Below are 43,626 nucleotides of genomic sequence, written 5' to 3' on the forward strand. Positions count from 1 at the left end.
CCGAGCGTCTCGGCTTCACCCGCGAAGGCTGCCTGCGGCAGCATGAGACGACCCATAACGGCCTGTGCGATCTGCTGGTCTATGGCCTTCTGCGGGGGGAATGGCCGGGGCTGGCGGGCTAGCCCCGGGTACGGCAGGACCCGGCGCGAACCGGGCCCACCTCGGGCAGGTCCTCACGCCCTGTCGTCCCAATGCCGCGCGGCCGTGGCCTGATGCGTGGCGAAGGGTTGATCCGGGCGCAACGCCAGCAGGCCCAGCGCGGCCGAGTCGCGGATGATCGCGGTGATGGCCGGATCGCGCTCGCGCCCCTGCCAGAGGGCGCTCAGCATCGCATCCGGGCCATAGCCCGGCGGCAGGCCCTCGGGCGCGCTGGTCAGGCTGGGGGGCACATGGGTCAGCGTCTCGCCGTCCGGGCCTGACAGCGCCAGCGTCATCCAGCGATGCGGCGTCGCCTGGGCCACGTCGCGCTGGCTGAGCACGCTGAGCAGATGTCCGTCCTTCAGATGCGTGAGCGCCGAGGTCATCAGCCCGCCGCCGCCGCTGAACGGCACCCCGCCCAGCGTCAGCCCGAAGCGCAGCGGATCGAGCAACCGCAGGCCGACCTGCGCCACGGTCCGCATGCCCAGCACTGCATAGAGGCTGCAAAGCGCGGCCATCTGCGGGGCGACGGCCTCAATCCGCAGATAGGCGATGCGGCCCCGGTTCAGCGCGGCCAGCGCCTCGGGCAGCGACTCGACCTGGGGGATCTGCAGCGCGTTCAGCAGCGTGGCCACCGGGCCCGGCTGCGGGGTGAAGCCGTGCAGCAGGATCGGCGTCCCGGCATCGGCCAGCAGCTTGGCTCCGGCCAGGAACCAGGCCGGTCGGCGCTGCCGGGGCGAGGGATAGACCGGCCAGTCGAGCCCGGGCGCATTGCCCTGCCAGCCCGGACCCGGGCGCAGGGCCCGCGCCGCCGCCACCAGCCCGGCCAGTTCGGGACCGGCGATGCCGCGTTGCTGGATCCCGGCCAGCAAGGCGCCGATCTGCACCGCATCGGCCTCGCCCTGCAACACGATGTCGAACGCGTCCCGCGCCTGGCTGGCGCTGAGCGAGGGCGAGGGCCCGGCCCCGCCCGAGAGCCGGGCGATATGCGCCGCCAGCCGGTGCCGCGGGCGGTCGCTGTCGCCCGCCCCGTCCAGCCGCAGCAACAGGGCATCGGCGCCGGGCTCGCCCTCGGCCCGCTCGGGATCGCTGACGCGCAGCGGCAGGCGCGGCGCCTCGGGAAAGGGCAGCAGCGCGGAGGGCGCCTCGGCCAGGGGGGCGGCATCCTGCGCCGACAGCAGCAGCCGCGCCTCGCGGCTCAGGGCCGCGACACGGCGCCGCAGGGTGGCGGCGAGGGGCGAGGGCACCATGCGCCGCCCCTCGCGGATCAGGATCGGATCGTCGTAATGCGCGCGCAGCTGTGCCAGCAGGCGGCTGGCGGCCGGGACCGACATCTCCAGCTCGGCCGCGGCACCGGAAACCGACCCCGCCCTGAGCAGCGCGTCCAGCGCAACCAGCAGGCGCAGTTGCGACAGCGTGACGGCGGCGCTGTCGGGCCGGCTTTTCGGCGCCTGTTCAGCGGGTTGCGGGGCGCCCTGTCCCAGGCTCCGGTCGAGGCGGGTCATCGCCTCTGCCCCCATCGGCCCGCTGCCACAATCGGGCTTTTCACTTTCCTGAACTTGGAATCGTTCTCAATCATCGCGGTTGTCCCTGTCCGCCCCTCGTATAGCTGATCGAAATAGTCAGAATTACCTGGGGGACAAGGAAATGTCGCAGCTTCGTCGCACAACGCCGGATCACGGGCCCCGCATGTCGCGCCGGGCCGGGCGCCCGAGCCTTTCGGCGGGCTGCGCCGTTGCGGCGCTGGCCGTGGCCTTTCCGGCGGCTCTGGGGGCGCAGACCCAGGCGGGCACCACCGGGTCGGTCGTCGATCTGGGTCGCATCGTGGTCACCGCCGCGGGGGTCGAGCAGAACATCGCCGACGCGCCCGCCTCGATCACCGTGATCTCGCGCGAGGAGCTGGAATCGGGCGCCTATCGCGACCTGTCCGATGCCCTGCGCGAGGTTCAGGGGCTGGTCACCACCGGCGTCGCCAACGAGCAGGACATCCAGATCCGCGGCCTTCCCGGCGAATACACGCTGATGCTGATCGACGGCCGCCGCGTCTCGACCCGCGAATCGCGGCCCAATGGCAGTTCGGGTTTCGAGCAGCGCCATTTCCCGCCGCTCAACATGATCGAGCGGATCGAGGTGGTGCGCGGGCCGATGTCCTCGCTCTATGGCGCCGATGCGATGGGGGGCGTCATCAACGTCATCACCCGCCCGGTCGCCGCCACCTGGTCGGGCAGCGTGACGACCGAGGGCACGGTGCAGCAGCACAGCGACTATGGCAATTCCGCCGCGCTGTCGTTCGAGGCGAGCGGGCCGATCATCGCCGACCGGCTGGGCGTACAGCTCTGGGGGCGCCTCTACCGGCGGACCGAGGACAGCCTTCTGGGCGGGATCCAGGGCGCCGAGGACAGCAATCTGGGCGTCCGTTTCAGCTTCACGCCGAGCGACGACCATGAATTCACCGTCGAGGCCGGGCGCTCGCGCCTGAGTTCCCGCGGGACCGCCGACGGCACGCTGGCCCCGGGCAGCGACGGCAGCGAGCGCGAGAATGACCGCGATTACGTGGCGCTGGGCCATACCGGGCAATTCGGCGAGATCGAGACGCAGCTGACCCTCCAGCACGAGGAAGCGGCGCGCTTCACCTATGGCGAGCCCTTCGGCGCCGGCACCCGGGTGCTGAACGACCGGGTGCCGCGGCTGGCCAATACCACGCTCGACGGGCAGATCACCGTGCCCTGGGAACTGGGCGGCGCCCATCGCACCGTGGCCGGGTTCCAGTTCAGCCAGGCCCGGCTGACCGACCGCGGCCATACCACCACCGACCAGACCATGGAGATCCGGCAATGGGCCCTCTTTGCCGAGGATGAATGGCGCATCACCGACAGTTTCGCGCTGACCGGCGGGCTGCGCTTTGACCGGCATTCGATCTATGGCGGCCATTTCAGCCCGCGGCTCTATGGCGTCTGGCATGTGAGCGAGGCGCTGACGCTGAAGGGGGGCGTCTCGACCGGGTTCACCGCACCGACCATCCGGCTGGTCGCGCCGGGCTATTACTACCCGACGCAGCGCGGCGCCGGGCTGATCGCGCCGAACCCCGCCCTCAGGCCCGAGACCAGCACCAGCTTCGAGCTGGGCGCGGTCTGGGAACAGGGGCCGCTCAGCTTCAGCGCCACCGCCTTCCGCACCGAGTTCGAGGACAAGATCTCGAACATGAACACCGGCATGCTGGTGAACCCCGATACCGGCAGCATCATCGACCCCTTGGGCGGCGCGGCCTGCAACGCCGCGGCGATCGGCGCCTATCCGGGCTATTCCTGCCTGTGGCAGGCCTTCAACATCGACGATGCGGTGATCCAGGGGCTGGAACTGGCCGGGTCCTGGCAGATCGACGACACCTGGTCGATGCGCGGCACCTATGCCTTCACCGACAGCGAGCAGCGCACCGGCGATTACGCGGGCTTCCCGCTCCAGCGCACGCCGCGCCACCGCGCCACGCTGCGCCTCGACTGGGAGCCGGTGGACAGTTCGCTCGCGCTCTGGGCCGCGGCCACCTATCATGGCGAGGAGATCGCCGCCGGGCCGAGGATCGGCACCAACGGGCGGCCGGTCATCATCAACGGTGTCGAGGGGCGCGCCTATGACCCCTACACCACCGTGGATATCGGCGGCTCCTACGCCATCAACCGCACCGTCAGCCTGAACGCGGCGGTCTACAACCTCTTCGACCAGATCGTGGATTCCACCGACAACAACGCCGCTGGCGAGGGCCGCAGGCTCTGGCTCGGCCTGACCGCGACCTTCTGATCCTTCCCGTTTCCGTGTCTGAAAGGACGATATGATGGCGATCCGCCTTCTTTGCACCGCCGCCGCGCTGGCGCTGACCCTGGCCCCCGCGCCCGCCATGGCCGAGACCGTGACCCATGCCCAGGGCCAGACCGAGGTTACCGGCACGCCCGGGACCGTGCTGGTCTACGACATCGCCACGCTCGACAACCTCGACGCGCTGGGCGTGCCGGTGGCGGGTGCCCCGGGCCAGGCCCTGCCGCCGCATCTGGCGCAATATGCCGCGCCGATCGGAACGCTCTTCGAGCCGGATTTCGAGGCGGTCAATGCCGCGGCGCCCGACCTCGTGCTGGTCGGCGGCCGCTCGGCCGCGCAATACGCCGCGCTGTCCGCCATGGTGCCGACGCTGGACCTGACCGTGGCGCGTGAGGGCTATATCGACAACGTGGCCGCCAATCTGCGGCTTCTGGGCGGGATCTTCGACCGCGAGGCCGAGGCCGAGGCGCTGGTCGACGCCCTGCGCGCCGATGTCGCCGCGCTGCACGAGGAGGCCGCCGGAGCGGGCCGGGTGCTGGTCGTGCTGACCACCGGCGGACGGATGAGCGCCCATGGCCCGGGCTCGCGCTTTGCCGTGGTCTATGACGATTACGGGTTCACCCCGGCGGTCGAGGGGCTGGATACCGGCACCCATGGCCAGGCGATCTCGTTCGAATTCATCCGAGAGACCAACCCCGACTGGCTGTTCGTCGTCGACCGCGACGCGGCCATCGGGCGCGAGGGGCAGGCGGCGGCCGAATACCTCGACAACCCGCTGGTGCAATCCACCACCGCCTGGCAGCAGGGGCAGGTCGTCTATCTGGACGCGCAGGCCTGGTATCTGACCGGCGCCGGTGTGCAGGCCCTGCGGTCCAGTATCGCCCAGCTGCGCGACGCCCTCGCCGCGGCGCGGAACTGACGGATCGCACCCTTGCCTGAGCCGCAGACGCCAAGGCCATCCTCCCGGCAGCCGGGCCCCGCCGCCCGGCTGCTGTTTCCGCTTGCGCTGGGACTGACGCTGGCCATGGGGCTGGCCAGCCTTTTCGTCGGGGTCAGCAGCGTCAGCCCCGGGCTTCTCTGGGCCGAGGGCGGCGCGGGTCCGGCAACCGAGGTGCTGCTCACCTCGCGCCTGCCGCGGACGCTGGCGCTGGCGCTGGCGGGCACGGGGCTGGCGCTGGCCGGGCTGGTCTTGCAGGTGCTGGTCCGCAACCGCTTTGTCGAGCCCTCGACCGTAGGGACGACTGAATCCGCCTCGCTCGGTATCCTGCTGGTCATGCTGCTGGCGCCCGGCCTGCCGGTGCCGGCGCGGATGGCGGTGGCGGCGGGGTTCGGGCTGGCCGGGACCGGGCTGTTCCTTCTGGTCCTGCGCCGGGTGCCGCAACGCTCGCCCTTGATGGTGCCGCTGATCGGGCTGCTCTTGTCGGGCGTGATCGGTGCCGTCACCACCTTCATCGCCTATCGCACCGACATGCTGCAAAGCCTCGGCGCCTGGAGCACCGGCGATTTCTCGATTGTCCTTCAGGGCCGCTACGAACTGCTGTGGATCGTCGCCGGGCTGACCCTGGTCACCGCCGTCTTCGCCGATCAGATCACGCTGGCGGGGCTCGGCCGTGACATGGCCATCGGGCTTGGCGTCAATCACGGGGCGATCCGGGCGCTGGGGCTGGTGCTGGTGGCGCTGCTCAGCGCGGCGGTGATCGTCACCGTCGGGATCGTGCCCTTCCTCGGCCTCGTCGTGCCGAATGTCGTGAGCCTGCTGATGGGCGACAACCTGCGCCGCACCCTGCCGGTGGTCTGCCTGTCGGGCGCCGCGCTGGTCATGGCCTGCGACATCGTCGGGCGGCTGGTCGTGCGCCCCTACGAGATGCCGATCGGCCTGACCATGGGCATCGTCGGCAGCGCTGCCTTCCTGTGGCTCCTGACCCGGAGGCGCGGCCATGGCGCCTGAGATCCGCAACCGGCAGATCGCCCGGCGTCTGGCGCTGCTGACCCTGCTGGCCGTGCTGGCCGCCGCTGCCTTCCTGCTGCTGAACGCGCGGGGCAGCTGGGATTTCCTGCTGCCCTTCCGCGGCCGGAAACTGGCGGCGCTGGCCGTGGTGGCGGTCGCCATCGCCCTGTCCACGGTCGTCTTCCAGACCGTCACGCAGAACCGCATCCTGACCCCCGCCATCATGGGCTTCGACGCGCTCTATGTGCTGATCCAGACCGGGCTGGTCTTCGGCCTCGGCGCCGGACGGGTCTCGGCCCTCGATGCGCGGCTGGTCTTCGGGCTGGAACTGGGGACGATGGTGCTTTTCGCGCTGCTCCTCTTCAAATGGATGTTCGGCCCCGCCGCCCGCAACCTGCACCTGCTGATGCTGGTGGGGATCGTGCTGGGGACGCTCTTCCGCTCGATCTCGGGCTTCCTGCAGCGGATCATCGACCCCGACAGCTTCACCGTGCTGCAAGACCGGCTCTTCGCCAGCTTCAACGCGGTCGATCCCGGTTTGCTGACCCTCTCGGCGCTGATCGTCGCGGGGCTGGCGCTGGTCCTCTGGCGGCTGGTGCCCGAACTGGACGTGCTGGCTTTGGGGCGCGAGGCGGCCATCGGCCTTGGTGTCCCGCAGGAGCGGCTGGTGCTGGGCCTCTTGGTCATCGTCACCATGCTGGTCGCGCTGTCCACGGCGCTGGTCGGGCCGGTGACCTTTCTGGGGCTGCTGGTTGCCAACCTCGCCTATCTGCTGATGCCGACCGCGCGGCATGCGGTGCTCCTGCCCGCCGCGGCGCTGATCGCGCTGATCACCCTGATCGGCGGGCAGACGCTGCTGGAGCGGGTCCTGCATTACGACACGGCGCTGGCCGTGGTGGTCGAATTCGCCGGGGGGCTGGTCTTCATCCTTCTGGTCATCAGAGGAGTGGCGCGATGATCGAGGTCGAAGGCGTCGAGCGGCGCTATGACGGGCTTGCCGTGCTGTCAGAGGTCACGCTGAGCCTGCCCCGGGGCGGCCTCACCGCGATCATCGGGCCGAATGGCGCGGGCAAATCGACACTGCTGTCGGTGATGGGACGCTTGCAGAAACCCGACGCCGGGCGCGTGACGCTCGAGGGGATGGACCTAGCCCAGGCCCCGGGGCGGCTGGTGGCGAAGAAGCTGGCGCTTCTGCGGCAGGACAACCACACGGCGGCGCGGCTGACGGTGCGCGACCTCGTGGCCTTTGGCCGCTACCCGCATTCGCGCGGCAACCCGGGGCCCGAGGATCACGCCCAGGTCGCCAGGGCGCTGGCCATTCTGGGGCTGGAGCCGCTGGCCGACCGCTTCCTCGACCAGCTGTCGGGCGGGCAGCGGCAGCGGGCGCATATCGCCATGGTGCTGGCCCAGGATACCGAGTGCATCCTGCTGGACGAGCCGCTCAACAACCTCGACATCAGCCATGCGGTGCGGATCATCACTCTGGTGCGCGAGGCGGCGCAGGCGCTGGGCAAGACGGTGGTCGTGGTGCTGCATGACATCAACATGGCCGCGGCCCATTGCGACCGGATCGTGGTGATGAAGGGCGGCCGCATCCTGCGCCACGGCACCCCGGCCGAGCTGATGCAGGCCGAGTTCCTGTCCGCGGTCTACGAAACCCCGATCAGCGTGCACGAACTCGCCGGGCGGCTGGTCGCGGTCTACTGACCGGCCGCGCCACGGATCGCATTGCGACGCCGCGCGGAATCGGTCACCTTGCGCGCGACTGCCCCCCTCGGCCCGCCCCAGCATCCGGAAGACCCCATGAAAGCCGTCCTGTTCGAGAAATTTCAGGAAACCCCGAAATTGGTCACCCTGCCCGATCCGACGCCCGCCCCGCATGGCGTGGTGCTGAGGGTCGCGGCGACCGGCGTCTGCCGCAGCGACTGGCACGGCTGGATGGGCCACGACAGCGATATCGAACTGCCGCATGTGCCGGGGCACGAACTGGCCGGCGTGGTCGAGGCCGTGGGCCGCGACGTCACACGCTGGAAGGTCGGCGACAAGGTGACCGTGCCCTTCATCTGCGGCTGCGGCGCCTGCCCGGAATGCCATGCGGGCCATCAGCAGGTCTGCCTGCATCAGGAGCAGCCGGGCTTCACGCATTGGGGTTCGTTCGCGGAATACGTGGCGCTGCATCAGGCGGATCTCAACCTCGTGGCCTTGCCCGAGGGGATGGATTTCGCCACCGCCGCCAGCCTCGGCTGCCGCTTCGCCACCTCGTTCCGGGCGGTGATCGACCAGGGGCAGGTGCGCGCCGGGCAATGGGTGGCGGTGCATGGGTGTGGCGGCGTGGGGTTGTCGGCGGTGATGATCGCGGCGGCCGCCGGGGCCAATGTGATCGGCGTCGATCTGGACCCGGCCAAGCTGCAACTCGCCCGCGATCTGGGCGCCGTGGCGGTGATCAACGGGCGCGAGGCCGATGTGCCCGGCGCGATCCGCGAGATCACCCGGGGCGGGGCGCATGTCTCGCTCGATGCGCTGGGCCATCCGGTGACGATGACCAATTCGATCCTCTGCCTGCGGCCGCGCGGCAAGCATATGCAGGTCGGCCTGATGCTGGGCGAGCATGCCGCCCCCGCCATCCCGATGCCCAAGATCGTCGGGCAGGAGATCGAGATCCTCGGCTCGCACGGGATGCAGGCGCATCGCTATGGCGCGATGCTGGACATGGTGGCCAGCGGCAAGGTCGATCCCTCGCGGCTGGTCGGCCAGCAGATCAGCCTGGCCGAGGCACCCGAGGCGCTGATGGCGATGGACCGCTTCCAGTCGGTCGGCGCCACCGTCATCACCCGGTTCTGAGCCATGTTCGAGCGCGTCGAGGAGTATCCCGTCGATCCGATCATGATCGGCGCCGAGTATTTCGCCCGTGACCCGCGGCAGGACAAGCTGAACCTGACCGTGGGCATCTATCAGGACGAGACCGGCCAGACCCCGGTCCTGCGGGCGGTGAAACAGGCCGAGGCGCGGCTGGTCGAGACGCAGGCGACGAAATCCTACCTCGCGCTGACCGGCGACGCGGAATACGGCCGCTTGCTGGGGGCCGAGATCCTGGGGCCCGGCCATGGCGAGGGCTGGGTGACGGCCCAGACCTCGGGCGGGGCGGTGGCGCTGAGGGTGATGGCCGAGCTGCTGGCGCAGATGCCGGAGCCGCCGACCATCTGGCTGCAGACGCCCACCTACGGCAATTACGTCCCGATCCTGACCGCCGCGCGGGCCCGCTTTGCTTCGGTGCCCTATTACGACCCGCTCAGTCGCGAGATCACCTTCGAGCGGATGCTCGACGGGCTGAAGGCGGCGCGGCGGGGCGATGTCTTCCTGTTCCAGGGCGTCTGCCACAACCCGACCGGCGCCGACCTGAGCCCGGACCAGCTGGCAGCGCTGCTCGATGTTTTGGAAGAGCGTGGCATCGTGCCCTGGCTCGACCTCGCCTATCTGGGCTTCGCCGAGGGGTTCGAAGCGGATTGCGCCGTCGCCCGGCAGATCGCCGAGCGGTTCGAGGAATGCGTGGTCTGCGTCACGCTGTCCAAGTCCTTCGGCATCTACCGTGACCGGGCCGGGGCGCTGTTCGTGAAGACCCGCGCGGCCGATCGCGAGCGGATGCACCGCGCCGTTTCGGCCATCGTCCGGGCGGGGTCCTCGCATGCGCCGGACCACGGGGCCTCGGTGGTGCGGGTGATCCTGGGGGATCCGGCGCTCAAGGCGCTGTGGCTGGGGGAGCTGGAGGCGATGCGCGCCCGCGTCGCCGGGGTCCGCGCCCGGATCGTCGCCGTCGAGCGCGATCTCTTCGGCAGCGGGACGCTGGATTACCTCGGCGGGCAGCGCGGCATGTTCTCGCTCCTGCCGCTGACCGAGGCGCAGGAACTGGCGCTGACCCGCGACCATGGCATTCATGTGGTCAAGGGCGGCCGGGTCAATGTCGCGCGGCTGGGCGACGGGGATATTCCTTGGCTGATCGGCGCGGTGCGGGACGTGACGCGGGCGTCCTGACCTGCCGCGTTTGAAGGGGAACCCCCGCCCGGACAGCCTCCGGGCGGGGGTTTCTATTGCCTCAGTCCAGCTTGAACAGCTTCTGCGCGTTGGTGCGGCCGATCTTGCGGCGGTCGGCCTCGGCGATGGTGGTGGCGTTGAACCAGTCGCTCGCGTGATCCACATTCTCGAAGGGCCAGTCGGTCGAGAACAGGATCCGGTCCGCGCCCAGTTCCAGGATCGCGTCGATCAGCGTCTGGGTGCGGAAATTGCCCGAGGTGGTGATGTGGAAGTTCTCGGTGAAATACTCCGCGAACTTGCGCTTGGCCGGGTATTTCGGCGGGGTCTTGACCCAGGCGTTGCGATGGTCGAGCCGCCACAGCATGTAGGGAATGCCCTCGCCCATATGGCCCAGCACGATCTGCAGCGAGGGGTGGTCGTCGAACAGCCCCGAGGCCATCAGCCGCAGCGCATGCACCGCGGTTTCCTGCGCGAAGGCCCAGGTCGGGCCCAGCAGCCAGGGGTGGCCGTCATAGATCCGCGCGTCGCGGGGCAGCGGGTTGCGGGGGTGCAGGTAGAAGGGCACGTCCAGCTTGGCGACCTCGGCCCAGAACGGCCGGTATTGCGGCAGGTCGTAATAGAGGAGTTCCTCGCCGCCGCCCTGTTCGGCATCCTGCGAGAAGCCGTTGATCAGCGCGCCGACGAAACCGAGGTCCGTGACGCAGCGGTTCAGCTCTGCCGCCGCCGCCTCGGGGTCCTGCAACGGCAGGGCGGCGAAGGCACGGAACCGGTCCGGGCGCTTGGCGCATTCCTCGGCCAGCACGTCATTGGCGCGGCGCGCGATCTCGATGGCGCGCTTGCGGTCGGTGATCGCCTGCACCGCCGGGGCGTTCAGCGACAGGATCATCGTCTCGATCCCGTGCTTGTCCATTTCCTTCAGCCGGGTGTCCTGGATGTCCAGCAGCCGGTGTTCCAGCTCCTTCCAATAGGAGGGCGGCACGAAGCCCGCCGAATCCATCAGGGTTTCGGGGATGGCGAAATGCTCTTCGAGCGCGATCTTGCCTTGCATGGTCTCTCTCCGGTCTCGGTCTTCGGGGTCAGGCGGTGGGGGCGAGCGCGCCGAGGGCGGCGAGCACTTGGGTGAGCAGCGCGGGCAGGTCCTCGGCCGTGGCGGCAAGGCCGTAGACATGGCTGTCGGGGCGGACGATGGCGGCCTGCGCGCCGGTCGCGTCGAACCAGCGCTTGTAGACGCCGTTGGTGTCCGAAATGGGCGCGCCGCCGACCATCTGGCCGATGGCGAAATGCAGGCAGCGGCCGCCTAGCGCAGCGAAAGCCTTGCGCTCGGCCTCGCCCAGCGCAGCCAGCGCCGCTTCGTTGCAGGCCACGATCAGCCAGCCGGTGCCGGCGATCTCGTCGAAAAGCGCGGTGCGCTCGGCGGTCGAGACGAGGCCCTGCGGCAGCAGCGCGCCGTGGTTGGCAATGAGGCCGCCGGTCAGCGCCGGATAGACCAGCTTGTCGGGCTTCTGGTTGGCCTTGCGCGCGGCGATCATCTTGGCGTCGCGCTCGCGCGCCATATCGGGGTCGCGCATGGTCTGGGCGCGGCCCAGCTCGATGGCGCGGCCGGTGATGAAGCGCACATGCGGCTCACGCTCGGGCTGGTAGGTGTCGAGCAGATCTTCCGGCGCGCCGTCCAGCACCATGCCCAGCTTCCACGCCAGATTGCGCGCGTCGCGGATGCCCGAGACCATGCCCTGCGCCAGGAACGGCGGCATCTCATGCGCGGCGTCGCCCGCCAGCAGCACGCGGCCCTTCCGCCATTCGCCGACGATGCGTGAGCGGAAGGTGTAATTGGCGACGCGGATCAGATCGGCATCCTCGGGGGTGAGGAAGGCCGCGACCCGGCGCCAGACGCCCTCGGCCGCGGTGACGGAATCGCGGGTGTCGCCCGCTTCCAGCCGGAACGAGAAGCGGTGGTGGTGCGGCCCGATATTGACGATGGAGACGGGCTGTTCGGGGCGGCAGACTTGCCGGAACGAGGGCAGGGTCGGCACCTCGCGCTTCATCTCGAAATCGCAGACCAGCCAGTTCTCGTGGAAGCCGAGGTCTTCCAGCGTGCCGCCCAGATGGCCGCGCACGAAGCCGTTGCCGCCGTCGCAGCCGATGACATAGCGCGCCTTGACCTCGACCGGGGCGCCGCCCTCGGTCTCGTGGCCGGTGACGGTCACGCTGCCGTCGCTCTCGGCCAGGCCGGTGACGGTGACGCCGTGGCGCAGCTCGACCCCCGGCGTGCGGCGGACCAGCGCGTCCAGCGTGTCCTCCAGATGCGGCTGGTACATCATGTATTGCGCGGGCCAGCCGCAGGGGCCGGGGTTGTCGTATTCGATGTCCAGCAGCACCTCGTCCTGCCCGTTCACCCAGACATAGCCCGCCTGGATGTTGGTCCCGGGCAGCACCGTCTCGGCGATGCCGAGCTTCTGGAAGGTGCGCATCGTCTCGTCGTCGAAAGCGGCGGCGCGCGGCAGGTTGTAGAGCCCGGCGTAGCGCTCCAGCACCACGACCTTGCGCCCGGCCTGCCCCAGCAGTGCCGCCAGCACCATCCCCGTCGGGCCATAGCCCACGATGGCTGCATCGAATGTCATGAGGTCCTCCTCCATCCCGATTATCTTGCGTTGGCAAGTTTTGAAAATGCAAATGTTAGGCTGTGCGCGGGCCCCGACCGGGCCCGTGCGGTGGCCCCTCAGGGGCCGATGAGCAGGCGCACGCCCGAGAGCGAAATCGCCGGGATATAGGTGATGAGCAGCAGCGCGATCAGATAGATCGCCAGGAACGGCACGATCCCGCGATAGATATGTTTCAGCGGGATGCCCGACATGGTCTGCATGACGAAGAGGTTGATGCCGAAGGGCGGGGTGAAGAGCCCGATGGCCAGGTTCACCGTGACGATGATGCCGAAATGCACCGGATCCACGCCGATGGCGCCTGCCAGCGGCACCAGCAGCGGCGTCAGCAGCAGGATCGCCGACAGCGGGTCGATCAGGCAGCCGACCAGCAGCAGCAGCAGGTTGATCGCCAGCAGCAGCAGCCAGCCGGGCAGGGCCATCGCCTCGATCAGCGCGACCAGCTGGACCGAGACCTGGTTGACGGTGATCAGCCAGGAGAAGACGCCGGCGCAGGCCATCACCACCAGGATCTGCGCGGTGAAGGACACGGTGCTGGCAGCGGCCCCCATGAGGTCGCGCAAGGTCATCTCGCGCATCACTGCCCAGGAGACGATGAAGGCGTAAAGGCAGGCGACGGCGGCGGCCTCGGTCGGCGAGAAGACGCCGCCATAGATGCCGCCCAGGATCAGGACCGGCACGCCCGCCGCCCAGATCCCGCGCCGGAGCGCGGTGCCGAAGCCGCGCAGCGTGAAGCGGTCGGCCTCGGACCCGCGGTTGCCCCGCCCGACCCAGAGCGCGTGCAGCGCCATCAGACCGACGATCAGCAGCCCCGGCACGATGCCCGCCGCGTAAAGGCGCGGGATCGATTCATCGGCCGCCGCGGCATAGACGATCATCGGGATCGAGGGCGGCAGGATCACCCCCACCGCGCCGACCGAGACCATGAGCCCGCCGGAATAGCGGTCGGCATAGCCCTCCTCGCGCATGGCGGGCAGCATCACCTTGCTGATCGTCGCGACCGAGGCCGCGCCGACCCCGGTGATCGCGCCGAAGACCGCGCCCGCGCCGATGGCAGTGAGCGGCACCTTGCCCGGCACCCGCCCCATGCTGGCGCGCATCAGCCCGACCAGCCGCCCGGCCACGCCGCCCCGGTCCATGATCTCGCCCGCGAAGATGAAGAAGGGCAGCGCCAGCAGCGCATAGGCGTTGATCGAGGAGAAGAGATACTGGTGCAGGGCCATCAGCGGCACCTGCATGGTCAGCGCCATGGTCGCGGCCGAGGCGGCGAGCAGGATCAGATAGATCGGGAAACCGGCCAGCATCAGCACTAGCGGCAGGCCCACAAGGGTCAGGATCATCATCTTACTTGCGTCCCTGCATCAGATGTCCGGCCAGTTGCGCCAGCGCGACCAGCGCCATGCCGGTCAGCCCGACCAGCACCGCGCCGTTGATCAGCCACAGCGGCACCTCGGCCATGTTGCTCAGCGTGCCCCGGGTCCAGAGCCGCTGCGTGACGGCCAGCGAATACCAGGCGGTGAAGCCCAGCACCCCCGCGGTGACCACCAGCTCGACCAGCCGCAGCGCCCAGGAGGCGCGGCCCGACAGGGCGCGGGTCAGCAATTCCATGCGCAGGTGGCGGTTCTGGATCGAGACGGTGATCGTGCCCAGGAAGGCCAGCACGATCATGCCGAAGACCAGCGTCTCATCGGCCCAGAGGAGCGAGATCTGCCAGATGTAGCGCAGCGCGACATTCACGCAGGCCAGCAGCACCATGGCGATCAGCGCCAGCGACAAGAGCAGCGTGAACCCCGCGGCGAGGCGCGAGAGGGGGCTTTTCGGGGTCATGGGGCAAGGGGGCGCTTGGCGGGCGGAAAGCCGTTGCCGCCGCGCGCCCCGTCTCCGTCACTCGGCCGCGTGGCGCTGGGCGACGCCGCGCAGGAAGGACAGCTCATCGGCCAGCGCGGGATTCTGCGCCTCGGCCTCGGGCAGGACGGCGGCGACGGCATCCAGATAGGCCTGCGCATCGGCCTCGGGCAGGGTCACAAGGCGCCCGCCGTTCTCTTCCCAGATGCCCTGCACCGCGTCGACCGCGCCGAGGTTCCAGCTGTTGGTATCCTCGAGCGCCCCGCGCGCGGCGGTGCGGACGGCATCGGCGAGATCCTCACCGATCGTGTCGAGGAAGGCGCTGGAGGCCACGGCGGTGACGATCAGATAGCTTTCGGGCACCACGGTCAGATCCTGCGCCACGTCGTAATAGCGCCCGGTGGTGAAGACCGGCAGACCGGCGATCAACCCGTCGACGACGCCGTTCTGCATGGCGGGCAGCACTTCGCCCAGCGGCAGCGAGATCGGCGAGGCACCCAGCGCCGAGAGCGGCCCGGTGGCCAGCACGGTCGGCCCGGCCACCCGGATCCGCTGACCCTGCAACGCGGTAGCGCTGTCGACGGCGCGGACGCTGACGATGCCGAGCGGACCGTGCGGGAAGGCGGCGATGGTCTCCAGCCCCTGATCTTGGGCATAGGTGGCCAGACGGTCCAGCACTTCGGGATCGGCCAGCGTGGCCTGGGCATGGGCGAGGTTCTGGAACAGGCCCGGCACGTCCAGCACTTCGAACCGGCGGTCGTATTGCACGAAGAAGCTCGACGCGGGCGCCGTCACCTCGATGGTGCCCATCGCCGCGCCCTCGATGGTCGCGGGGATCTGGCCCAGCTGGTTGGCGGGGAAAAGCTGCACGTCGATGGCGCCGTCGGTCGCGGCCTCAAGCCGGGTCTCGAAGCCCTGCATCCAGCGCAGGATGGCGTCGTTGTTGGTGGGCGACGACACTTTGAGCGTGAAATCGGCAGCCAGCAGCGGCGTGGCGAGCGCGCAGGGCAGCGCAAGGCACAGGGCCGCGAAAGTCGGTCTGAACATCGAATCCTCCCAGATGATGTGGCGCAGGGCAGCGCGACTCGGACCGTATCAGACGACTTTTGCAAATACAAATGTTTCGTAAACATCTTTTGTGGGGGAAACGGTTGGGGTGGAAAACGTCCCGATGGGCCGATCCCACGGCTGCGCGGCCCTTGCAACTCGGTTCCTTTCCGCCTTAGATACTTGCAACTGAAACATTTGCGCGCTGACGAAACCTCTCTCTGACCGTCCCGCGGGGCGCCATTTCCGGGACTCCATGGACTACTGGTTCACCGATTCGCTGCCCTATCTGCTCAACCGGGCAGGCGTCGCCCTGGGCGAGACCTTTTCCCGGCGCATCGCCCGCTACGAGGTGACGCTGCCGATGTACCGGGTGCTGGCGATCCTGCGCCAGACCGGACCGAAGTCGCTGGGCGAGCTGTCCTCGCTGGTCTCGGTCGAGATGTCGACCCTGTCGCGGATGATCGGCACGATGGCCAAGGCCGGTCAGGTCACCCGCATCCGCCCGCCGGAAAACGGCCGCGTCGTCTCGATCGAGATCACCGCCAAGGGCGCGGCGCTGGCTGATGAGCTGATGCAGATCGCCATGCAGTTCGAGCGCGGGATTCTGGGTGACATGGATGCCGCCGCGGCGGAGGAGCTGAAGACCCTGCTGCGGCAGATCAGCCAGCGGATCGACAAGCTCTAGCGCCGGGTCAGTCCCGCGCGCGGCGGCGCGCGGGATGCCGTTTCTTCGGTCGTTCAGTGGCTGTGGCCGCTCGCCGCCACCACAGCGATGGAATAGGGCGCTCCCTCGACGGCGATGCTGCCGCGATCCTCCAGCGTGGCGGCGTCGATCCGGCGCACCAGCCCCTCGCGCGGGTCGGTAATCAGGACCTCGCCGCCCGCCATGGCCAGCCGGGGCCGCGGATCGTTCCAATGGCCGTCCATCGAATAGGGCTGCGTCACCGGGGCGCTGCCATCGAGGCTGGCGGCCAGCAGGTCGATCCGGTGCAGCGTGCCGTCCTCGGTCAGCACGAAGCCGCGGGCCGGCTGCATCGGGTCCAGCACGAAATCGACACGGCGGAAGGGCAGGGTGATCAGGCGGAAATGCGGCGCGTCGGCCGGGTCGATGACCACGAGCCCGTCGCGCCCGTAATTGCCGAGGAAGACCTGCATTCCCGTCGCGCCCAGAAGCGTCCCGGTGGTGTTCCCGGCGGGAAGATCGGCCGGATAGGGGAGCATGGCATAGACGATGCCCTCGTCACCGCTGCGGGCGGTCAGCACCCCCTCGGCGCAGCCCGCGGCGAGATAGAGGCCCGAGAAGGCCTCGCCATGGATGCCGGTGCAGGTCGCCAGATCACCGGCCGGGGTGCCCTCGGCGGTGAAGGCCTGCAGGCCCAGCCGCGGCGCGGGCTCGGCCCCCTCGGCCGGGGGCGGCGGCGCGACGCTGCTCAGCCAGAGCGACCCCATCGGCGTGACGAAGCCATGATGCGGCACCGATTGCGGGAAGCGGCTGGTCTCCAGCGCCCCCCGGGCCAGCGCCGCGCCGTCGACGATCTCGGCATAGCCGCCCTGATCGAGGTTGATGACGATCCGCTGCCCGTGGTCGATCAGATGGAAGGGGCGGGGGCCGTCCAGCCGGTGCGGCAGGGCCGAGGGTTCGGTGATCTCGATGTCCTGATGATCGCCGTGATCCTCCAGCCTTATGCCGCTGGACAGGAATTGCACCGTGTTCGCATCGGATTGCACGGCGGCGACCGCGCTGCCCCCGGCCACCGCATAGAGCTTGGCCTGGCCAATGGTGTCGAACAGCCAGGGGCGATCCGGCGCCGAAAGGTCGAAAACGGTGATCTGCGGCGCGGCATGGTCACCGACGAAGACGCGGAACACCGTCTCGCCGCCGGTATTGTCCGCCTGCGCCAGCGCGGCGGGTGTCAGAAGCAGGGCCAGCGCGGTGGCGCCGGTGAGGGGTTTCAGCATGGCAAGGTCTCCTTGATGGGAAGCGTTTCTGCATCCGGGCCAGAGGTTTGCGCGGCGAACCGCTGGATCCGGCGGTCCGGGCTTGCAGAATGTTATGATATTACATATCAAGATTGGCAGGGCAACCGCGCCCCGGCAAAAACCGCGGCACTCGCCCCCACCTTGTGCGGAACACCATGATGTGATTGGATTAAATCCCCGTCCTGACCCAAGCGAAGACCATGTCTCGCGCGCTTTCCCTTGTGATGGCTCTGGCCCTGCTGGCGCTTCTGCCGCTCCGCGCAGGGGCGCATCCGCATGAATTCGTCGATACCGACCTCACCTTCGAGATGGACGCCGAAGGGCGGCTCGCCGCGGTCCATGTCGTCTGGCACTGGGACGAGCTGATGTCGCTGCTGACGCTCGAGGATCTGGGCCTCGACCCCGACCGAGACGGCGCGCTCTCGGCCGAGGAACGCGCCACCCTGTCGCAGCGCTTCAGCGCCTGGCCCGAGGATTTTGCCGGGAACATGCAGCTGCAGCATACGGGGCGGGATGTCGCCCTGAGCCGTCCTCTGGGGATGGATGTGGATCTGCGCGACGGACGCTTCGTGCTGGATTTCCGCCGGGCGCTGGCCGAGCCGATCCCGATGGCGGGGGCTTCGGTCCAGGCGCAGGTCTTTGATCCGACCTATTTCATCTATTACGAGGTGCCGGATCTGCCCGGCATCACCGGCGCCGACAGCTGCGCGGTGACGCGGACCGAGGCCGATCTCAGCGCGGCGCGCAGCCTTTATGAGCGGCTTCTGGGCGATCTGACCGAGGAACAGCTCATGGAACCGGGGCAGGAACCGCTGGTCGGCAGCGCCTTCGCCGACACTTTCGTGCTGTCATGCCCCGGATAATGCGCTGGGCGCTGCTCCTGTTGGCGCTGGTTGCGCTGGGGCTGGCGGTGGTCGGCCTGCAGGGCTGGATGGCCGAGGCGGCGCTCGGTTTCCAGCGGCAGGCGCAGGACGCGCTGGCCGGTGCGCTGCGCGCCCTGCGCAATGGCGAGCCGGGGGCGGTGGCGGGGTTCCTGACGATCTGTTTCCTGCACGGTTTCATGCATGCGCTGGGCCCGGGCCACGGCAAGGGGGTGATCGCCGCCTATGCCGTGGCGGCTCCGGTCGCGCCCTCGCGCCTTGTCGTCATCGCCGGGCTGTCGAGCCTCGCGCAGGCGGTGACCGCGATTCTTGTGGTCTATGCCGGGGTTTGGCTGCTGAACGGCGCCCGCGAGGGCGTCGAAGGGCTCGCCGCGGCGATCGAGCCCCTGTCCTTCGGGTTCGTGGCGCTTCTGGGCCTGATGCTTTGCTTCCGGGCCTGGCGCCATTTCCCGCGTGAGGGGGCGGGGCACGGGCATCACCATCACCACGATCATGACCATGGGCCGGACTGCGGCTGCGGCCACAGCCACGCCCCGGACCCCGAGGCGCTGGCCAAGGCGGGCTCGGCGCGCGAGGTTGCGGCGCTGGTCGCAGGCGTGGCGCTGCGGCCCTGCACCAGCGCGCTGTTCCTCCTGATCCTGACTTGGCGGCTGGGGCTGGATGCGCTGGGCATCCTCGGGGCGCTGGTCATGGGGGTGGGGACGATGGCGGTGACGCTGTCCTCCGGCCTTCTCGCCGGAATGGCCCGGCGCGGGCTGGTCGGTATCGCCCGGGGCGGCGGCGCGCTGGCCCGGGGGCTGGTTGCCGCCGAGTTCCTGCTGGGCGCCGCGATCGTGATCTTTGCCGGATCGGCGGCGCTGCGGCTGCTCTGACCGGGGGTCACTCGCGCAGGGTGAGGGTCTCCCGCAGCGTCACGCTGTCGAAATCGCTGACCAACACCCGCAGGCTCACCGCCCAATCGCCGCCGAAGGGCAGGACCACCGGGTCGGTGCGCCAGATCCCGTCCTCTCCGGCAAGGGCCCGCAGGCGCAGGGGCTCCAGCCGTCCGTCGGCGGGGGCCAGCGCCAGCGTCACCTCCCGCGGTTCCAGCGGCGCGAAATCGCCGGTCTGAAAGGCCAGTTCCAGCACCACCGGTCCCGCCGCGCCCGGGCTGAGGCGCAGGTCGGCCATGACGCGGTCGCCATGCAGATGCGCCAGAATCGGCGGGTCGGTGTCGATCATCGCCCGGGGCGGCGGCGTCAGGCGGAAGAGCGCGGCGATCAGCAGGATGCCCAGACCCAGCAGGATCTCGGCCCTGATCGACGCGGCAAGCGGCGCAACCCGCCCCCGGGCCAGACCGGGCGTCAGCCGCAGGCGGTTCAGCCCCGCCAGCGCCAGCAGCCCGGCCACCAGCGCCAGTTTCACCAGCAACAGGCGGCCCCAGCCGGTGTCCGTCAGGCCTGCCAGCGCGCCGCCGCTCTGCGCCCAGGTCAGCCAGGCGCCGCTCAGCACCAGCAGGGCGACCAGACCCAGCGCCGGGGTCGCGAACCGCCGCAGCCGCAGCGCGGCCTCGGGATGGCGCAGATCGGTCAGCAGGGGCGGCAGCAGGCCCATCCACCAGACCAGCGCCACGCCATGAACCGCGACCGCGAGGGTGGACAGCGCCACGGGCGGGGCGGTGACCGCATGGCCGGACCCCGCGAAAGACAGCCCGGCACAAAGCCAGGCGAGCAGGGCGAGGCCGCGCGCCGGGTGCGGTTGCCTCAGCGCCAGCGCCGCCAGCAACAGCGCCAGACCGCTCAGCGCGACGGTCCGCAGCAGCGGCGCCGCCAGCGCCGCGCGGAAGGGCTCCGCGGTCAGGCCCTGGGCCGGGGAGAGGGCGAGAAGGTCGAGGCCGTGGCTCCACAGGAAGACCGCGGCGAGGGCCAGACCGGCCAGCGCGGTGACCAGCCCCAGTCGCCGCCGCCCCGCAGAAGGGGCAGCCCGGGCGATCAAGGTCGCGTGCAGGGCCAGCCCGACCGCGCCCAGCATCGCCAGGGTCAGGCCGAAACGCGCGGCGGCGGCGAGCCGGGCGCCGGTGGTTGCGGGCGCGGGGCCAGTCTGCAGCGAGGGCGCGCCCAGATGCAGCGTCAGCACCCCGCCGACCGGGTGGCCATCGTCGGAAACCACCCGCCAGGACAACAGATAGCTGCCCGGCGCGATATCCCGGGGCGCGGGGAGGGTGAGGATGGTGTCCAGGGCGTCTGCTTGCACGGTCTCGGCGCTGCCGTCCGGGGCGATCCAGCGCAGCACCAGCGGCGCCACGGCCTCGCTGAAGGTCAGGGTGACCGATTGCGGAAAGGCTTCGACGATGCTGCCCTCGCCGGGCGAGGCGGCGACGAGCTGGGCATGGCCGAAAGCGGCGACTGGCGCGAGGATCAGCAGAAGCGAGAGGCAGAGGGCGCGGAGGTGGGGCATCGGGGTTTCTCAGGCGGGCAGGGGCGCGCGGGGGCGGTTCCCGCGTCTCGGGAATGGGACAGTCTTACGGGTCGCGGGTCGGTGAGTGGCCGGGGCAGGATGTCCGGCGACGATCAGCCCGCCGTCCAAGGCGTCGAGGCGGGCAGTCAACAACGCCAGATCGGGGCTGTCGTCTGCCCGGCGCGACCGAAGGGCGTGAGAGGCCAAAGCCAAGGCGCGAGCTCCTCGTCTTCGACGCCGATCGACGGCAAGCCATTGGCCACCCGCCGCGGCAAGGCGCGGTCCGCCTTCCGATGATCGCGGCGGGAGAGGGACTCGGCGCCCCTTGCACCCGTCCCGGCACCAGCTACCGGACCGGCGATGAAACAGCGCAGGGCGCGTCATGAGGGGCATCCGGTGCTCTGCGACCCGAACCGGGAGGCGCCACCGCCGGGCAGGCGGCGGCGCCCCGGGCTCAATGGCCGTGGCCGGTGGGCGCGACGACCATCACCCCCGGCGCCGGGCCTTCGAGGTCATGGGCATCCTGCCCCTCGGCCGGGATCTCGATCCAGCGTTCGGCGCCGGTCGCGCATTCCTGCACCACGGGGATATGAAGCATCTGCCCGACCGGCAGGGCCTCGGTCACCCGGACGCGGAACACGAATTCATCGTAATACTCGGCGGGCAGTTCACCCGACCAGGCGATTTCGCGCACGCCCTCGGTCAGGGTGCGGCCGTAGTACTCGTGCGGCTGGGCATAGGCGGCGGTCACCGTCTCGAGCGCCCATCCGGCATGGACCATGGGCTGGGCGGCGATCAGCCCCTCGGGGATCTGCACGCGGACGCGCAGCGTGGCCTCGCCGTCGCAACCATGGCCGATGCGCAGGGTCAGGCGGGCGGTCTCGCCCTGGACGACCTCGGTCTCGGCAAAGGTCGCATGGGCCGAGGCCTGGGTGGCGAGCGACAGGGTCAGGACGGCGGCGGTGATCAGACGTTTCATTCGGTGGTCCTCAGTTTGGTTCTGAAAAGGGGGATCGGGCCCTGGCAGGGCGTGTGTCGGCGGATCGAGAGGGGGCGCCAAAAGACCCGCCGTGGCGGTGCGATCCCACGGAACGCGGGAGGGCACCGGCAGAGGCCGCCACCGTCAGGGCGCCGGCAGGACCTGCGTCGCCGGGGGAACCGGCGCGGCGGGGAAGGCGGGGTCAGACGGCGGGCGGCCCGCGTGAAGGGGGCGGCGCGGCTTCGGTCGAGGCCAGCAGAGGGCGCCGCACAACCGGGCTCTCAACCCGCAAGGTCAGCTCGGCCGGGGCGACGGCGCCCTCGACCGCGGCGGGCAGATAGAGCCCGGCGACCAGATGGCAGACCGGGCACGAGGCATCGGCCCGGGGCGCGCCCTCGTCATCGGTCACGCAGAATTCGGCGCCGAAAAGCTGGGCGATCTGCGCCCGCTCCAACTCGCTGGCCGAGGCGATGCGATGCCCGAACCCCGCCATGGCCAGCGCCAGGGCGAAGACAAGAACCAGCCCGCGGGCCAGAAGGGGGGCGCGTCGCATCATGCCCTCTTCCTACCGCGTTCGCGTTTTCGCGCAAGCCGGGATCTGCCGCCTGCGCCATCCCGCCCCTTCGGGCGCGGCCCGCGGAGCCAGCGCCATCAAGGGCTTGCCAAGCCCCGCCCCGACCGCTACCCAGTTGCCTGTCGGTTCCCGCAAGGGATCAAAAGGGAATTCGCCGCCGGTCCGCCGGCGAACCGAAACTGCCCCCGCAACTGTAGGCGGTGAGCGCGCAGCAACCAGCCACTGTGATCCGGCCCGCCGGGACATGGGAAGGCGCTGCAAGCCACGACCCGCCAGTCAGGAGACCTGCCGACATCGTCAGCAACGCGGCCCGGGCGGGGTGTCCGGGGAGGTGTCTCATGGTGTTTTCCCCAGCGCGCGCAGCCCTGCGCGCCATCGCCAGCCCCCGATCCGCCGCCCCAGGGGCCGCGGCAGGGGTCAGCCATGGGGCGGGCCAGGTGCTCTGCCCTTCCCGTCCCCCTCCGGCCCCTTACCCAACCGGAGACCTTCCATGCCGATCCTTCCCCTGATCCCCCGCCGCAGCCTGCGCGCGGCCCTGATCGCCGCGCCCCTTCTTGCGGCGGGGCCCGCGCTGGCCCAGACCGCCTATCCGCTGCACCTGTCGAATTGCGGCGCCGAGCTGACCTTCGAGGCGGCGCCTGCCTCGGTGGTGAGCGTGGGCCAAGCCGCGACCGAGATCCTCTATGCGCTGGATCTGGGCGACAGGGTGCTGGGGACCGCGGTCTGGTTCTCGTCGGTCCTGCCGCAGTTCGAGGCGGTCAATGCCGGGGTGCCGCGCCTTGCCGACAACGATCCCAGCTTCGAAAGCGTGGTCTCGCTGCGTCCGGGGCTGGTGGCGGTGCAATACGAATGGCACATCGGTCCGCAGGGCATCGTCGCCACGCGCGAGCAATTCGCCGATCTGGGCATTCCGACCTATGTCCTGCCCTCCGATTGCATCGGCAAGGACAATTCCATCGGCTCGGACGGCACGCGGCTGGATCTCTATTCCATGGACAACCTCTATCGCGGGATCGAGGAACTGGCGCAGATCTTCGACGTGCCCGCGCGCGGCACCGCGCTGGTCGAGGCGCTGCGGACCCGCGAGGCCGCGGCCATCGCCACGGCTGAGGCGCTGGCGCTCGACGATGCTTCGGCGGTCTTCTGGTTCTCTTCGGCCGAGATGGATATCGACCCCTATGTCGCCGGGCAGGGCGGGGCGCCCGCCTACATGATGCAGGCGCTGGGCCTGCGCAACGTGGTGGACAGCAACGAGGAATGGCCGGTGGTCGCCTGGGAGAGCATCGCCCGCGCCAATCCCTCGGTCATCGTGCTGGCCCGCATGGACCGCCGCCGGTTCGAGGCCGATGACATCGAGCGCAAGCTGGAATTCCTGCGCACCGACCCGGTGGTGAGCCAGATGGACGCCGTGCGCGAAGGCCGCATCGTCATCCTTGACGCGCATGGCATGGACCCCTCGATCCGCAACATCGACGCGCTGGAAACCCTCTCCGCCGCGCTGGCCGGGTTCGACCTGCAATGACCCGCCGGGCCGCCCTTTCGGCGCTGGCTGTCCCCGTGCTGTCGCGCGCGGGGCTGGGGGCGGTCCTTCTGGCGCTGGCGGTGCTGGCCGGCGTCACCATCGGCGAGGTGGCACTGCCGCTGGGGCTGGTCGGCGACCTGCTGGCGGTCAAGCTGCTGGGGATCGAGCGCGCGCTCGATCCCATCGACGCGGGCATCCTGTGGAGCTACCGTCTGCCCCGCACGCTGGTCGCCGCGGCTTGTGGCGCGGGGCTGGCGCTGTCGGGCGTGGTGCTGCAGGCGCTTGTCAGGAACGCGCTGGCCGACCCCTATCTGCTGGGCGTCTCGGCGGGGGCCGGGGCGGGGGCGGTGGCGGTCACGCTGCTGGGCCTCGGCGGCGGGGCCATCGGCCTGTCCGCCGGGGCCTTCGGCGGTGCGGCTTCGGCCTTCCTGATCGTGGCGCTGCTGGCAAAGGCGGCGGGCGGCGGACCGGCGCAGCTGGTGCTGGCCGGGATCGCCGGATCGCAGCTTTTCAACGCGCTGACCTCGTTCTTCATCGCCAAATCGGCCAATGCCGAACAGGCCCGGGGGCTGATGTTCTGGCTTCTGGGGAACCTCTCGGGCGTGCGCTGGCCCGATGTGTCGCTGGCGCTGCCGGTGGTGGGGCTCGGGTTCCTCGTCTGCCTCGCCCATGTCCGGCCGCTCGATGCCTTCTCCTTCGGCTCGGGCGCCGCGGCCTCGCTGGGGATCGCCGTGCGCCGGGTGCAACTGGTGCTGATCGCCGCGGTCACGTTGATGACGGCGACGCTGGTCAGCCTGGTCGGCTCCATCGGCTTCGTCGGGCTGGTGATCCCGCATGCCATGCGCTTCCTCGTCGGCCCGCGGCATGCGCGGCTGATCCCGGCCTCGGCGCTGGCCGGGGCGGTGTTCCTGATCGCCGCCGACATCGCCTCGCGCGTGCTGATCGCCGGGCAGGTCGTGCCGATCGGTGTGGTCACCGCGCTGGTCGGCGCCCCGGGCTTCGCGCTGATCCTGATCCGCAACCGGAGGCGGCCATGAGGATCGAGGCCCGCAACCTCGGCTGGCGCGAGATCGTGCGCGGCGTTTCGGTCGAGATCCGCCCGGGCGAGACCTTCGGGCTGGTCGGCCCCAATGGCTCCGGCAAGTCGACGCTGCTGAAACTGCTGGCCGGGCTGATGCCGCGCGCGGCGGGCGAGGTGTGGCTCGATGGCGCGCCGCTGTCGCAGTTGAGCCGCCGCCAGATCGCCCAGCGCCTCGCCCTGGTCGAGCAATTCGCCGACACGGGCGAGGCGCTCAGCGTCCGCGACGCGGTGGATCTGGGCCGCACCCCCTGGCTGTCGCCGCTCTCGCCCTTCGGCCCCGCGGATACGCAGATCGTTGACCGGGCGCTGGCCGCGGTGGGCATGGAGGAGATGGCGGCGCGTGCCTGGGCCACGCTGTCGGGTGGCGAGCGGCAGCGCGTCCATATCGCCCGGGCGCTGGCGCAGGAGCCGCGGGTGCTGATCCTCGACGAGCCGACCAACCACCTCGACATCCACCACCAGCTGGCGCTTCTGGGGCTGGTGGCGGCGCTGCCGGTGACGGTGGTGATGGCGCTCCATGACCTCAATCAGGCGATGATGTGCGACCGGCTGGGCGTCATGTCGGAGGGCCGGATGGTCGCCTGCGGCAAACCCGCCGAAGTGCTGACGCCCGACAACCTCGCCCGGATCTTCCGCGTCCGGGCGCAGCCGATGATCGACCCGAGCGACGGCTCGACCCTGTTCCGCTTTCTGCCGATGGAGACCTCCGCATGATCCGCCTTGCCCTGCTGCTGTCCGCCCTTGCCTCGCCCCTGCTGGCCGAGACGCACGAAGTGCGGATGTATTCCCGTTCAGAGGCCGGGCCGATGGTCTACGAACCTTCGTTCCTGCGCATCGAACCGGGCGACAGCGTGCGCTTCCTGCCCACCCAGCCCGGCCACAACGCGGCGACCATCGACGGCATGCTGCCCGACGGGGCCGAGCCCTTCCGCAGCCAGATCAACGCGGATGTGACCGTCACCCTGTCGGTGCCGGGGCTCTACGGCATCAAATGCAGCCCGCATTACGCCATGGGCATGGTCATGGTGATCGAGGTCGGCGAAGGCGCGGCGCGCGACCTGCCGGACGACCTGCCGCCCCGCGCCCGCCAGCGGTTCGAGGCGATCCTGGACGCGGCGGCCCCGTGAGCGCGAACCACGATCTGGTCGAGGATATCCGCGCCTATTGGTCGGAACGCTCGCAGAGTTTCGACGCGGATTTCGGCCATGGCATCGCCCCGGGGGCGGAGGCCCGGGCATGGGCCGCGCCGATGCGCGCCCATCTGCCGCCCGCCCCGGCCGAGGTTCTGGAACTGGCCTGCGGCACCGGCGAGGTGACGCGGCTGGTCCATGACCTCGGCCACCAGGTGACGGCTCTCGACTTCTCCGAGGCCATGCTGCGGGTCGCGCGGGCCAAGCACGCGGGCAAGCCGCGGCTGCGGTTCCTGATGGCCGATGCCGGGCGCACGATGGAGCCCGACGCGCGCTATGACGCGATCCTCTGCCGTCATCTGGTCTGGACCCTGACCGAGCCCGAGGCGGCCTTTGCCGATTGGTTCAGGATCCTGAAACCGGGCGGGCGGCTGCTGATCTATGACGGCAACTGGGCGGCGCCGAAGCCCGGCGGGCGCTGGGCGGCGGCGGCTCTCAGGCTCTGGGAGCGGCTGGCCGGCGGCTCGCTGGTCGGTCCTGAGATGGCCGCGGCGCATGAGGGCATCATGCGCCGCCTGCCCTTCGGCGCGGGGCTGACCTATGACCGGCTCGCCCCGATGCTGGAGGCCGCCGGGTTCCGCGACCTGCAGCGCCTGTCGCATGATCCGATCGCCCGGGCCCAACGCCAGACCTGCGGGCTCCGCAACAGCCTGAAGACCCGGGTCTACGACCGTTTCATCCTGCTGGCGCGCAAGTAATCACGCCCTCGCGGGCTCGGGCGCGGCGGTGTTGAACGTGCCGCGGCCGAGCGCAAAGACCGTGCCCTCCGCGTCGCGGATCGTGACATCGGCCACGCCCAGCGTGCGGCCGATGCGCCGCGCCTCGGCCTCGGCATAGAGATCGCAGCGCGCGGGGGATTTCAGGTAATCCACCCGCAGATTGGCGGTCGGCGTCGGCTGGCCCTTGACCACGGAACAGGCCATGGTCCCGGCCACGTCGATCAGGCTGGCGATGATCCCGCCATGATAGGTGCCCGCCTTGGCGAAGATCGTATAGGCCTCGCGATACGGCAGCTTCAGGGTGAGACGGCCGTCCGGCGCGACGCTCACCACCTCCATCTCCAGGAATTTGTGGAATTCGGCCCGGGCCAGCAGCGCCCGCAATTGATCGGCGTTCATCGGATCTCTCTCTCGGTTTTCAGTTGGACAGGGTTTGCGGCAGCCACAGCACCACGCCGGGGAACAGGATCAGCACCGCCATCACCCCGACCTCGGCCAGCAGGAACCAGCTGACGCCGCGGAAGATGGTGGTCAGGGCGATGCTCGGCGGCGCCACCGATTTGGCGGCAAAGACATTGAGGCCCACGGGCGGGGTCAAGAGCCCGATCTCGATCAGCTTGACGATGATGATGCCCAGCCAGATCAGGTCGAAGCCCTGCTGCTCGAAGGTGGGCAGCAGCACCGCGACCGACAGCAGCATGACGCCGAACGGGTCCAGCACCATCCCCATGACGACGAAAAGCAGGGTCGAACCCAGGATCAGCGTCAGTGGCGAGACGGACCAGCTGTCGACCAGAACCGCCAGTGCATCGGGCATCCCGGTCAGGGCCATGGTCCTTGTCAGCAGGAAGGCGGCCATGGCGACGGTGATGATCGCCGCGGTCTGCCGCGTCGCCTCGGCCAGCGCATCGACAAGGCCGCGCCAGCCGAAGCCCTTTTGCGGCAGGGCGAGCACCAGCGCGCAGAGCATGCCGACCGCCCCTGCCTCGTTCGGCGAGAAGAGGCCGCGGTAGATCCCCAGCAGGATCACCAGCGCCAGCAACGGCAGGGCCAACACCCGCCAGCTCAGCGGCGGGCGCGGCTGGTCGCGGGGCGGGGGCGGCGCGAGGCTCGGGTTCAGATGGCAGCGGATCATGATCATCGCCGCATAGGCGAAGGCGGTCAGCAGCCCCGGCACGATCCCGGCGAAGAACAGTTTCGCCACCGAGGTTTCCGACAGGATCCCGTAGACGATCAGCGGGATCGAGGGCGGGATCAAGGCCGCCAGCGTCCCGGCCGAGGCGACGGTCGCCGTGGCCAGCCCCGGGTCGTAGCCGCTGCGCAGCATCTGCGGCACCGCCATCCGGCCCAAGGCGACGGTCGAGGCCATGCTCGACCCCGACACCGCGCCGAAGCCCGCACCGGTGAGGTTGGTCGCCACCGCCAGCCCGCCGGGCGCCCGGCGCAGCCAGTGTTCGGCCAGCGCCATGATCTCTTCGGCCAGACCCGAGCGGGTGATGACCGCGCCCATCGCCAGAAAGAGGGGCACGGCGGCGAATTCCCAGCTGGCCGCGAATTCGAAGGGCAGCCGCGCGGTCAGGGACAGCGCCGCGGGCAGGGGCAGGATCGCCGCTGCGCCCGCGAAAGCGGTCAGGCCCAGGGCCAGCGCGACGGGCAGGCGCAGCAGCGTCAGTGCCACGGCGCCCAGCAGGACGGCGACACCGATCTCAACGGGGGACATGGCGGCCTCCGCGGAACAGGCGGATCAGCGCAGCCAGCGCCAGCAGCGCGAAACCCGCCGTCACCGCCATCTTGCCGGGCCAGCCGGGGATCGCCAGCGAGCCGATCTCGATCCGCTCGCCGATGCGCAGGGCACGGGCGGCGAGACCCGCGGTCTTCCAGGCCAGCGCCCCGGCGGTCAGGGCCAGAACCAGCTCGATCAGCCGGTCGAGGAGGCGCAGCGCCCCGGGCGGCAGCCAATGCGCGATCAGGTCGACGCGGATCTCGGCGCCCGCGTGGTAATGGCCCGCCAGTGCGCCGAAGACGATCAGCGGCATATAGAGCTTGGCCACCATCTCGGCGGCGCCGCTGATGCCGATCCCGGCCAGTTCGCGCAGCAGGATCGTGGCGCCGACCTGCAGGATCATCGCCGTCAGCGCCAGGATCGCCACCCCGTCGGCGGCGCGGATCAGCCCGTCCCCCAGCTTATGCATCGGTGCCCTCCGAATAGAGCAGGAAGCACCCGGCCGCCTGCGGGGCGGGGATCAGCGGACCTTCGGGCGTCTCGACGGGCGTGAACCCCGCTGCCCGGGCGATTGCCGCCGCGCGCCCGGCATCCGCAACCCGGATCGTCATGCCCTTGATCCCCGGCGCTGTGCCGCTGCCGCTGCCGGGCAACGTGGCCTCCAGCGCCTCGGGCGTCAGCAGGCGCAGGGCGGGGCCGTGGTCCAGCCGGATGTCGCTGCCGTCCCAGTCCGCGCCCCAATAGGCGACGTAATGGCGGGCGGCGGCTTCGGGGTCGGGATCGGTGGCCCAGACCCGGGTGATGGCCTGCGCCCCGTTCGGATGCGCGGTGAATTCGGGCCGCACGTAAAGCTCGGGCGTCTTGTGCTGGCAGAAGTTCCAATAGACCGGCGCCTGGCCGATCTCGGGGATGGCGACGCGGAAGCTGGGGGTGATCGTGGTGCCATCGGGCAGATGCCAGTCGCGGGCCAGATCCAGCGCCGGGCCCAGCCGCAGGCCCTGCCCGCGCAGCCGATCGACCACCGCCGCCGCGTCGGTGACGCTGAGCACGGTCGAGACGGCGCCCATCGCGACCAGCAGCTGCGGCATCGGCGGCGGGGCGCGCAGCGGATCTTCCAGCTGCATCAGCTCGACGTAATTGCACACGCCCGCGCCGGTATCGGTCTGGGGGAAGCAAAGCAGGCGGTTCGACAGGCCCGGCATGCCGCTTTTCGGCGTGGCGACGAAGCCCAGCCTCTCGAACAGGGCGCCTGCGGCTTCGGCATCGGGAACATGGACCATCACATGGTCGAGGGCGAGCATTCGGTCGGTCATTCTTTGGCTTTCGTGTCAGTCAGAAGGTCGAGGCCGAGGCCGGCCAGCACCAGCGCGGCCTCGGGCGGAAGCGGAGAGAGGGCGACGGCGATACGCCCGCCCGCGCAGGTCTCGGCCCGCATCTGATGGCCGGGATAGACCTCGCGCAGGACGCCAAGGGCGGCGTCCCGGCGCAAGGCCAGCTTGTCGACCTTGCCGACCGCGGTGAGCGGCATCCGCTCCAGCACCCTGACCACCCGCGGCCGGGCGGCGCGTTCGGCGATGGCGGGCAGGGCGCGGGCCGCCAGGTCCTCGGGCGTGGCCCGGGCGCCGGGGACCAGCGCGACATAGCAGACCGGCAGCTCGCCCAGCCTTGCGTCGGGGGCGCCGACGGCGGCGGCGACCTGAACCTCGGGCAGGGCCATGAAGGCCTCCTCAATCACCGCCGGGTCGATGTTGTGACCGCCGCGCAGGATCAGGTCCTTGGCCCGCCCGGTGAGGAACAGGTAGCCGTCCGCGTCGATCTGCCCGACATCGCCGGTGTCCAGCCAGCGGCCCGGCCCCAGATGCGGCGCCTCGCACAGCCCGTCGCCCGGCTGGTCGAGGTAGCCCGCGAACAGCCCCGGCGATTGCGCCAACACCAGACCGGGCTCGCCCGGGGCGGCGGCGCGGGTCGGGTCGCCCAGCGATTGCAGCGCCAGCCGGCACCAGGGCAGCGCCAGCCCGACCGAGCCGGGGCGGCTTTCGCCCCCGGGCGGGGTGAAGGTCAGCACCAGCGAGGCCTCGGTCAGGCCCCAGGCCTCCTTGATGGGCAGGCCGGTGATGTCGGTGAAGCGGCGATGCGCGGCGGCGGGCAGCGGCGCGGCCGAGGAGACCCAGTGCCTGAGCCGGGGCGGCGCGGGGGCGGTGAAACCTTCCAGCGCCGCCATGGCGATGGTCGGCGGGGCGAAGAGGATATCGGCCCCCTCGCGCGCCGCGATCCGCCAGAGCGCGGCGGTCATCGCCGGGTCGCGGTAGCCCGCGCGGCCCAGCTGCACGACGCTGGCCCCGGCCCAGAGCGGCGCCAGGCCGCCGAAGATCAGCCCGCCGACGTGGAACAGCGGCATGCCGCAGGGGATCGTGCTGTCCGCGCGGATGCCGCCGCCAAAGGCGGTGAGAAAGGCCATATAGGCAAGGTTCGCATGGGTCAGCCGGGCGATCTTCGGCAGACCGGTGGTGCCGCCGGTGTGGAAACAGGCGGCGATATCCCCGGGGCCGGGCAGGGGCGCGGGCGGGGCGTCCGCGTGGGATGCCAGCCAATCCTCGACGCGGTCCGCTTGGCCCTCGGGCTCGCCGCAGATCAGGATCCTCAGCTCCGGCAGCGCGGCCCGGATCGCGGGCAGCTTGTCCCAGACGCCCTGCGAGCCCGAGGGCCCTTCGGCCAGCAGGAAGCGCGCGCCGGCGCGGGTCAGCATGTGCAGGATCGCGTCCGGCTCCAGGAAGGGATTGACCGGCAGGCAGGTCCCCGCCGCCATCGCCCCCAGCAGCAGCGGCAGGGTCAGCGGCATCCCCGGTAGCAGGCTGGCGACAACCGGGCGTGGTGCCTCGGCGGCGAAGGCCGCGGCGATCCGTTCGGTGCGCGCCGCAACCTCCGCAAAGCTCTGGTCCACCGGCGACGCATCCGGCGCCTCAAGGAAGCGATGCGCGCGCCGGGTGCCGTAGCGCTGTGCCGCGCCGCGCACCAGCTCGGGGATGGTCCCTCCCCGCAGCCAATGCGCCAGCGGCTGCGCCTCGATGGCGCGCACCGCCGCAGCCCCGTCGAAGAGCGGCAGGTCGCTCATGCATCCCCCCCGACACTGTCCGGCACGACGATGATCTTGCCGAAGACCTTGCGGTCGCGCAGCATCGCCACGCCCTCGGCCGCGCGGCTCAGGGGCAGGGTCAGGTCGATCACCGGATCGAGCCGCCCCTCGGCCACAAGCCCCAGACAGGCGGCGATGTCCTCGGTGGTGAAGCCGGTCGAGCCGCGCACATCCATCTCGGCGGTGAAGATGAAGCGCAGGTCGGTCTTGGGATCATAGCCCGCCGTCGCGCCGCAGGTCAGCAGCCGCCCGCCCCGCTTCACCGCCCTGAGCGAGGGCGCCCAGGTCTCGCCGCCGGTGAAATTCACCACCACGTCGAAACCGCCACCGCGGAACAGCGAGCCGGTGGTGCGCCGGGAATAGGCGTCGACCGGCTCTTGCGAGTAATCATAGCCGTGGTCCGCCCCCAGCGCGATCAGCCGCTCGCCCTTGGCGGCCGAACCCGCGCCCGCCGTGACCGTCAGGCCGAAGAGCTTGGCCAGCAGCACGCAGGCCGTGCCGACCCCGCCGCTGGCGCCGAGGATCAGGATCGACTCGCCCGCCGCGATCCGGCCGCGCGTCACTAGCATGCGGTAGGCGGTGCCATAGGCCACGGGCAGGGCCGCCGCCTGGGCGTCGGTCACATGGTCGGGGATCGGGATCAGCTGGCTGACCCTTGCCACGACATACTCGGCCAGCGCCCCGGGCCGGGTTTCGCCCAGCATCTCGAAATGGCCGGAGCGGTCGTCGATATGCGCGGGGTTCACCAGCACCCGCTGGCCGGGGGCGAAGCCCTGACCCCCGCCGTTGATCTCGACGATCTCGGCCGCGCAATCGCCGCCGGTGACCATCGGGAAGGGCACCTTGATCCCCGGCATCCCGCGCAGGGTGAAGACGTCGAGGTAATTGAGCGCCGCGGCGCGGACCTTGAGCAGCGCCCAGCCGGGCGCGGGCGCCGGGCGCTCCATCTCGCCATGAACAAGCGCGTCGGCATCGCCATGCGCGGTGAAATAGAGGGCTTTCATCGTGTCGTCTCCGTCAGGGATAGCGCCAGATCGAGGTGGGATTCGACCCCGTCGATCAGGGGAATCGGCGCGGTGGGCCGCGGCAGCAGCAGCGGCAGTTCGGTGCAGGCGAGGGCGGCGGCATCCGCCCCGGCCCGGGCCAGCGCCGCGACTGCCCGGTCGAGCGCCGCCCCGGCTTCGGGCGTGGCGCCCCTCAGCGTCAGGTCCTCGGCAATGGCGCGGTCGAGCGCCCCGGCCTCGGCGGCGGGCGGGGCGAGAACCTCGATCCCCGCGCGCCTCAGGCTGGCGGCGATATGCCCCGCCCCGGTCATCCGCGCCGTGCCCAGAAGCCCCACGCGGCGGAAGCCCCGCGCGCGGCAGGTGCGGGCCAGCGCCTCGCCCGCATCGACGAAGGGCACCGCCAGCGCGGCCCGCAGCCTCTCGGCGGCGAAATGGGCGGTGAAAGCGGCCAGCATCACCGACCCCGCCCCGGCCCGTTCGAGCCCCAGCGCCGCCTCGGCGATCACCGCTCTGGCGGCATCGGTGCCCTCGGCCTCGACCCGCGCCAGAAGCGGGCCGAAGGACAGGGACGCAATCAGGCAGTCGGCGTTCATGTGAACTCCGTTCCGGGCTTCGCTGAGCAGGTTGAGGGTGCGGTAGTAATGGACGGTCGAGTGCCAGCTCATCCCGCCCACGATGCCGAGGGGCCGGGAAACCCCGCCCGTCACAGGTCGATACGGTCGAAGATGCGGTCGTTGGCGATGCGGATGAACGCCTCGCGGTCGCCCGCGAATTGCGGCAGCAGGTCTTCGTGCCAGACGCGGAAGGTCTCGATGATCCGGTCGATCAGCGCGTCGCTGTCCGCGATGCCGCGTTCGGCCGCCAAGCTGCGCAGCGCCGCAGCCTCCCCGGCCGAGAAGGCCTGCCAGGCCTCGGCCAGCGCCGCGTCGCCGGAGACAAAGGCGATCCGGTCGGTGAGCGCCGCGCGGGTTTCCACATCGGGCGTGACATAGGCGTTGCTGACGTAATCCCAGAGCGTCGCGGCCATCAGCCCGCGGATCGCCGCCCGGTCGGCATCCTCCACCGCAGCCCAGCTATCGGCGTTGAAAGCCAGCGGCACCGCCCCGGCGATGATCCCCTGCGGCATCTCGATCACGCCCTTGATCGTGTCCTCCAGCCCATAGCTGCGGATCCACGAGGTGCCGATGATCGCGCACTCGGTCATGCCCAGTTGCAGCGCCGACAGCAGGTCCGAGATCGCCGTCTGCACCGGCACCATGCCCAGCGCCGTGGCCCAGCGCATCTCGGGCCGACCGATGGTGGCGACGCGCAGCCCGGCCAGATCCGCAGCGGTGGCAACAGGCTGGGTGCATTGCATGGTCAGGGGCGCCGCCGATTGCAGCAGGGCAGGCACCACGCCCAGCGCCTCGAAATCGGCGCGGCAGGCGGCGCAATCGACGAAATAGGCCTCGTTCAGGGCGCCCATCGTGGCGAAGGGATCGGTGCCCAGCCCGGTCAGTTCCGACATCAGCGCCGCGGCGGGCAGGTCGGAGGGGTAGAACTGGGTGATCAGGAAACCGCTGTCGACCACGCCGTCGGCAATCGCCTCCAGTGCGCCGGGGATCGAGACCAGCTGCCCGCCCAGGATCGGCGTGAACGACACCCGGCCTTCGGTCGCGGCGGTGATCGCCTCCAGCAGCGGCAGCACGCCCTCGCGGTTCGCGGCCGAGCGTTCGGGCACGCCCGAGCCATAGGTCAGCTCCTGCGCCGGGGCGCTGCCCGCGGACAGCGCGCCCGCCAGCAGCAGCGACAGCGGCAGGGCTGCGCGGCGTGCCTGTCCCGCCTTGGTGATGGATTTCCCGGTCATGACGTCCTCCTGTTCCCAGCGCTTTCTGCGCCTTGATGAGGGGACTGTGGCCGAGTTCCGGCAATCCGTCAACTATATTGACAGCTTTAGGCGCGACGACGTCTCCAGACGCCCGATTGCTCGGCGGGACGGTCGGTTTTGCGCAAGGCGCGGGCAAGAAGATCCCGCAGTGTCTCGCGTTCTTCCGCGGAAAGGCCGGTGAAATAATCCTCCTCGGCCCGTTTCAGCGCGCCCAGACCCACGGCCAGCAGCTTGCGCCCTTCCGCCGTGGCGTGGACCAGTTTCGTCCCGGTTCCCTCGACCGGCCGCCATTCCAGAAAGCCCTGCGATTCGAAATAGCCGACCAGCTTGCTCATCGCCTGTTTCGAGATCCCGGCCCGTTCGGACATGGCGGTCAGGCTTTCACCCTCGACCTCCATCGTGCGCAGGACATGGGTATGGGCGGCCGACATGCCGGGATAGCCCGCCTCGTGCAGATAGCTCAGCGCCAGCCGGTCGAAGCCGACATGCACTTCGTCCAGCAGACGCCCGAGGTTGCGCAGGCGCAGCTCGGCCAGTGTCGCGTCATCCCAGTTTTCGGGCTCGTCCTGCGCGGGATCGGGGGCTGGGTCACTCATGGTCTTTCCTTCGCCATGTCTGGGGCCGTTCCGGGCGCCAAGAGGGCGTCGAAGACCCTGAGCGCCAGCGGAATCAGCCGGTCGTTGAAATCGTATCCCGGATTGTGGACCATTTCACGGTGCTCGCCGTCCTGCTGGCCCAGGAGGACATAGGCCCCCGGACAGGCGTCCAGCATATAGGCGAAATCCTCGGCGGCGAGGAGCGGCGGGAAATCGTCGCGCAGCGCCTGCGGGCCCAGGGCTTTGTGCACCGCACCGCGCAGGTGCTCGGCCGCCGCCGGGTCGTTGACCAGAACCGGGAAGCCGTGGTGCACCTCGACCTCGCAGGTGACATTGCGGGCCGTGGCGATCCCCTCGCAGACCCGGCGCAACCCGGCTTCCAGGTTCACCCGGGCCTCGCGGTCCAGCGTGCGGATCGTGCCCGAGAGCCAGCTGTCCGCGGGGATCACATTCTCGGTCGTGCCGGCGTGGATCTGCGTGACGCTGAGCGCGGCGGCGATATGCGGCCCGACCTCGCGCGCGATCAGCCCCTGCAGCGAGACCGTCGCCTCGGCCACGGCCAGCACCGGATCGCGCGACAGATGCGGCATCGCGGCATGGCCGCCCTTGCCCCGGAAGTGCACGCGGAAATCGTCCTGCGAGGCCATCGAGGGCCCGCCCCGCACCGCCGCCGTGCCCAGCGGCAAGAGCGGCATGTTGTGGAACCCATAGACCCGCTCGCAGGGGAAACGGTCGAAGAGCCCTTCCTCGACCATCACCCGGCCGCCGCCCAGCCCCTCCTCGGCCGGTTGGAAGATCAGCACGATCCGCCCGGCGAAGCGGCGGGTGCGGGCCAGATGCGCGGCCAGCGCCAGCAGGATCGTCGTATGGCCGTCATGCCCGCAACCATGGAACACGCCCGGGGTGCGCGAGGCCCAGTCCCGGCCGCTGGCCTCGGTCATCGGCAGGGCGTCCATATCGGCGCGAACACCGATCACCGGCCCGGGCCCGTTGTCGAGCGTGCCGACAATGCCGGTTCCGGCCAGTCCCGTCGTCACCGCCCAGCCCAGCGCTTCCAGCCGCTCGGCGACAATGGCGGCCGTGCGCTTTTCGGCGAAACCCAGTTCGGGATGGGCGTGCAGATCGCGGCGCAGGGCCTCGAACGCGGCCAGATCGGGGGCGGAGAGCATGGCGGATCCTATGTCAACTTTATTGACATAGACCTAGCCCCACCCCCTGCGGAGGTCAACCGCATGCATCGCCCCCCGGATCCGCCCCGCCTAGAGATCCGTCAGCGTCCCCAGATGCGCCTCGGCCGCGAAGGCGACGGTCTCCGACAGGGTCGGATGGGGATGGATGGTCAGCCCGATGTCATGGGCATCGGCGCGCATCTCGATGGCCAGCGCCACCTCGGCAATCAGATCGCCTGCATTGGCGCCGGTGATCGCGCCGCCCAGCACCCGCCCGCTGTCGGGGTCGAAAAGCAGCTTGGTCAGCCCCTCGCCGCGCCCCATCGACAGCGCCCGGCCGGAGGCCATCCAGGGGAAACTCGCCTTGCCGACCTTGATGCCGTCCTGTTTCGCCTGCGCCTCGGTCAAGCCGACCCAGGCGATTTCCGGGTCGGTATAGGCGACCGAGGGGATGCAACTGGCCTCGAAGGCGACCTTCTCCCCGCAGGCCGCCTCGGCCGCGACCTTGGCCTCATGCGTCGCCTTGTGGGCGAGCATCGGCTGGCCGACCACATCGCCGATGGCGAAGATATGCGGCTGGCTGGTGCGCATCTGGGCGTCAACGGTCAGGAATCCCTGGGCCGAGACCGCGATCCCCGCCTGTTCGGCGCCGATCCGGTCGCCGTTCGGCCGCCGCCCCACCGCCACCAGAATCCGGTCGTAGCTGTCGCTGAAATCGCCCTTGGGCCCGGTGAAACGCGCCTCCAGCTGCGCGCCTGCGTTGACCGCCGTCACTTTGGTATCGGTGTGGATGACGATCCCCTTCTCGCGCAGCCGCTTGGTCAGGGGCGCGACGATATCCTTGTCGGCGCCGGGGATGATCTGGCCCGTGGCCTCGACAATCTCGATCCCCGCGCCCAGCGCGTGATAGATCTGCGCCATCTCCAGCCCGATGATCCCGCCGCCGATCACCAGCATCCGCTTGGGCACCTCGGCCAGCGCCAGTGCCCCGGTGCTGTCGATGATCCGGGGATCCTCGGGCAGGAAGGGCAGGCGCACGGGTTCCGAGCCCACGGCAATGATCGCCTGATCGAAGCCCAGGCTCTGCGTCCCGGCTTCGGTCTCGATGCTCAGCCGGTTCGGCTCGGTGAAGCGCGCCGTGCCGCGGATCACCCGCACCTTGCGCCGCTTGGCCAGCCCGGCGAGACCGGTGGTCAGGCGGCCGACGACGCCCTCCTTGAAGGCGCGGATCTTGCCCAGGTCGATCTCGGGCGGGCCGAAGCCCAGCCCGTGCGCGCGCGCGGCCTCGGCTTCGTCAATGACCTTGGCGATATGCAGAAGCGACTTGGACGGGATGCAGCCCACGTTCAGGCATACCCCGCCCAGCGTGGCGCGCGGGTCGATCAGCGTGACCTCCCGCCCCAGATCGGCAGCGCGGAAGGCGGCGGTATAGCCGCCCGGCCCGGCGCCGATCACCACCAGCCGGCTGTGATCCGCGGCGGGGGCGGGGGGCGGCGCGGCGACGGCTGCGGTTTCGATCCGCAGGATGATATCGCCCGCGCTGACCTTGGCGCCGAGAGAAACCAGCACCTCGCGCACAATGCCGCTGACCGGGCTGGGCACATCGAGCGTCGCCTTGTCGCTTTCCAGCACCAGGATCGAGTCGTTCTCGGCGATGCTATCGCCGGGCGCGACGAGGATCTCGACCACCGGCACATCGGTGAAATCGCCGATGGCGGGCAGGGGGATGTCCTTGATCATGGCGGCCCTCAGATCGAAACGCGCCGGAAATCGCTGAGGATCCGGCAGACATGTTGCAGGAAGCGCGCGGCGGCGACGCCGTCGACCACGCGGTGATCCCAACTGAGGCTGAGCGGCTGGATCAGGCGCGGCTGCACGCTGTCCTCACGCCAGACCGGCTGGATTTCGGCCCGGGTCATGCCCAGGATCGCCACCTGCGGCGCGTTGATGATCGGCGTGAAGCCGGTGCCGCCGATCCCGCCCAAGGACGAGATGGTGAAACTGGCCCCCGACATCGACGCGGGCGAGAGTTTCCCGGCCCGCGCCTGCGCGGCGAGGTCGGCCATCTCGGCGGCGATTTCGGCGATGCCCTTCTGGTCGGCGGCTTTGATCACCGGGACGACCAGCCCCTCGGGCGTGTCGGCCGCGACGCCGATGTTCCAGTAGCGTTTCAGCACCAGCGCATCGCCGTCGAGCGAGCTGTTGAACTTCGGATAGGCCTGAAGGGCCGAGACCACCGCCTTCACGGTAAAGGCCAGCAGGGTGATCTTCGCCGCCTCCGGCCTGGCCTCGGCGTTGATTTCCTTGCGGAAAGCCTCCAGTTCGGTCACGTCCGCCTTGTCGAAATTGCACACATGCGGGATGACCATGGCGTTGCGGGCCAGCGCCGGGCCCGAGATCCTGACGATCCGGCTGAGCGGCTGGCGGTCGACGGGGCCGTGCTTGGCGTAATCCTCGGTCGGCCAGTCGGGCAGGCCGGCGATGGGCGAGGCGCCAGAAGCGGGGGCGGCGACCGGCGGCGCGCTGAGCTGCGCCTTGACGAAGTCCTCCACATCCTCGCGCAGGATACGGCCCTTGGGGCCGGTGCCGCCGACCATGGCCAGCGCCACGCCCAGCGTCCTTGCATAGCGGCGGATCGAGGGCGAGGCATGGACCGAGGCGTCGGTGGGCGTGATCGCAGCCGGTGCGGGGACCGGCGACGGGGCCGGAGCCGGGGGTGCGGCCGGGGCGGGAGCCGCCGCGGGGGCCGCTTGCTCACCCGCTGCGGGCGGCGCGCCTGCGCCCTCCGTAACCTCCAGCCGCGCGACCAGCGTTCCCGCGCTGACCCGGCTGCCGTCGCTGACCAAGAGTTCCACGATCCGCCCGGCCTGCGTCGCGGGCACGTCGAGCGTCGCCTTGTCCGATTCCAGCACCAGCAGCGTGTCGTCGATCTGCACCAGATCGCCCACGCCGACCGGCATCTCCACGATGGGCACGTCCTTGAAATCGCCGATATCGGGGACGTGGATGTCGATGATCCTGCTCATGTCCGCCCCCCGCTCACAGCGTCCAGGGCGCATCGGCGCCCGTGTCGATGCCCAGATCCGCAATCGCCTTGGTCAGTACGGACTCGTCACACGCGCCCCGCCCGACCAGCGCCTTGATCGCGGCCAGCGCGATATGCTGGCGGTCGACCTCGAAGAACCGGCGCAGCGATTTGCGGTTGGCCGAGCGGCCGAAACCATCGGTCCCCAGCAGGGTCAGCGGCGCCGCCACGAAGGGCGCGATCTGGCCCGGGAAGGCGCGCACGTAATCGCTGGCGGCGATCACCGGCAGGTCACCCGGCAGCATCCGCGCCAGATGGCTTTCCTCGGCGTTCTTCACCACGAAACGGTTGCGGCGCTCCACCGCCATCGCGTCCCGCGCCAGTTCGGTGAACGAGGTGGCCGAGAAGACATCGGCCCCGATCCCGTAATCCGCAGCCAGGATCTCGGCCGCGGCCATCACCTCGCGCAGGATGGTGCCCGAGCCGATCAGCCGCACCCGGGTCTCGACCCCGGGCAGCGTGGCGCTGAGCCGGTAGAGGCCGCGGACGATATCGTCCTCCACCCCCTCGGGGATCGACGGCTGGGCGTAATTCTCGTTCATCACGGTGACGTAGAAGAATTCGTCGCGCTTCTCGTCCAGCATCCGCGTCATGCCGTGTTCCATGATCACGGCCAGCTCATAGGCAAAGGCCGGGTCATAGGCGCGGCAATTGGGGATCGCGGCGGCGGCCAGATGGCTGGAGCCGTCCTGATGCTGCAACCCCTCGCCCGAGAGCGTGGTACGCCCGGCGGTGGCGCCCAGCAGGAAGCCCCGCGTGCGCTGGTCGGCGGCGGCCCAGATCAGGTCGCCGACCCTCTGGAAACCGAACATCGAGTAATAGATATAGACCGGCAGCAATTCAGTATCATGCACCGAATAGGCGGTCCCTGCGGCGGTCCAGGAGCTGAGCGCGCCCGCCTCGGTGATGCCTTCCTCCAGAAGCTGGCCGTTGGCCGCTTCCTTGTAGAACATCATCGAGCCCTTGTCCTCGGGGTCATAGAGCTGGCCCTGCGGCGAATAGATGCCGATCTGGCGGAACAGGTTGTCCATGCCGAAGGTCCGCGCCTCGTCGGCGACGATTGGCACGATGCGGGGACCGAAAGCTTTGTCCTTCAGCAGGTTGCCGAGGATCCTCACCGCCGCCATGGTGGTCGACATCTCCTTGCCGTCCGCGTTCAGCGCGAAGCCCGCGTAGCTGTCGGGCTGCGGCCGCGCCGGGATCGGGGTGGTGGCGGCCTCGCTGCGGCGGGGCAGGTAGCCGCCCAGCGTGGCGCGGCGGTCCTTCAGATAGCGGATCTCGGCGCTGTCCTCGGCGGGTTTGTAGAACGAGAGGCTCTCGACCGCCTGATCGCTCAGCGGCAGGTCGAAGCGGTCGCGGAACGCCAGCAGCGCCTCCACATCCAGCTTCTTGGCCTGATGCGCGGTCATCCGCGATTCGCCCGCGCCGCCCATGCCGTAGCCCTTCTTGGTCTTGGCCAGGATCACCGTGGGCCGCCCCTTGTGCGCCTTGGCCGCGGCGAAGGCAGCATGCAGCTTCTTCAGATCGTGCCCGCCGCGCTTCAGCTTGTGGATGTCGTCATCGCTCATGTGCCGCACCAGCGCCGCCGCCTCGGGGTCGAGGTCGAAGAACTTCGCGCGGTTATAATCGCCCGCCTTCGACCCCAGATCCTGATAGGCCCCGTCCACGGTTTCCGCGAAGCGGCGCAGCAGCACGTGGTTGGTATCGGCGGCGAACAGCGGATCCCACTCCGAACCCCAGAGCACCTTGATCACGTTCCAGCCCGCGCCGATGAACAGCGATTCGAGCTCCTGGATGATCTGGCCATTGCCGCGCACCGGCCCGTCCAGCCGCTGCAGGTTGCAGTTCACGATGAAGGTCAGGTTGTCGAGGTTCTCGCGCGCGGCCAGCGTCAGCCCGGCGATGGATTCCGGCTCGTCCATCTCGCCATCGCCAAACACGCCCCAGACATGGCGCCCCTCGGTCGGCGCGAGCCCCCGCGCGTCCAGATACCGCATGAAGCGCGCCTGATAGACCGCGCTGAGCGGGCCGATCCCCATCGAGCCGGTGGGCACCTGCCAGAAATCCTTCATCAGCCAGGGATGCGGATAGGAACAGAGCCCCTTGCCCGAAACCTCCTGCCGGTAATTGGCGATATCGGCCTCGTCCAGCCGCCCCTCCAGGAAGGCGCGGGCATAGATGCCGGGCGCGGAATGCGGCTGGAAATAGACCAGATCGCCCGCGAAATCCGCGGTCCGGGCCCGGAAGAAATGGTTGAAACCCACTTCGAAGATCTCGGCCGCCGAGGCGTAGGAGGCGATGTGCCCGCCGAGTTCGCCGTAAGCCCGGTTCGCCCGAACCACCATGGCCAGCGCGTTCCAGCGGATGATCGAGGTGATCCGCTCCTCCATCGCCAGATCGCCGGGATAGGCCGGTTGCTGCGCGACGGGGATCGAGTTGCGATAGGCCGAATAGGGCAGGCCGCTGGTCGTCACGCCGATCAGCCGGGCGTGGTCCAGCACCCGGTTCAGCACGAAATTCGCGCGTTCCGGGCTGGCCTGGCGGGTCAGGCTTTCAATCGCGTCGATCCATTCGGCGGTTTCGGTCGGATCCGAATCGTCGGTTCTGCGGGGCTGGGCGGGCGGTGTCAGGGTCATCGGCATCTCCTTTGCGCGCAGATTAGGCGAAGACCCGCGCCGGATGTTGCCAAATTGGCCAAGATCGGTAGATTATTTGGCTGATAAATATCAGTATTGCGAACTCCTTGGTGGAAAGCACTATGAATTCACCGCTTATTGATGCAATCGACCGCAAGATCCTGAGCGAGCTGCAACGCGACGCGCGGATCTCGATACAGGATCTCAGTGCCCGCGTCGGCCTCTCGCCCAGCCCCTGCGCGCGGCGGGTGCGGATCCTTGAGCAGGCCGGTGTCGTCCGGGGCTACACGCTGGTTCTGGATGAGGCGAAGATGGGTTTCCCGATCAGCGTCTTCGTCTCTGTGAAGCTGGACCACCAGATCGACGACCGGCTGCGCAGCTTCGAGGACGCGATCCGCAAATTCCCCGAGGTGACGGATTGCTGGCTGATGACCGGCGACCGGGATTATCTGGTGCGGGTGGCGGTGGCCGACCTGCATGAATTCGAGCATTTCCTGACCGGCAAGCTGACCAAGGTGCAGGGCGTCGCCTCGCTCGAATCCTCGCTGCCGATCCGGCGGGTGAAGGAGAATTCGGCGCGGCTGGTCTGACGCGGCTATTTCAGCTGGCTGTCCTTGCTGCCGCGCCGGTTGATGCCGGGCCGGTGCCGGAAGGCGCGGTCGCGCTCGTCCTGACACTCGCGGCAGAGGGTGACGCCGGGGATCGCCGCGCGCCGCGCCTCGGGGATCGGCTCGTCGCACTCGACGCAATGGGTGCGGCTTTCGGCCCCCGCCCGGTTGCGCAGTCTCAGGCGGGCCAGTTCCTCGCCGATCGAGGCCTCGATCTGCTCATTGACCGCGCCGTCCTTCGCCCAGCCGCCTGCCATGTTGTCCTCCTGCCCCGACGGGCTTAGCCTGCCCTGACTGTAGGGAGACAGGACATGGCCTTGCAAGACTTCGGTCCGGGGATCTGGCTGGCGGAGGGCGCGCCGGTGACCGGGGCGGCGGGATTCGTCTTTCCGATCCGCATGGCGGTGCTGAGGCTGGCGGAGGGCGGGCTGGTGCTGTGGTCGCCGGTTCAGGCCGCGCCCGGGCTGGTCGCGGCGGTCGCGGCGCTGGGGCCGGTCCGGGCGCTGGTCGCGCCGAACCGGCTGCATCACAGCTTCCTCGGCGACTGGGCGGCGGCGTTTCCCGAGGCTGAGATCCTTGCCGCGCCGGGGCTGGCGGTGAAGCGGTCGGATCTGAGCATCACCGCCGAGATCGGGGAGGGACTGCCTTCGGAATGGGAAGGCCAGATCGAGGGAGTTCTGGTCGGCAATTCCATCGCCCCGGAAGTGGTCCTCTTCCACCGGGAAAGCCGGACGGTCCTGATCTGCGATCTGTTGCAGAACATGGCGACGGACTGGTTTCACGGCTGGCGCGGGCTGGTCGCCCGGCTCGACCGGATGGTGGGACCGGAACCGGCCATGCCGCGGAAGTTCCGGCTGGCCAGCCGGGGGGCCGGGGCGACCCTGCAGCGGGTGCGGGACTGGCCGGCCGAGCGGGTCGTGGTGGCCCATGGGACGCCGGTGGCACGGGACGGGCAGGCCTTCCTCA

41 protein-coding genes and 1 riboswitch are annotated in these 43,626 nt (G+C 70.0%); of the genes, 17 read left to right on the plus strand and 24 right to left on the minus strand.

Going from position 1 to position 43,626, the window contains the following annotated elements; translation table 11 throughout:
• Nucleotides 1-173: 173 nt before the first annotated feature.
• Nucleotides 174-1,643, minus strand: coding sequence for a LysR family transcriptional regulator (locus VDQ18_RS09290; RefSeq protein ID WP_323020663.1), 1,470 nt, complete (start codon nt 1,641-1,643; stop codon nt 174-176).
• A gap of 142 nt (nt 1,644-1,785) precedes the next feature.
• Between VDQ18_RS09290 and VDQ18_RS09295 the strand changes: the two genes are divergently transcribed.
• The 7 genes from VDQ18_RS09295 to VDQ18_RS09325 all read left to right on the plus strand — a co-directional run bounded on the left by VDQ18_RS09295 (nt 1,786) and on the right by VDQ18_RS09325 (nt 9,925).
• A complete protein-coding gene (locus VDQ18_RS09295) occupies nt 1,786-3,933 on the plus strand; it encodes a TonB-dependent receptor domain-containing protein (RefSeq protein ID WP_323020664.1) in 2,148 nt (715 codons plus the stop codon).
• Nucleotides 3,934-3,967: 34 nt separating this feature from the next.
• Nucleotides 3,968-4,867 carry a siderophore ABC transporter substrate-binding protein gene (locus tag VDQ18_RS09300; RefSeq protein WP_323020665.1) on the plus strand — a complete coding sequence of 300 codons (900 nt, stop codon included), beginning with the start codon at nt 3,968-3,970 and terminating at the stop codon, nt 4,865-4,867.
• Nucleotides 4,868-4,936: 69 nt separating this feature from the next.
• Nucleotides 4,937-5,896, plus strand: coding sequence for an ABC transporter permease (locus VDQ18_RS09305; protein ID WP_416235099.1), 960 nt, complete (start codon nt 4,937-4,939; stop codon nt 5,894-5,896).
• Nucleotides 5,886-6,854, plus strand: coding sequence for an iron chelate uptake ABC transporter family permease subunit (locus VDQ18_RS09310; RefSeq protein ID WP_323020667.1), 969 nt, complete (start codon nt 5,886-5,888; stop codon nt 6,852-6,854). The genes VDQ18_RS09305 and VDQ18_RS09310 overlap by 11 nt, the downstream gene beginning before the upstream one ends.
• The gene (locus VDQ18_RS09315; protein ID WP_323020668.1) at nt 6,851-7,603 is read left to right on the plus strand and encodes an ABC transporter ATP-binding protein; all 753 of its coding nucleotides are present in this window, start codon (nt 6,851-6,853) and stop codon (nt 7,601-7,603) included. The genes VDQ18_RS09310 and VDQ18_RS09315 overlap by 4 nt, the downstream gene beginning before the upstream one ends.
• A 96-nt stretch (nt 7,604-7,699) precedes the next feature.
• Nucleotides 7,700-8,737, plus strand: coding sequence for a zinc-dependent alcohol dehydrogenase family protein (locus VDQ18_RS09320; protein WP_323020669.1), 1,038 nt, complete (start codon nt 7,700-7,702; stop codon nt 8,735-8,737).
• 3 nt (nt 8,738-8,740) lie between these two features.
• On the plus strand, nt 8,741-9,925 hold the full coding sequence (locus tag VDQ18_RS09325) for an aromatic amino acid transaminase (protein WP_323020670.1): 1,185 nt from the start codon (nt 8,741-8,743) through the stop codon (nt 9,923-9,925).
• Between the two features lie 61 nt (nt 9,926-9,986).
• Here VDQ18_RS09325 and tsdA read toward each other — a convergent pair whose 3' ends face one another.
• From tsdA to VDQ18_RS09350, 5 genes are all read right to left on the minus strand, one after another.
• Nucleotides 9,987-10,973 carry a gamma-resorcylate decarboxylase gene (gene tsdA / locus VDQ18_RS09330; RefSeq protein ID WP_323020671.1) on the minus strand — a complete coding sequence of 329 codons (987 nt, stop codon included), beginning with the start codon at nt 10,971-10,973 and terminating at the stop codon, nt 9,987-9,989.
• Between the two features lie 28 nt (nt 10,974-11,001).
• Complete coding sequence (locus VDQ18_RS09335) at nt 11,002-12,543, minus strand: bifunctional 3-(3-hydroxy-phenyl)propionate/3-hydroxycinnamic acid hydroxylase (RefSeq protein WP_323020672.1); 1,542 nt, start codon at nt 12,541-12,543, stop codon at nt 11,002-11,004.
• A 98-nt stretch (nt 12,544-12,641) separates the two neighbouring features.
• Nucleotides 12,642-13,925 carry a TRAP transporter large permease subunit gene (locus VDQ18_RS09340; RefSeq protein WP_323020673.1) on the minus strand — a complete coding sequence of 428 codons (1,284 nt, stop codon included), beginning with the start codon at nt 13,923-13,925 and terminating at the stop codon, nt 12,642-12,644.
• A 1-nt stretch (nt 13,926) separates the two neighbouring features.
• Nucleotides 13,927-14,409, minus strand: a complete 483-nt coding sequence (locus VDQ18_RS09345; protein ID WP_323020674.1) for a TRAP transporter small permease — start codon at nt 14,407-14,409, stop codon at nt 13,927-13,929.
• Between the two features lie 57 nt (nt 14,410-14,466).
• Complete coding sequence (locus VDQ18_RS09350) at nt 14,467-15,474, minus strand: TRAP transporter substrate-binding protein (RefSeq protein ID WP_323020675.1); 1,008 nt, start codon at nt 15,472-15,474, stop codon at nt 14,467-14,469.
• 256 nt (nt 15,475-15,730) lie between these two features.
• Here VDQ18_RS09350 and VDQ18_RS09355 point away from each other — a divergent pair, with 256 nt between their 5' ends.
• Complete coding sequence (locus VDQ18_RS09355) at nt 15,731-16,162, plus strand: MarR family transcriptional regulator (RefSeq protein ID WP_323020676.1); 432 nt, start codon at nt 15,731-15,733, stop codon at nt 16,160-16,162.
• A 53-nt stretch (nt 16,163-16,215) separates the two neighbouring features.
• Here VDQ18_RS09355 and VDQ18_RS09360 read toward each other — a convergent pair whose 3' ends face one another.
• Nucleotides 16,216-17,436, minus strand: coding sequence for a hypothetical protein (locus VDQ18_RS09360; protein ID WP_323020677.1), 1,221 nt, complete (start codon nt 17,434-17,436; stop codon nt 16,216-16,218).
• 221 nt (nt 17,437-17,657) lie between these two features.
• Here VDQ18_RS09360 and VDQ18_RS09365 point away from each other — a divergent pair, with 221 nt between their 5' ends.
• Nucleotides 17,658-18,320: a DUF1007 family protein gene (locus tag VDQ18_RS09365; protein WP_323020678.1), complete on the plus strand. Its 663-nt coding sequence runs from the start codon at nt 17,658-17,660 to the stop codon at nt 18,318-18,320.
• Nucleotides 18,320-19,210: a high frequency lysogenization protein HflD gene (locus tag VDQ18_RS09370; RefSeq protein WP_323020679.1), complete on the plus strand. Its 891-nt coding sequence runs from the start codon at nt 18,320-18,322 to the stop codon at nt 19,208-19,210. Before VDQ18_RS09365 ends, VDQ18_RS09370 begins: the two co-directional genes overlap by 1 nt.
• A 7-nt stretch (nt 19,211-19,217) precedes the next feature.
• On the opposite strand, the gene VDQ18_RS09375 is transcribed toward VDQ18_RS09370, so the two are convergent.
• The 3 genes from VDQ18_RS09375 to VDQ18_RS09385 all read right to left on the minus strand — a co-directional run bounded on the left by VDQ18_RS09375 (nt 19,218) and on the right by VDQ18_RS09385 (nt 22,309).
• Entirely contained in the window at nt 19,218-20,774 is a 1,557-nt protein-coding gene (locus VDQ18_RS09375; RefSeq protein WP_323020680.1) for a copper resistance CopC family protein, read from the minus strand.
• Nucleotides 20,775-21,228: 454 nt separating this feature from the next.
• A complete protein-coding gene (locus VDQ18_RS09380) occupies nt 21,229-21,753 on the minus strand; it encodes a YcnI family protein (RefSeq protein WP_323020681.1) in 525 nt (174 codons plus the stop codon).
• A 202-nt stretch (nt 21,754-21,955) separates the two neighbouring features.
• On the minus strand, nt 21,956-22,309 hold the full coding sequence (locus tag VDQ18_RS09385; protein ID WP_323020682.1) for a hypothetical protein: 354 nt from the start codon (nt 22,307-22,309) through the stop codon (nt 21,956-21,958).
• Nucleotides 22,310-22,433: 124 nt separating this feature from the next.
• Nucleotides 22,434-22,635: riboswitch (cobalamin riboswitch) on the plus strand.
• A 182-nt stretch (nt 22,636-22,817) separates the two neighbouring features.
• On the opposite strand from VDQ18_RS09385, the gene VDQ18_RS09390 reads away from it, so the two are divergent.
• The 5 genes from VDQ18_RS09390 to VDQ18_RS09410 are packed head-to-tail and all read left to right on the plus strand — an operon-like array spanning nt 22,818 to nt 26,818.
• On the plus strand, nt 22,818-23,849 hold the full coding sequence (locus tag VDQ18_RS09390) for an ABC transporter substrate-binding protein (RefSeq protein WP_323020683.1): 1,032 nt from the start codon (nt 22,818-22,820) through the stop codon (nt 23,847-23,849).
• Nucleotides 23,846-24,886 (plus strand): iron ABC transporter permease, encoded by a 1,041-nt coding sequence (locus VDQ18_RS09395; protein WP_323020684.1) that lies wholly within the window; start codon nt 23,846-23,848, stop codon nt 24,884-24,886. Before VDQ18_RS09390 ends, VDQ18_RS09395 begins: the two co-directional genes overlap by 4 nt.
• Nucleotides 24,883-25,644, plus strand: a complete 762-nt coding sequence (locus VDQ18_RS09400) for an ABC transporter ATP-binding protein (RefSeq protein ID WP_323020685.1) — start codon at nt 24,883-24,885, stop codon at nt 25,642-25,644. The genes VDQ18_RS09395 and VDQ18_RS09400 overlap by 4 nt, the downstream gene beginning before the upstream one ends.
• Nucleotides 25,641-26,057 carry a pseudoazurin gene (locus tag VDQ18_RS09405; RefSeq protein ID WP_323020686.1) on the plus strand — a complete coding sequence of 139 codons (417 nt, stop codon included), beginning with the start codon at nt 25,641-25,643 and terminating at the stop codon, nt 26,055-26,057. The genes VDQ18_RS09400 and VDQ18_RS09405 overlap by 4 nt, the downstream gene beginning before the upstream one ends.
• Entirely contained in the window at nt 26,054-26,818 is a 765-nt protein-coding gene (locus VDQ18_RS09410) for a class I SAM-dependent methyltransferase (RefSeq protein ID WP_323020687.1), read from the plus strand. Before VDQ18_RS09405 ends, VDQ18_RS09410 begins: the two co-directional genes overlap by 4 nt.
• Here VDQ18_RS09410 and VDQ18_RS09415 read toward each other — a convergent pair whose 3' ends face one another.
• The 13 genes from VDQ18_RS09415 to mdeB all read right to left on the minus strand — a co-directional run bounded on the left by VDQ18_RS09415 (nt 26,819) and on the right by mdeB (nt 42,052).
• Nucleotides 26,819-27,238 carry a PaaI family thioesterase gene (locus VDQ18_RS09415; RefSeq protein ID WP_323020688.1) on the minus strand — a complete coding sequence of 140 codons (420 nt, stop codon included), beginning with the start codon at nt 27,236-27,238 and terminating at the stop codon, nt 26,819-26,821.
• A 19-nt stretch (nt 27,239-27,257) separates the two neighbouring features.
• Nucleotides 27,258-28,559, minus strand: a complete 1,302-nt coding sequence (locus VDQ18_RS09420; RefSeq protein WP_323020689.1) for a TRAP transporter large permease — start codon at nt 28,557-28,559, stop codon at nt 27,258-27,260.
• Nucleotides 28,546-29,031: a TRAP transporter small permease gene (locus VDQ18_RS09425; protein ID WP_323020690.1), complete on the minus strand. Its 486-nt coding sequence runs from the start codon at nt 29,029-29,031 to the stop codon at nt 28,546-28,548. The genes VDQ18_RS09420 and VDQ18_RS09425 overlap by 14 nt, the downstream gene beginning before the upstream one ends.
• A complete protein-coding gene (locus VDQ18_RS09430; RefSeq protein WP_323020691.1) occupies nt 29,024-29,875 on the minus strand; it encodes a VOC family protein in 852 nt (283 codons plus the stop codon). Before VDQ18_RS09430 ends, VDQ18_RS09425 begins: the two co-directional genes overlap by 8 nt.
• The gene (locus VDQ18_RS09435; protein WP_323020692.1) at nt 29,872-31,674 is read right to left on the minus strand and encodes an AMP-binding protein; all 1,803 of its coding nucleotides are present in this window, start codon (nt 31,672-31,674) and stop codon (nt 29,872-29,874) included. The genes VDQ18_RS09430 and VDQ18_RS09435 overlap by 4 nt, the downstream gene beginning before the upstream one ends.
• Nucleotides 31,671-32,699 carry a zinc-binding dehydrogenase gene (locus VDQ18_RS09440; RefSeq protein ID WP_323020693.1) on the minus strand — a complete coding sequence of 343 codons (1,029 nt, stop codon included), beginning with the start codon at nt 32,697-32,699 and terminating at the stop codon, nt 31,671-31,673. The genes VDQ18_RS09435 and VDQ18_RS09440 overlap by 4 nt, the downstream gene beginning before the upstream one ends.
• The gene (locus VDQ18_RS09445) at nt 32,696-33,406 is read right to left on the minus strand and encodes an aspartate/glutamate racemase family protein (protein WP_323020694.1); all 711 of its coding nucleotides are present in this window, start codon (nt 33,404-33,406) and stop codon (nt 32,696-32,698) included. The genes VDQ18_RS09440 and VDQ18_RS09445 overlap by 4 nt, the downstream gene beginning before the upstream one ends.
• Nucleotides 33,403-34,545: a hypothetical protein gene (locus tag VDQ18_RS09450; RefSeq protein WP_323020695.1), complete on the minus strand. Its 1,143-nt coding sequence runs from the start codon at nt 34,543-34,545 to the stop codon at nt 33,403-33,405. The genes VDQ18_RS09445 and VDQ18_RS09450 overlap by 4 nt, the downstream gene beginning before the upstream one ends.
• An 86-nt stretch (nt 34,546-34,631) precedes the next feature.
• Nucleotides 34,632-35,162 (minus strand): hypothetical protein, encoded by a 531-nt coding sequence (locus VDQ18_RS09455; RefSeq protein ID WP_323020696.1) that lies wholly within the window; start codon nt 35,160-35,162, stop codon nt 34,632-34,634.
• Entirely contained in the window at nt 35,159-36,331 is a 1,173-nt protein-coding gene (locus VDQ18_RS09460; protein WP_323020697.1) for an amidohydrolase, read from the minus strand. The genes VDQ18_RS09455 and VDQ18_RS09460 overlap by 4 nt, the downstream gene beginning before the upstream one ends.
• A 90-nt stretch (nt 36,332-36,421) precedes the next feature.
• A complete protein-coding gene (gene lpdA, locus VDQ18_RS09465) occupies nt 36,422-38,071 on the minus strand; it encodes a dihydrolipoyl dehydrogenase (protein WP_323020698.1) in 1,650 nt (549 codons plus the stop codon).
• Between the two features lie 8 nt (nt 38,072-38,079).
• Entirely contained in the window at nt 38,080-39,357 is a 1,278-nt protein-coding gene (locus VDQ18_RS09470) for a 2-oxo acid dehydrogenase subunit E2 (RefSeq protein ID WP_323020699.1), read from the minus strand.
• Nucleotides 39,358-39,370: 13 nt separating this feature from the next.
• Nucleotides 39,371-42,052: an alpha-ketoglutarate dehydrogenase gene (gene mdeB / locus VDQ18_RS09475; protein WP_323020700.1), complete on the minus strand. Its 2,682-nt coding sequence runs from the start codon at nt 42,050-42,052 to the stop codon at nt 39,371-39,373.
• 122 nt (nt 42,053-42,174) lie between these two features.
• Between mdeB and VDQ18_RS09480 the strand changes: the two genes are divergently transcribed.
• Nucleotides 42,175-42,642: an Lrp/AsnC family transcriptional regulator gene (locus VDQ18_RS09480; RefSeq protein ID WP_323020701.1), complete on the plus strand. Its 468-nt coding sequence runs from the start codon at nt 42,175-42,177 to the stop codon at nt 42,640-42,642.
• 5 nt (nt 42,643-42,647) lie between these two features.
• Here the strand turns inward: VDQ18_RS09480 and VDQ18_RS09485 are convergent, their stop codons facing one another.
• Nucleotides 42,648-42,917, minus strand: a complete 270-nt coding sequence (locus VDQ18_RS09485) for a DksA/TraR family C4-type zinc finger protein (RefSeq protein ID WP_323020702.1) — start codon at nt 42,915-42,917, stop codon at nt 42,648-42,650.
• Nucleotides 42,918-42,971: 54 nt separating this feature from the next.
• On the opposite strand from VDQ18_RS09485, the gene VDQ18_RS09490 reads away from it, so the two are divergent.
• Nucleotides 42,972-43,626, plus strand: a 655-nt coding sequence (locus tag VDQ18_RS09490; protein ID WP_323020703.1) for a DUF4336 domain-containing protein, incomplete at its 3' end; no start/stop codon positions are given.

The sequence above is a fragment of the Pararhodobacter sp. genome (assembly GCF_034676075.1).
Taxonomy (GTDB): domain Bacteria; phylum Pseudomonadota; class Alphaproteobacteria; order Rhodobacterales; family Rhodobacteraceae; genus Pararhodobacter.

Coding starts and splice junctions, on each gene's coding strand:
- VDQ18_RS09395 (WP_323020684.1), top strand. CDS start 23,846: ATGACCCGCCGGGCCGCCCTTTCGGCGCTGGCTGTCCCCGTGCTGTCG.
- VDQ18_RS09400 (WP_323020685.1), top strand. CDS start 24,883: ATGAGGATCGAGGCCCGCAACCTCGGCTGGCGCGAGATCGTGCGCGGC.
- VDQ18_RS09355 (WP_323020676.1), top strand. CDS start 15,731: ATGGACTACTGGTTCACCGATTCGCTGCCCTATCTGCTCAACCGGGCA.
- VDQ18_RS09385 (WP_323020682.1), bottom strand. CDS start 22,309: ATGATGCGACGCGCCCCCCTTCTGGCCCGCGGGCTGGTTCTTGTCTTC.
- VDQ18_RS09295 (WP_323020664.1), top strand. CDS start 1,786: ATGTCGCAGCTTCGTCGCACAACGCCGGATCACGGGCCCCGCATGTCG.
- VDQ18_RS09390 (WP_323020683.1), top strand. CDS start 22,818: ATGCCGATCCTTCCCCTGATCCCCCGCCGCAGCCTGCGCGCGGCCCTG.
- VDQ18_RS09480 (WP_323020701.1), top strand. CDS start 42,175: ATGAATTCACCGCTTATTGATGCAATCGACCGCAAGATCCTGAGCGAG.
- VDQ18_RS09365 (WP_323020678.1), top strand. CDS start 17,658: ATGTCTCGCGCGCTTTCCCTTGTGATGGCTCTGGCCCTGCTGGCGCTT.
- VDQ18_RS09460 (WP_323020697.1), bottom strand. CDS start 36,331: ATGCTCTCCGCCCCCGATCTGGCCGCGTTCGAGGCCCTGCGCCGCGAT.
- lpdA (WP_323020698.1), bottom strand. CDS start 38,071: ATGATCAAGGACATCCCCCTGCCCGCCATCGGCGATTTCACCGATGTG.
- VDQ18_RS09310 (WP_323020667.1), top strand. CDS start 5,886: ATGGCGCCTGAGATCCGCAACCGGCAGATCGCCCGGCGTCTGGCGCTG.
- VDQ18_RS09320 (WP_323020669.1), top strand. CDS start 7,700: ATGAAAGCCGTCCTGTTCGAGAAATTTCAGGAAACCCCGAAATTGGTC.
- VDQ18_RS09380 (WP_323020681.1), bottom strand. CDS start 21,753: ATGAAACGTCTGATCACCGCCGCCGTCCTGACCCTGTCGCTCGCCACC.
- VDQ18_RS09340 (WP_323020673.1), bottom strand. CDS start 13,925: ATGATGATCCTGACCCTTGTGGGCCTGCCGCTAGTGCTGATGCTGGCC.
- VDQ18_RS09345 (WP_323020674.1), bottom strand. CDS start 14,409: ATGACCCCGAAAAGCCCCCTCTCGCGCCTCGCCGCGGGGTTCACGCTG.
- VDQ18_RS09325 (WP_323020670.1), top strand. CDS start 8,741: ATGTTCGAGCGCGTCGAGGAGTATCCCGTCGATCCGATCATGATCGGC.
- VDQ18_RS09430 (WP_323020691.1), bottom strand. CDS start 29,875: ATGACCGACCGAATGCTCGCCCTCGACCATGTGATGGTCCATGTTCCC.
- VDQ18_RS09440 (WP_323020693.1), bottom strand. CDS start 32,699: ATGAAAGCCCTCTATTTCACCGCGCATGGCGATGCCGACGCGCTTGTT.
- VDQ18_RS09335 (WP_323020672.1), bottom strand. CDS start 12,543: ATGACATTCGATGCAGCCATCGTGGGCTATGGCCCGACGGGGATGGTG.
- tsdA (WP_323020671.1), bottom strand. CDS start 10,973: ATGCAAGGCAAGATCGCGCTCGAAGAGCATTTCGCCATCCCCGAAACC.
- VDQ18_RS09450 (WP_323020695.1), bottom strand. CDS start 34,545: ATGACCGGGAAATCCATCACCAAGGCGGGACAGGCACGCCGCGCAGCC.
- mdeB (WP_323020700.1), bottom strand. CDS start 42,052: ATGACCCTGACACCGCCCGCCCAGCCCCGCAGAACCGACGATTCGGAT.
- VDQ18_RS09350 (WP_323020675.1), bottom strand. CDS start 15,474: ATGTTCAGACCGACTTTCGCGGCCCTGTGCCTTGCGCTGCCCTGCGCG.
- VDQ18_RS09375 (WP_323020680.1), bottom strand. CDS start 20,774: ATGCCCCACCTCCGCGCCCTCTGCCTCTCGCTTCTGCTGATCCTCGCG.
- VDQ18_RS09470 (WP_323020699.1), bottom strand. CDS start 39,357: ATGAGCAGGATCATCGACATCCACGTCCCCGATATCGGCGATTTCAAG.
- VDQ18_RS09420 (WP_323020689.1), bottom strand. CDS start 28,559: ATGTCCCCCGTTGAGATCGGTGTCGCCGTCCTGCTGGGCGCCGTGGCA.
- VDQ18_RS09405 (WP_323020686.1), top strand. CDS start 25,641: ATGATCCGCCTTGCCCTGCTGCTGTCCGCCCTTGCCTCGCCCCTGCTG.
- VDQ18_RS09370 (WP_323020679.1), top strand. CDS start 18,320: ATGCGCTGGGCGCTGCTCCTGTTGGCGCTGGTTGCGCTGGGGCTGGCG.
- VDQ18_RS09360 (WP_323020677.1), bottom strand. CDS start 17,436: ATGCTGAAACCCCTCACCGGCGCCACCGCGCTGGCCCTGCTTCTGACA.
- VDQ18_RS09425 (WP_323020690.1), bottom strand. CDS start 29,031: ATGCATAAGCTGGGGGACGGGCTGATCCGCGCCGCCGACGGGGTGGCG.
- VDQ18_RS09315 (WP_323020668.1), top strand. CDS start 6,851: ATGATCGAGGTCGAAGGCGTCGAGCGGCGCTATGACGGGCTTGCCGTG.
- VDQ18_RS09455 (WP_323020696.1), bottom strand. CDS start 35,162: ATGAGTGACCCAGCCCCCGATCCCGCGCAGGACGAGCCCGAAAACTGG.
- VDQ18_RS09435 (WP_323020692.1), bottom strand. CDS start 31,674: ATGAGCGACCTGCCGCTCTTCGACGGGGCTGCGGCGGTGCGCGCCATC.
- VDQ18_RS09415 (WP_323020688.1), bottom strand. CDS start 27,238: ATGAACGCCGATCAATTGCGGGCGCTGCTGGCCCGGGCCGAATTCCAC.
- VDQ18_RS09290 (WP_323020663.1), bottom strand. CDS start 1,643: ATGACCCGCCTCGACCGGAGCCTGGGACAGGGCGCCCCGCAACCCGCT.
- VDQ18_RS09485 (WP_323020702.1), bottom strand. CDS start 42,917: ATGGCAGGCGGCTGGGCGAAGGACGGCGCGGTCAATGAGCAGATCGAG.
- VDQ18_RS09300 (WP_323020665.1), top strand. CDS start 3,968: ATGGCGATCCGCCTTCTTTGCACCGCCGCCGCGCTGGCGCTGACCCTG.